Annotated in this window: 40 protein-coding genes and 1 pseudogene; 25 read left to right on the top strand and 16 right to left on the bottom strand. The window is 41.7% G+C overall.

The annotated features are described in order from the left end of the window. Positions 1-29 precede the first annotated feature (29 nt). The 4 genes from xerC to PSI23_RS15230 all read left to right on the top strand — a co-directional run bounded on the left by xerC (position 30) and on the right by PSI23_RS15230 (position 2733). On the top strand, positions 30-1103 hold the full coding sequence (gene xerC / locus PSI23_RS15245) for a site-specific tyrosine recombinase XerC (protein WP_273555886.1): 1074 nt from the start codon (positions 30-32) through the stop codon (positions 1101-1103). A 557-nt stretch (positions 1104-1660) separates the two neighbouring features. Next, entirely contained in the window at positions 1661-1891 is a 231-nt protein-coding gene (locus PSI23_RS15240) for a hypothetical protein (protein WP_273555882.1), read from the top strand. 285 nt (positions 1892-2176) lie between these two features. After that, positions 2177-2440 (top strand): hypothetical protein, encoded by a 264-nt coding sequence (locus tag PSI23_RS15235; protein ID WP_273555881.1) that lies wholly within the window; start codon positions 2177-2179, stop codon positions 2438-2440. Beyond that, entirely contained in the window at positions 2440-2733 is a 294-nt protein-coding gene (locus PSI23_RS15230) for a hypothetical protein (protein WP_273555880.1), read from the top strand. The genes PSI23_RS15235 and PSI23_RS15230 overlap by 1 nt, the downstream gene beginning before the upstream one ends. A gap of 77 nt (positions 2734-2810) precedes the next feature. On the opposite strand, the gene PSI23_RS15225 is transcribed toward PSI23_RS15230, so the two are convergent. The 3 genes from PSI23_RS15225 to PSI23_RS15215 all read right to left on the bottom strand — a co-directional run bounded on the left by PSI23_RS15225 (position 2811) and on the right by PSI23_RS15215 (position 5246). Next, positions 2811-3086: a SymE family type I addiction module toxin gene (locus PSI23_RS15225; RefSeq protein WP_273555879.1), complete on the bottom strand. Its 276-nt coding sequence runs from the start codon at positions 3084-3086 to the stop codon at positions 2811-2813. A 466-nt stretch (positions 3087-3552) separates the two neighbouring features. Further along, a complete protein-coding gene (locus tag PSI23_RS15220; protein ID WP_273555878.1) occupies positions 3553-4323 on the bottom strand; it encodes an ABC transporter permease in 771 nt (256 codons plus the stop codon). Further along, entirely contained in the window at positions 4323-5246 is a 924-nt protein-coding gene (locus tag PSI23_RS15215; RefSeq protein ID WP_273555877.1) for an ABC transporter ATP-binding protein, read from the bottom strand. Before PSI23_RS15215 ends, PSI23_RS15220 begins: the two co-directional genes overlap by 1 nt. Before the next feature lie 181 nt (positions 5247-5427). On the opposite strand from PSI23_RS15215, the gene can reads away from it, so the two are divergent. Continuing rightward, entirely contained in the window at positions 5428-6081 is a 654-nt protein-coding gene (can, locus tag PSI23_RS15210) for a carbonate dehydratase (protein ID WP_273555876.1), read from the top strand. 79 nt (positions 6082-6160) lie between these two features. Here can and hpt read toward each other — a convergent pair whose 3' ends face one another. Then, positions 6161-6700: a hypoxanthine phosphoribosyltransferase gene (hpt, locus tag PSI23_RS15205; RefSeq protein ID WP_273555875.1), complete on the bottom strand. Its 540-nt coding sequence runs from the start codon at positions 6698-6700 to the stop codon at positions 6161-6163. 199 nt (positions 6701-6899) lie between these two features. Next, positions 6900-7148: pseudogene (locus PSI23_RS15200) on the bottom strand (hypothetical protein); the annotation flags it as partial. Between the two features lie 2 nt (positions 7149-7150). On the opposite strand from PSI23_RS15200, the gene PSI23_RS15195 reads away from it, so the two are divergent. Further along, positions 7151-7309, top strand: a complete 159-nt coding sequence (locus PSI23_RS15195; RefSeq protein WP_273555874.1) for a hypothetical protein — start codon at positions 7151-7153, stop codon at positions 7307-7309. A 219-nt stretch (positions 7310-7528) separates the two neighbouring features. On the opposite strand, the gene ymcF is transcribed toward PSI23_RS15195, so the two are convergent. The 3 genes from ymcF to hemL form a co-directional block, all read right to left on the bottom strand. Next, positions 7529-7651, bottom strand: a complete 123-nt coding sequence (gene ymcF / locus PSI23_RS22970; protein ID WP_273555885.1) for a cold shock small protein YmcF — start codon at positions 7649-7651, stop codon at positions 7529-7531. A 6-nt stretch (positions 7652-7657) separates the two neighbouring features. Continuing rightward, positions 7658-7870 carry a transcription antiterminator/RNA stability regulator CspE gene (gene cspE, locus PSI23_RS15185; protein WP_273555873.1) on the bottom strand — a complete coding sequence of 71 codons (213 nt, stop codon included), beginning with the start codon at positions 7868-7870 and terminating at the stop codon, positions 7658-7660. 326 nt (positions 7871-8196) lie between these two features. Beyond that, complete coding sequence (gene hemL, locus PSI23_RS15180) at positions 8197-9480, bottom strand: glutamate-1-semialdehyde 2,1-aminomutase (protein ID WP_273555872.1); 1284 nt, start codon at positions 9478-9480, stop codon at positions 8197-8199. 240 nt (positions 9481-9720) lie between these two features. On the opposite strand from hemL, the gene erpA reads away from it, so the two are divergent. Next, a complete protein-coding gene (gene erpA / locus PSI23_RS15175; protein WP_273555871.1) occupies positions 9721-10065 on the top strand; it encodes an iron-sulfur cluster insertion protein ErpA in 345 nt (114 codons plus the stop codon). 198 nt (positions 10066-10263) lie between these two features. On the opposite strand, the gene PSI23_RS15170 is transcribed toward erpA, so the two are convergent. Next, entirely contained in the window at positions 10264-10512 is a 249-nt protein-coding gene (locus tag PSI23_RS15170; protein WP_373567342.1) for a TroA family protein, read from the bottom strand. A gap of 134 nt (positions 10513-10646) precedes the next feature. On the opposite strand from PSI23_RS15170, the gene PSI23_RS15165 reads away from it, so the two are divergent. The 7 genes from PSI23_RS15165 (at position 10647) to PSI23_RS15135 (ending at position 16433) form a co-directional block, all read left to right on the top strand. Next, complete coding sequence (locus PSI23_RS15165) at positions 10647-11249, top strand: hypothetical protein (RefSeq protein ID WP_273555870.1); 603 nt, start codon at positions 10647-10649, stop codon at positions 11247-11249. A gap of 279 nt (positions 11250-11528) precedes the next feature. Then, entirely contained in the window at positions 11529-13163 is a 1635-nt protein-coding gene (locus PSI23_RS15160) for a two-partner secretion domain-containing protein (protein ID WP_309145416.1), read from the top strand. Next, positions 13112-14155 carry a hemagglutinin repeat-containing protein gene (locus PSI23_RS15155; RefSeq protein ID WP_273555868.1) on the top strand — a complete coding sequence of 348 codons (1044 nt, stop codon included), beginning with the start codon at positions 13112-13114 and terminating at the stop codon, positions 14153-14155. Before PSI23_RS15160 ends, PSI23_RS15155 begins: the two co-directional genes overlap by 52 nt. Positions 14156-14289: 134 nt before the next feature. Beyond that, on the top strand, positions 14290-14475 hold the full coding sequence (locus tag PSI23_RS15150; RefSeq protein ID WP_273555867.1) for a hypothetical protein: 186 nt from the start codon (positions 14290-14292) through the stop codon (positions 14473-14475). Positions 14476-14660: 185 nt separating this feature from the next. Continuing rightward, positions 14661-14870 (top strand): hypothetical protein, encoded by a 210-nt coding sequence (locus tag PSI23_RS15145; protein ID WP_273555866.1) that lies wholly within the window; start codon positions 14661-14663, stop codon positions 14868-14870. Beyond that, positions 14867-15265 carry a hypothetical protein gene (locus tag PSI23_RS15140; protein ID WP_273555865.1) on the top strand — a complete coding sequence of 133 codons (399 nt, stop codon included), beginning with the start codon at positions 14867-14869 and terminating at the stop codon, positions 15263-15265. The genes PSI23_RS15145 and PSI23_RS15140 overlap by 4 nt, the downstream gene beginning before the upstream one ends. Before the next feature lie 301 nt (positions 15266-15566). Continuing rightward, entirely contained in the window at positions 15567-16433 is an 867-nt protein-coding gene (locus tag PSI23_RS15135; RefSeq protein WP_309145415.1) for a two-partner secretion domain-containing protein, read from the top strand. A gap of 404 nt (positions 16434-16837) precedes the next feature. Here the strand turns inward: PSI23_RS15135 and btuF are convergent, their stop codons facing one another. Further along, positions 16838-17677, bottom strand: coding sequence for a vitamin B12 ABC transporter substrate-binding protein BtuF (gene btuF / locus PSI23_RS15130; RefSeq protein WP_273555864.1), 840 nt, complete (start codon positions 17675-17677; stop codon positions 16838-16840). A gap of 27 nt (positions 17678-17704) precedes the next feature. Further along, on the bottom strand, positions 17705-18403 hold the full coding sequence (mtnN, locus tag PSI23_RS15125) for a 5'-methylthioadenosine/S-adenosylhomocysteine nucleosidase (protein ID WP_273555863.1): 699 nt from the start codon (positions 18401-18403) through the stop codon (positions 17705-17707). Between the two features lie 112 nt (positions 18404-18515). Between mtnN and dgt the strand changes: the two genes are divergently transcribed. Continuing rightward, positions 18516-20042 carry a dGTPase gene (dgt, locus tag PSI23_RS15120; protein WP_273555862.1) on the top strand — a complete coding sequence of 509 codons (1527 nt, stop codon included), beginning with the start codon at positions 18516-18518 and terminating at the stop codon, positions 20040-20042. Here dgt and PSI23_RS15115 read toward each other — a convergent pair. Then, positions 20032-22392: an ATP-binding protein gene (locus PSI23_RS15115; protein ID WP_273555861.1), complete on the bottom strand. Its 2361-nt coding sequence runs from the start codon at positions 22390-22392 to the stop codon at positions 20032-20034. The genes dgt and PSI23_RS15115 overlap by 11 nt on opposite strands. Positions 22393-22445: 53 nt before the next feature. Between PSI23_RS15115 and rlmD the strand changes: the two genes are divergently transcribed. The 6 genes from rlmD (at position 22446) to PSI23_RS15085 (ending at position 31893) form a co-directional block, all read left to right on the top strand. Continuing rightward, on the top strand, positions 22446-23783 hold the full coding sequence (gene rlmD / locus PSI23_RS15110) for a 23S rRNA (uracil(1939)-C(5))-methyltransferase RlmD (protein ID WP_273555883.1): 1338 nt from the start codon (positions 22446-22448) through the stop codon (positions 23781-23783). A gap of 9 nt (positions 23784-23792) precedes the next feature. Then, positions 23793-26030, top strand: coding sequence for a GTP diphosphokinase (relA, locus tag PSI23_RS15105; protein ID WP_273555860.1), 2238 nt, complete (start codon positions 23793-23795; stop codon positions 26028-26030). A gap of 23 nt (positions 26031-26053) precedes the next feature. Further along, positions 26054-26854, top strand: a complete 801-nt coding sequence (gene mazG / locus PSI23_RS15100; protein WP_273555859.1) for a nucleoside triphosphate pyrophosphohydrolase — start codon at positions 26054-26056, stop codon at positions 26852-26854. A 260-nt stretch (positions 26855-27114) separates the two neighbouring features. Further along, entirely contained in the window at positions 27115-28752 is a 1638-nt protein-coding gene (pyrG, locus tag PSI23_RS15095) for a glutamine hydrolyzing CTP synthase (RefSeq protein ID WP_273555858.1), read from the top strand. A gap of 101 nt (positions 28753-28853) precedes the next feature. Continuing rightward, positions 28854-30155, top strand: coding sequence for a phosphopyruvate hydratase (gene eno / locus PSI23_RS15090; RefSeq protein WP_273555857.1), 1302 nt, complete (start codon positions 28854-28856; stop codon positions 30153-30155). A gap of 352 nt (positions 30156-30507) precedes the next feature. Next, a complete protein-coding gene (locus tag PSI23_RS15085) occupies positions 30508-31893 on the top strand; it encodes an SLC13 family permease (protein ID WP_273555856.1) in 1386 nt (461 codons plus the stop codon). Between the two features lie 54 nt (positions 31894-31947). On the opposite strand, the gene PSI23_RS15080 is transcribed toward PSI23_RS15085, so the two are convergent. Next, complete coding sequence (locus PSI23_RS15080; protein WP_273555855.1) at positions 31948-33432, bottom strand: aldehyde dehydrogenase family protein; 1485 nt, start codon at positions 33430-33432, stop codon at positions 31948-31950. A 659-nt stretch (positions 33433-34091) separates the two neighbouring features. Continuing rightward, positions 34092-35393 carry a dicarboxylate/amino acid:cation symporter gene (locus PSI23_RS15075; RefSeq protein WP_273555854.1) on the bottom strand — a complete coding sequence of 434 codons (1302 nt, stop codon included), beginning with the start codon at positions 35391-35393 and terminating at the stop codon, positions 34092-34094. Between the two features lie 848 nt (positions 35394-36241). Here PSI23_RS15075 and PSI23_RS15065 point away from each other — a divergent pair. After that, positions 36242-36589: a DUF6694 family lipoprotein gene (locus PSI23_RS15065; protein WP_273555853.1), complete on the top strand. Its 348-nt coding sequence runs from the start codon at positions 36242-36244 to the stop codon at positions 36587-36589. 141 nt (positions 36590-36730) lie between these two features. Here the strand turns inward: PSI23_RS15065 and PSI23_RS15060 are convergent, their stop codons facing one another. Together PSI23_RS15060 and metK are read right to left on the bottom strand one after the other, a co-directional pair. Further along, entirely contained in the window at positions 36731-37228 is a 498-nt protein-coding gene (locus tag PSI23_RS15060) for a SprT family zinc-dependent metalloprotease (protein ID WP_273555852.1), read from the bottom strand. A gap of 76 nt (positions 37229-37304) precedes the next feature. Beyond that, positions 37305-38459 (bottom strand): methionine adenosyltransferase, encoded by a 1155-nt coding sequence (gene metK / locus PSI23_RS15055; RefSeq protein ID WP_273555851.1) that lies wholly within the window; start codon positions 38457-38459, stop codon positions 37305-37307. A gap of 655 nt (positions 38460-39114) precedes the next feature. Between metK and speA the strand changes: the two genes are divergently transcribed. The 3 genes from speA (at position 39115) to speB (ending at position 43169) form a co-directional block, all read left to right on the top strand. Then, positions 39115-41019, top strand: coding sequence for a biosynthetic arginine decarboxylase (speA, locus tag PSI23_RS15050; RefSeq protein WP_273555850.1), 1905 nt, complete (start codon positions 39115-39117; stop codon positions 41017-41019). Positions 41020-41205: 186 nt separating this feature from the next. Beyond that, positions 41206-41903, top strand: a protein-coding gene (locus PSI23_RS15045) for an IS1 family transposase (RefSeq protein WP_273555849.1) whose coding sequence is annotated in 2 segments (ribosomal slippage) — positions 41206-41455 and positions 41455-41903 — 699 coding nt in all. Because the reading frame shifts where the segments join, the coding sequence is not laid out codon by codon here. Positions 41904-42242: 339 nt separating this feature from the next. Next, the gene (gene speB / locus PSI23_RS15040; RefSeq protein ID WP_273555848.1) at positions 42243-43169 is read left to right on the top strand and encodes an agmatinase; all 927 of its coding nucleotides are present in this window, start codon (positions 42243-42245) and stop codon (positions 43167-43169) included. The last annotated feature ends 176 nt before the right edge of the window (positions 43170-43345 follow it).

The raw sequence follows: 43345 nt of genomic DNA, 5'->3' as shown, positions 1-43345 counted from the left end.
TAGCTTCCATAACAAAAAGGAAAATCCGAATGACAACTTCACACGACAACCCGCTTATCACCTTACGCCAGCAACTGGAAGCGTACCTCGATACACAGGCCGCACAGGGAAAAAGCCCGCGCACGCTGGAAAGCTACCGGGAACGGCTGTTACCGTTCGTGGACTGGTGCGAACAGCGCACCGTGCAGTATCCGGCACAGGTGACGCTGGGGTTGCTGGAAAGCTGGCAGCGCTATCTGCGGGCCTACCGCAAGGCTGACGGCCAGCCTTACAGCCATAACGGCCAGCGTGAACGCCTGAGCACACTGCGGTTGTGGTTCCGCTGGCTGCTGCAACGCCACCACATCCTCTACAACCCGGCCGAGCAGCTGGTGTTGCCGAAAGAACAGAAGCGGTTACCTGCCCAGATTATGAGTGAACGGGAAACCGCGCAGGTGCTGGACAGCCTGGATGACCCCAGTGTGCTGGGGCTGCGCAACCGGGTGATGCTGGAAATCCTCTGGAGCAGTGGCATCCGGCGTATGGAGCTGCGTCAGCTCCGGCAGGGGGATATCGACGTCGAACGCGGGGCCGTGGTGGTTAATCAGGGCAAAGGTCATAAAGACCGGGTTGTCCCCATCGGTGAGCGGGCGCTAAGCTGGCTGAAACGTTATCTGGTGCAGGTCCGGCCACAGTTGGCAGCGCAATATGACAGCGGTTATCTGTTTATCTCGCAAAAAGGCAGGCCGCTCAGTCCGGGACACCTGACGCACATCGCCGCAAAGGCCATCCGGCAGCAGGCCCAGCTTGATAAGCCGGGCGCTTGTCACTTGTTCCGGCATTCAATGGCGACCCAGATGCTGGACAACGGGGCCGATATCCGCCATATCCAGGCGATGCTGGGACACGAAAAACTCAATACCACCCAAGTGTATACGCGGGTTGCTATCGGACACTTAAAGAAAGTGCATAAACAAACCCATCCGGCCGAGCGTGACCCTCAGGCATTGCCGGAAGCAGACAATCATACCGAACCGCCGGAGAGCCGCTCAGGCCGTGCCAGCGGAGAGCCGGACACCGTACCGACACTACTGTGTACCGGACAGCCCGATCATCCCCGTTGAGTTGGGCAGGTTCGGTGCGGGGGCAGACCGTGGCCGGACTGCCCGTCGGCCTCGGCGCCGGCGGGGGTACGTGGGCCATGGGCGGCCTGAGCATGAGTGTCCCCGTTCAGTCCGTGCCGGCCGCCCAAAGCCCACTCAACATAATGTGGGGGAATTATACGCCACTCACCGGGCCGCCCCGCTGCCCGAATCAACACCGTGCAGCGGTTCGCAGCGTATAATTGACATTATGTCTGGCGCCCCCGCTTTGGCATCGCTGGGGTGCCGCCGCACAAGGCTTCGCCTTATGCTATAACCTTCTGAGCCAGTCCTCGGCAAACCCCGCGCCGAACCGGAACACCATGCCCGCGTCCGGCATCGCATCCGCTTCTGCTTTAGCTGCCGTGCTCTCATCCAACCAACAACCCTGAAGGCAGGTCGGCCTGCGGCCTCCGCGGTTTTACCTCCCCCGCCCCAACCCCGCTGCACTGGCTGCGCGCGGCTCGCAGTCGCTGCGCGCCTCGCTCGTTGCCGTGCTCGCCCTCGCCGCCCCGTGCAGCCCCCGCAGGGGGCTTCCCTTGAGCAAAACGCCATCAGCAAAACCGAGCCAGAACTTGAGCAACGGAGTACCAGAGCGTCGCAGGGCGCCGCTTGCGGGTTCTTTGCCACCCGCCCCCGCAGAACGGCCGCCCGCCGCCCAGACAAGCAGGGCGACGTTCGCCCGTTGCCGTGAAAAACCTCACAAAAACAGGCTGTTCAGCCCATCACAAGGGAAAAGGGGCGCTATACTGCATCGCGGCTTGCCGTGATAAAATCCTGAAAGTGCACATCGGCGTTTTAGGTTCGTAGGGATGAGCAGAACAGATAAAAACGGTGCTTTAACACGCTGATAATCAAAGAGAAAATCGCTTTAAACAGTATGACCGCACCGGAACCCTCCCTATGACCCCATCGGGCTACTGGGTGGGGTGAATCCTTATGGGTCTGTGCATAATCCGGTTGGATTTGTAGATCCATTCGGGTTAACTCCGTGCCCAACAGTAGATGAACCTAATTGGACAAACCATGGATTTAAGCATTTCCCTCAGAAAAATATGTCTTGGAAAGATATTGTTAAATCAACGAAATCTGGGCCTGCTAAATATACGCCTGAGATTAATATTGAAGCATTAGAACGTTCTGTTTATAAAACAGGTCAACCAGTTACAAATGGTAAGCCTTGGAAAGTTCAAGATATGGGGGAAATTATCGGGGCTAGTGAAGGTAAACCAAGTCAATGGATAAGAGTTGAATATAGCGGGGGTACTATTCACGGACATCCAATTTCTCTGAACGAATTTAGGAAACTGACAAAATAATGAACATTGATTTTTCAGAAAAAAGTGGAGTGATCATTTTTAATGATTTTTGTATTAGTGATGATATTCCTCTTGAGAATCAACTTGATGAATTAAAAGAAGATATGTTGCAGGTAGAATTTCCTAATGGATATCTTTTAGACATAGGCTGGAGACCCTCATTCGAAATTGATGGACAGTTTAAGTTGGCATTAATTAAAGACTTTAACTGGGAAAATCCTATTTTTTTAGATTCAGCAAATGATTTATTTGAATTAGAAGAAAAAATTCAACTAGCAATGCACAAATTATAACTGATGAAATCTAATAGCCGGAAAGAACCCTGCGATCTTCCGGCTTTGTCCTTTTAAGAGCGGCTCAGTCCCTGCCCTTAATTGCTGTTGTAGTCACCAATCAGTTCCCGCATTCTCAGCTTAATCTCACTGAGCTGGTCTTGCTGGCGCTGGTACTGTTGCTTAATGATTCGGGTGTCGTCACTGTCGGGGATCAGCACCAGACAGCCGTCCATAATCTTAACAGTCAGTGTGCCACCAATAGCAAAGCCCGCGGCCTTAAGCCATTGCCCTTTAAGATGGATTGCGGGCGGGGCGCTGGCCTTGTCATTTTGCGGCACGTATCCCACGGTATAATAACGTTCGGTTTTCATAATTTTTAATTCATATGGGTACAGATTAAATCATGATTATGAAAAAATTTATAGATTCCCAAATCCTTAGTATCCCAATGTGGGAAAATATCCATAGTATGAATTACAATAAAAACCAATGTCTTAATTAAAAATAATAACATTATGGTTTGCAGTAAATATTTTTATATATAAATGACAAGTAATTTGCTATGGCTAATAATATTATTTTTTCATTTTAGTAATTATGGTCATAATGTTTTAAAATTAATCCTATTTAAATAAAAACAAAAAATGAGATTCCGTTAATATAACTTATAACATTAATTAGGTCTGAGCTTATGAATTTAATGGTTTTATTATAGACAAAAAACACTCTAACAAACTGCCAATGATTTTTTATCATTGGCTCCATTCATGCAGAGAGTAATGAACTATTTATTCCCCACTCCGCCGTAATCAACGGCGGAGTACCAGACTTTAGCTATTACGTTCTTAATCCTCGCCCTGATTCAATTAGATACCAAGCTAGGAAATAGAACCCAATAATAAATAGGCTCAACATACCTAATGTCATTGCCAAAGAAACATCCGTAATACCGAGAAAACCATAGCGGAAGCCACTGACCATATAGACGATTGGATTAAGTTTTGACACTGCCTGCCAAAAAGTCGGCAACAAGGTAAGGGAGTAAAATACGCCTCCCAGATAAGTCAACGGAGTCAGAACAAATGTTGGGATAATGCTAATATCATCGAATGTTTTCGCAAAAATAGCATTCAACAGCCCCGCCAACGAAAATAGGATCGCCGTTGCCAGCAAAGTGATTACCACCATTCCCCATGAATGTATCTGTAACGGTACGAATAATAGGGAAACTAATGTCACCAGAATACCAACGCACACCCCACGGGCTACTCCGCCTCCAACAAACCCAGCAATGATGATATGGGTTGGAACCGGAGCAACCAGCACTTCTTCAATACTGCGCTGGAACTTAGCACCAAAGAAAGACGAAGAAACGTTAGAGTAAGAATTGGTGATCACTGACATCATTATCAGCCCAGGCACAATAAACTGCATATAGCCAAATCCCCCCATTTCACCAATGCGGGAACCTACCAGATTGCCGAATATAACGAAATAAAGGGACATAGTGATTATAGGCGGTAGTAATGTCTGTACCCAAATACGACCAAAACGGGTGATTTCTTTAATCCAAATGGTTTTCAGAGCCACCCAATATAGTTGGATCATTATTTATCCCCTTGATTATTATTGGTTAATCCGACAAATAACTCTTCCAGACGGTTCGCTTTGTTACGCATACTGCTGATTTGTATACCCTGCGTACTTAGCTGGGAGAAGATATCATTCAAACCCTGCCCACGTTTTACATCTACTTCCAGCGTTGCTGCATCAACCAGACGGTAGTCGTAACCTTCAACGATAGGCACCGTTCCTTTCGGCGCTAAATCGAACAAGAATGTTTCACGTTCAAGCTGGCTGAGCAGATCTTTCATCGTCGTGTTTTCTACCAACTCACCGTGCTGGATAATACCAATGTTACGGCATAACATCTCAGCTTCTTCAAGATAATGAGTCGTCAGAATGATTGTGGTTCCCTGCGCATTCAATTCTCTCAAAAATTCCCACATAGATCGGCGCAGTTCGATGTCCACTCCTGCTGTGGGTTCATCGAGAATCAACAATTTTGGCTGGTGCATTAAAGCACGAGCAATCATTAAACGCCGTTTCATACCACCCGACAAACGAATTGCTCGTTCGTTGCGCTTTTCCCATAAATCCAATTGAGTAAGATAGGTTTCAGCTCTTTCCTGCGCTATATTGCGCGGAACGCCATAATATCCCGCCTGGTTCAATACAATCTGAATCACCGTCTCAAATTGATTGAAATTAAATTCCTGTGGAACAAGACCAAGCTGTCGTTTGGCATTGACGAGAGCTGTATCAATATCGTAGCCAAAGACCTTAACCTTACCGCTACTTTTATTGACCAAGGAGCTGATAATACCTATTGTCGTGGATTTTCCTGCCCCATTTGGCCCTAAAAGCGCGTAGAAATCGCCTGCTTCTACACGCAAATCAATCCCCCGCAGCGCTTTCACTCCACCCTCATAGACTTTCGTGAGCTGCGTCAATTCCAATGCGTAAGCCATAAGTAAAAAATACCTTTATTATTCGCTAATTCTGAGTGCAAGATAGGAATTATGCCATTATTTTCCCCCTATTTCTTAGCAATGATAGGGACCAAATAAAAAACATTCTTCAATTAAATATTAAATTCTCAATTAATGTTGTATATGATTCTATCTCAAAAATGTTACCAGGCTATTCGTTATGATGAGAAAAATTGAAGAGCTGTTTGCTAGGAACAAACAGTGGTCAAAGTCCGTAAATGAAGAGAATCCGCTTTTTTTCAAGGAATTATCAAAAGCGCAAAAACCTCATTTTCTGTGGATAGGCTGTTCTGATAGCCGTGTACCTGCCGAAAAATTGATTGATGCCGCACCCGGCGATCTTTTTGTTCATCGAAATGTCGCTAACCTTGTTATTCATACCGATTTAAACTGTTTATCTGTTGTACAATATGCCGTTGATGTTTTGCAGGTTGAACATATCATCATTTGTGGTCACTACGGTTGTGGTGGTATTGAAGCAGCCGTGGATGGTACTGAATTAGGTTTAATCAATAACTGGCTGCTCCACATCCGTGATTTATGGTACAAGCACAGTTCCATGCTGGGTGAGCTACCTCCCAGCGATAGACTGAATCGTTTGTGTGAACTGAATGTAATTGAGCAGGTTTATAACCTCGGACACTCGACCATTATGCAGTCTGCATGGAAACGCGGACAGAAAGTGATGATTCACGGTTGGGTTTATGGTTTGAAGGATGGAGAGTTGCATGATTTGGATATCACAGCTGACAGCCGTGAAAAATTGGAACTCAATTACCGCCAGGCTATTTCTAAGTTATCTCAAGCAAAATAATCTATTGATTATAAAAAAATGGCAGCTTTTTGCTGCCATTTTCTCATTCTGTATGGATTACTTCTGCTTACCGCAAAAATTAATCTTCCAGTAGAGTGACATGTCCAATATAAGGCAAATGGCGATAATGCTGTGCATAATCAATGCCGTAACCGACAACAAATTTATCTTCAATTGAATAACCAATCCACTCAACTGGAACGTCGACTTCACGACGAGATGGTTTGTTCAGTAAAGTACAAATCGCCAGTGAATTAGGTTCACGCAGCCCCAGAATTTCGCGGATTTTGTTCAGTGTATTGCCTGAGTCGATGATATCTTCAACGATCAACACATCTTTACCACGAATGTCTTCATCCAGATCCTTGAGGATTTTCACATCGCGGGTAGAACTCATCTCATTGCCATAGCTGGATGCGGTCATAAAATCCACTTCATGAGGAACCTGAACTTCACGACATAGATCCGCCATAAAGATAAACGATCCTTTCAACAGGCCAACCAACACCAATTCACGATTGCTATTACGATAATGTTCTGTAATCTGTTGCCCCAGCTCAGCAATACGTTGCTTAATTTCCTGTTCGGAGATCATCACTTCTACAATATGTTTCTTCATCAATATAACCGATTGTTTTTTAATAATAAATTCATGTTAAATCATGTGATAAATCTTCAAGATTGATACACTGATTGATACACAGTTCGCCGTACAAATATGCACACATAAGAAAACATGAGAACAAAATATTTTTCAGAGTATAACAGAACTCATTAATTACAGTAAAAGAGGGGATTGACTACTGACGAATATCGCCGTCCTCCCCCTCCTTAATGCCAGTCACCCTGAATTGCTGGATAGCCAACTCTGTCGCATCAATGGCCCAGACACATTCAACGGTAGGGATTTCTGAGTACTCAGTGGTGACCGTGATAACTTTTCCATTAGCGGCCTGAATGGTGCGTCCATCGGCTTTCCCCGACGGCAGATTTAGGATTAACCGCTCCCCCACTTTTGCCGAAGATACTCTATCCAGTGTGATATTACGCCCATTCACAGAACTCAAATGTGGATATCCTCTTCACCGGAAAATTCCAGCTCATCACGGCTGATAATGATATAGAGCCACAATCCCGAATCGAAGAAATTGTGAATGAATTGGCTGGCAAAGCGGGTTTGCGCCGCATAAGTGATTTTTTAGCTCACAGAGAATGGAGAAACATCTGAGACAGAAAACCAATTTTCATGTGGAATTGTTTCTAAAACACATGCTGACGTTGTTGCCATATCACGCTGTTTTTACATGATATTTTATATCCCATAGTCAGTTATTGTGCATAACTACATATGTAACTCTGACCAAAGGAAACAGCAAGTTTTATTCTTAATTTCAGGCAATAAAAAACCCCGCATTTGCGAGGTTTAACTATCTGAATGTATGCCTATTTAAACAGGCAACATAACTGATTTACAAAAAATACATTTTGCTCCGTATGGATTATTCTCTGATACATCAGAGAGATATCTCCGATACTGTGAGCCTTTACAGCATGGACATCTGAAATAGATGTCGCCTTAGAGAGCTACCACATTTGCAGCCGCTGGGCCTTTCATACCATTTTCGATGGTAAATGAAACTTCTTGCCCTTCATCTAAGCTTTTAAAATCATTACCTTGGATTGCAGAATAGTGAACAAACACATCTTTGCTGCCATCTTTTGGAGAGATAAAACCGAAGCCTTTATCGTTATTAAACCATTTTACTAAACCAGTCATTGTATTAGACATATGAATTCCTTTAAATTTTTTGAGTTGCCATAAGGCAGAATAAGGTTTGTTTTTAATTTGTACGTACTTATGGGAACTAATTAGAAGGAATTCGCAATGAAGGGATATCAAAGATAACGCTAAATGGTGAACTGCTTTAAACTTGCTTGTCATAAATAGGTCTGTACTTCCAAACCAATGACGCTATTAACTCACACTTTTACTGATATAGCAAACTTTATTTTCTATCTTTGTCAGAAAAAATTATTCACTACTTGAATTGGGTCGGTGTCCATATATATTTCTCAGATGCCACAGGATTGCGGCATCTGAGAAAAAGAAATATTTTATTTCAGTTTTGCGAAACAACGTGCTGCCGCATCAACAGTGCGCTGGATATCTTCATTTGAGTGGGCGATGGACATAAATCCCGCTTCAAACGCAGAAGGTGCCAGGTAGATACCTTCATTCAGCATTAAGTGGAAGAATTGCTTGAAGCGTTCTATATCGCACTTCATGACATCCTGATAGCAGGTGACGTTTTCCGCATCGGTAAAGAAAATACCGAACATGCCGCCGACGTGGTTAACAACCAGAGGAATACCGGCTTCTGATGCCGCATTTTTTAAACCTGTAGCCAGTGTGTCGGTCAGTCCGCTCAAGCGTTGATGAATACCCGCTTGGGCAACTTCTTTTAGGCAAGCCAAACCGGCAGCCATGGCGATTGGGTTACCGGAAAGGGTTCCCGCCTGATAAACAGGGCCTGTTGGTGCCAGTTTTTCCATGATTTCCAGACGTCCACCGAAGGCACCTACAGGCATACCACCGCCGATGATTTTGCCAAGAGACGTTAGGTCGGGCTTAACATCGTAGTATTTTTGTGCGCCACCCAATGCGACACGAAAACCAGTCATCACTTCGTCAATGATTAGCAGGGCACCAAATTCATCACATAACTTACGCAGACCCGGTAGGAATTCTGGCTGTGGTGGAATGCAGTTCATATTGCCTGCGACGGGTTCGACGATAATACAGGCGATTTCTTCTGGATATTTTTCAAAGGCCTCACGGACGGAATTCAGGTCATTGTAAACACAAGTCAGGGTGTGTTTAGCAAAATCAGCAGGAACTCCCGGAGAGTTTGGCTGACCGATAGTCAGGGCACCAGAACCCGCTTTTACCAGCAAACAATCGGCATGACCGTGGTAACAACCTTCGAATTTAATGATTTTGTCACGTTGAGTATAACCGCGAGCCAGACGAATGGCGCTCATGGTGGCTTCTGTACCTGAATTCACCATGCGAACCATGTCCATGGAAGGCACCAGTTCGGTAACCAGTTTTGCCATTTCCACTTCGGCGGCGGTTGGTGCACCAAAACTTAAGCCACGCTCAGCGGCTTCAATAACAGCATTGCGGATAGCAGGATGGTTATGACCGAGAACCATCGGACCCCATGAACCGACATAATCGATATAAGCATTGCCATCAACATCATAAAGGTAGGCACCATCGGCACGTTGGATAAAAACAGGTGTTCCCCCAACACCGTTAAAAGCACGTACCGGTGAATTGACACCGCCGGGGATTACGTGTTTTGCCTGAGAGTAAAGCGTTTCGGACTGGCTCATTAATAAAAGCTCCTGAAAGACAAAGGAATAGATACGGGAATACCATTCTAAAGTACCCCGATGGGGAAGCCAAATCATCATATGGAGGGAGATAGCGAGAGAGGGAAATATGTATTTTTGCATTTGTGTGGCAAAACTTGAACGAATCAGTCAGGTATTAGATAATCGCGGCTAACTGATCAGAAAGCATAAAACGACTTTCCGGGAATTTTTACCGGAAAACCGGACTGGAGTAAAAATATGAGCGATGATGCTGCCCTGCCTTTGCAGTTTACTGATGCCGCAGCCAACAAAGTAAAAGTACTGGTTGCTGATGAAGATAACCCGAACCTGCGCCTGCGGGTCTATATTACAGGCGGTGGTTGTAGCGGCTTCCAGTATGGTTTCACTTTTGATGACCAAATTAACGAAGGTGATTTGACGATTCAGAAACAAGGAGTTGAGCTGGTCGTTGATCCAATGAGTCTGCAATATTTGGTAGGCGGTTGTGTGGATTACACGGAAGGATTGGAAGGCTCCCGTTTTATCGTTACCAATCCGAATGCAAAAACGACTTGTGGCTGTGGCTCTTCTTTCAGTGTCTGAGTGGAACGTTAGCTGTTGTAATAAAATGTTAGTTGTTTTAATAAGATATTGGTTGTTTTAATAAGATATTGGTTGTTTTAATAAATAGTAATAATGGCCTCCTTTTTGGGAGGCTATTTTGTAGCATCTATTGCGATGACGCGCCCCCAGTGTTCCCAACCATCCTAACGTTTCTCCTATGAATAGATTTAGTACTCGTTAATTATGAGGATAGCGAATGAGATTATTCACCTGAGCGGTTGCTTTTTTCTCAGGATAATTTAACTGCTGACAAAGTTGCTCTGCTGCCAAAATAATCCTCGGCCCTGCGCGGCTAAACCAGTCATCATTCAAGGCGATAATACTGACGTTCATCTGTGACTGCCAAAAATCCGCGACTCGCTGTTTTTGTTCTGCCGTTCCGCCTATTACAATCATTTCTGGTTTGCGGGTAAGTACTTTAACCAACTATAATTGTAATCCGGAACCTCCTCTTCCTTGATTCGAAAAGATTCAGTTTGAGTGAGCCAACCAAATTCAACAGTGTTGATTTGAGCTTGCAGTTTATATGGATTATTTGGCGTTGAAGTGGGAATTATCCATTGAGTTTCGAATTAAGTAGAGTGAATTCTCAATTAGCAGGTCAATTAAATAAAAATCATAATTTAAATAGTGCTGCTAGAATTATCGTTAATGAAGTAGTTGGTAATAAAGCTAATGTAGTAATATCTAATCAGAATGGAGATCTCCATTCTGTTAATGTAAGCAAAGGTCAGATCACTATTGGTGAAAAAGGTTTGAATGGTGATGGTATAAATGGAGTTGCGCTTGTAAGTAGATTTTTAGAAGTAAATGGGCAAATTAAAGCTAATGATATTTCTATAAAAGCTGGTGGTGATGAAACAGATTATAATAAACCTAGATTTGCAATAGATACAAAAGCTTTAGGTAGTATGTACGCTAGTAAGATTTTTGTACAATCTACTGAAAATGGATTTGGTATCAATTTAAGTAATTTAGTAAGTACTGAAATTTTAACCGTATCATCTAGTGGTCCAGTAAATCTTTCAGGTACTATTAAAAGTGGTAACTCTCTTATGGTAATGGCTCCAGTTATCAATCAAGCGAGTAATACAAAAATTGAAGCCGGTAATGGATTTCCCATGCTGATTAACATGAACCCATATGACACTATACTTAACTAATAAATAACTATTTCAAAACCCACTTAGAATTTAAGTGGGTTTTCTATAAATATTTATTTATAGCTTATCTTTAACTAATTTCATATGCATATAATTATATTAAATATATATAAACTAATCTACTTTTTAAAATTCAAAACGGACTTATAGACATATGTTTATTAGAAAAATTATTAAGTCTTTCTTTTATCTAACTTTAATATTTTCTTCAGAAACTATAGCTTTACCGAATAATATTGGTTCGATAGATCAAGAAATTATCAAACAAAAACAAAAAAAATATTAAAAGAATCCCAAAAACAACAAAATTTCGGTTCGGATCTTGAAGTATCTAAATCAAAAAATTCATTTACTTCAGAAGATAATTTATCTTGCCAAATAATTGCTAATATCTCTATTAACAATGCTCAACATTATCCAAAATCAAATCATGGTGAAGGTTTAGATGGTGGTTTAGGCGAATTAGATTCTATTGATATTATTAGTAGGGCTTTAGAATTAAACGGAAAAATTCAAGCAAAATCAACTAACCTTACTATAATTCAAGGTGCCAATAAAATAAATTACCAGAAAGGTACACTAGTTGGTAATATTAAGGGTGAAGGAAATTCACCAAGATTAGCAATTGATACTAAATCTTTAGGTGGTATGTATGCTGATAGAATTAATATTCTAGCCACTGAAAGTGGCGTTGGTGTTAACTTAAGTGATTTACGAAATATTCGAGGAGACATTACTATAAATGTTAATGGTGATGTAAATCTTATTCGTGAATTCAATACTGATAAACTTAAGAGTAGAAATATTTTAGCTAAAACAGATTTAAATATAGGGGCTAAAATTACTACCGATAAGGGAGATCTGATAGTTAGAACTAAAAGTTTAGAAAGTAAAGTTATATCCAAATTTGATAGATTAACGAAATATGATAATGATTTAGCTAAAGATACAGCAATTGATTTAGCATTTTCTAGAGAAGGAATTCATTCATGGGGTAATTCCTATATTTACGCCGATATCTTAAATAGTACTAATAATATTACCTCTAAAAAAGATTTAATTCTTACCGGACAAGAATTGAATCATTCCTATATTAGTGGTTTATATCATAAACCTAACCCTTATGTAAAAATAACACCTCAAATAAAAGCTCAAAATAATTTAGTTATAGATTTTAATAAATCAGTTAATATAAACACTAAACAGTTTAATGATGCCTATTTTAGAACGGATGATCAATATGCATACAGAATGAATCATATTAATGATGATTCAATTTCTGTTGAGGGTAAGAATGTTATAGTAAAAGCTAATGAAATCAATATTCATGGGGCAATAAAAGCTAATAATGATCTTAAATTTATTGCAAATAATAATATAAATGCAATAAAAAGTGAATTAAAGGCAGAAAACGAAGTATCCCTTATAGCAGGTAATAATATCGATCTTAGAAGGCTTAAGCTATATGCAAAATCTGCTAATTTAATTGGTAAAGATGGAAATGTTAAAGTTTATGGTATTAGTGATGAAGATTCTATAGTTAAAACTTATACTGATTTACCTTATGCGATAGCTAGTTTTATTGGTACTTTACAAGATTTAATTGTTTCAGCTGGAAAAAATATTACTTTTGAGAATACTCGACTTGTCGGTAAAACAGAGAATATCATATTTTCTGCAAATGAAGATATTACTATTGAAAATAATGATAAAGAGCTTAGAAATTATGTGATGAGTCCAGCTCATGAACAAATGTCAAAGCAAATTCTTGGAGAGCCTTTTGAGCTTAGAAGCCCGATTCTGGCTAAAAATCTCTCAATGACTGCGGGTAAAAATTTAGTTTTAGCCGATGTTCAAATAAATTGTTGGGGGGGGGGGGGGGAGCAAATAATTGCGGTGGTAATAATGATTTAGTAAAAGTAGATGAAACCAATAGTGTTAATTTAACTGCTGGAAAAGGCATTGCAATAGGTTTGAAGAAATTTAACCAAAGATATGCTTTTGATTGGGGGAGAGTAGAAGATTTAACTACATTTATTAATTCCGGAAATATAGCGATAAATTCTGGTGGACCTCTTATATTGCAAGCAGCTCAAATTAATTCTAAAGAAAGTACATCAATATTAGCTGGGAATTCCTTAATATCAATCTCGAAAGATTATGGTAGAGGTGATCCAAATTCAGATTATTTTCTTGACGCTAATTTAATAACTTCCATTAAAAGTGATAAAGATCTTACTTTAGTATCTAATGGAGATATTTCAACCCAAGGTGATAATTTAATATCTGGAAGGAATCTTACTATAACTTCAGGAAGTAATATTAAATTTAATGCGGCTCTTAATAGAAAATATTCTATGAAAGGTGATAATTATGAGCACGTAACTCATAAAGGAACAATTTTAGGAGCTAAAGGGTTATTAACAATAACCTCTGAAGGGAGCATTTTATTTAAAGCTACTAAGTTAGCTGTTGAAGGCTTAAAAAATATTGCAGATGTTTCAAATAAATCCTTAAAAGAAGCTATGGCTTCTGGGGCTATGGATATAGTCGCTAAAGGTGGATATTTATATGCTCAAGCTTTAGATGAAACCGTATATTACGAATCAACATCCACAAAACGAAACTGGTGGGGAAAGAAAAAAGAAATAAAAAAAATAAATCGAACTACAACTCCAGTAGTGACTGAATTCTCGGCCCCTACAGGTTATATCAATATTCTAAGTAGAGATGATAGTAATTTTGAAGCCAGTAAAATTGAAGCTGGTAAAAATACTAACTTAACTAGTTTACAAGGAAAAGTTAATTTTAAGGCTGTAGAAGCTAATAACTTTAGACAAACTATTACATTGTCTAAAGGGTTTTTCATTAAACACAGCGATCAAGGTTATCAAGAAAATAAATGAATTTTACCTCAAATTAATGTAGGAGGAACACTTACAGTTAATGCAAACACAGGTATTACTTCGGATATAAAAGTAAAAAATGATCAAAATTTACAAGACGCTGTTACTTTATTAAGTACTGAACTTGGCATGTCTTGGATCAAAAATCTTTAGAAAATGTTGCGGGGTTTTTGACTGGAGCTACAATTCCTATAGGCGTATTGAAAGGAGAGGGAATTCTTAATAAATCAAATATAAAGCTTTTTCCATCAGATAGTCCCAGTTCAGGTGGTCACTGGAATGCATTGAGTGAGATGGTAGAAAAAGCTAGAATACGTTAGCATCAAATGTTAAAAGATAATGTAGGATATAATATGAATCCCATAAGTGCAGATAAAAACTATTCTGAAATAGGAAGATACGGTACTTTTATCACTGATAAACAGGGGCCCTTAAATATTTCAATGGAGTGGAAAGTGGGGAAGTTACTATTTCTAAAGCTACCGCTAAACAAATAGAGATAGATATGGGATTAACAGAGGATTCATTATTAGGGGGATTTAATATTCGTAAAATTGAAGGTATACGTGATATGAATCCTCATAGTCCCATGCCAGCTATAGGTAATGTAAACTTTCTTGGATCTAGACAACATTTACCCGGTGGAGCACCTGAAATGGTGATAAATTCTGTCCCTACTTCAACTACACCTATATTAAAGGTAAATGTAAAATGATTAAATATCCTGAAAATTCAATTATAATTAGAGATATAGTAAGCAATACTTTAAAGATTATGGTTACAAAAAACGGAGATAGACTAGTTAACAAGATGAAGTTACTAGGTTTTTCTATAATGAATGATGAAATCAGAGAATATTATAAGGATGATGATAGATATTATATAGATCCCTTTACAAATTTTATGAAACTATCGGTAGATACGGAAGAAGAAAAAATAAAAATAATTAAATCTTTAATCAAAGAAGAAGCTCTTTTTTCATACGGACGTAGTTGGTCTCCTGGAGAAGTAATGGATTATTACAAAAAAGATAAGAAACTTATATCTGAAAAATACAAAACTATATGTTGGTATAGTTCGGAAAAGTACTATATTAGAGAAGTTGAATAAAATAACTTGGGATTATATTGAAGATAAATAGATTATTTTTCCTGTTAAATTAATTAAGTATTTAAAAATCTTAGACTCATAATAAATATTCTTTCAAGTAAAACTAAGTGAAAGGAGAATTAAAATAGTAAACTAAATCATATAATTCAAATTAGCATAACAAAGTTTATTGAATCAGTTTAAATTTTATCAACTAAAAGAAGATTAAACTATGATTATATTTAAAAACGCTATCTATTTTGTAAAAGTAACTTCTCTTGCGTCTTTATTATTTTCTATCAACCCAGCCTTTGCAAATTAAATAATTTCTAACGATTCTAATACTCAAATTCAAAATATTAATAATGTTCCAGTTGTTAATATAGCTACCCCTACTCTTTCTGGAATGTCTAGAAACACTTATAAAGAATTTAATGTCGAGAAGCAAGATCTAGTATTAAATAATTCATTAACTAAAATAACTTCTGAATTAGTGGGTCAATTAGATAAGAATCCTAATTTTAAAAATAGATCTGCAGAAATAATTGTTAATGAAATAGTTGGTGGTAATCAATCTCAACTTTTAGGAGCATTAGAAGTAGTTGGGGATAAAGCTAAAGTTATCATAGCTAATCCTAATGGTGTTATGATTAATGGGGCTAGTTTTATTAATAATAATGATTTTAATATTACTACAGGTAAACCTACTTTCGATAAAAAAGATCTACTTACTTTAGAAATAGCCAAAGGTCAAATCACTGTTGGTGAAAAAGGCTTAGAGCTTAAAGCTAGAGATAATGGCCCTAAAGGAGTCTCTCTTATGAGTAGAGCTTTAGAGGTAAATGGTATAGTTAGAGCTCCAGTAATTATTGCAATGACCGGAACTATAGCACCTCATATGAAAAATCCTAGTCTAACTCGATTAATTGAGGGAGAAGGAGCTAAACCTCAATTTTCAATCAATGTTAAAGATTTAGGCGGTATGTATGCTGACGCTAGAATTAGATTAACAAGTACTGAAGATTGTGTTGGGATTAATTTACGTAATTTAAAGGGTCCTGAAATTCATGCAAGTAATAATGGGGGTAATATCTATGTTACGACAAATGGATCTGAAGATATGAAAAATATAAATTTTTATGGTAATGATTCTAAAACTAAAATATTTATAGATGGTAAGCCTTATTAATGAAATTATATTTAAAATAACTTTACTTCTTTTGAAGAAATAATTTAATGCTTCAAATAGAAAGTTATACTAAGCCACTTAATTAAGTGGCTCAGACTACTGACAAAGTGCTGGTTTTTTATCTGGCACTTTGCTTTAATCAAGTTCCGTTCACCACACGGAGCTTACCACCATGTTAAGAATACCCCTCCCCAGACTTTCCCCCCGGAAACGTTCTCACCACCATTGCTTTTTTATAAAAAGAAAAAAATCTTCAAATTAATAGATGTCTAATATTAAATTATAGTGATAAATAATAGCCCTGTGATAATAAGCAGGGCGTGAACATATTTTCTGAATGTTTATTTAATGAAAAATAATTACAGTGTCTGATAATTATTTTTTCTTTGATTGTCAGGGGGTATTTAGTGAGCGGTGTGATGATTTAATCGGCTACAAAGTTGCTCTGCCGCCAAAATAATCCTCGGCCCTGAGCGGCTAAACCAGTCATCATTCAAGGCGATTATACTGATGTTCATCTGTGACTGCCAAAAATCTGTGACTCGCTGTTTTTGTTCTTCCGTTCCACCTATTACAATCATTTCTGGTTTGCGGGTAAGTACTTGCTCACGATTCACCTGCGGCCATGGAACGGGGCTGTCAGCAAAAATATTTTTACCGCCACATACGGAGACAATTTCGCTTTGGATAGTGTGGCTGGATGAGGTAAAAATCGGATTCATACCAAATTGTAAGAACACAGGCGTAGGAGTCAGATTGGCATAATCTTGTTTTAATTTATTGAATTTATTGCGAATAGCTTCGGCTGATTTTTTAGCTATATCAGGATGTGGGCTATAGGCAGCAAGCCGTTCCAGTTCTATCGTAACATCTTCTACTTTTTTTATATCAGAATAAAAAATCGGAATTCCCAAAGCAGCGAGTTGTTCCAGAGGGCGTTGAGGGTTACCGCCACGCCATGCCAGAATCAGGTCAGGTTTCAGGGCGATGATTCGTTCTACATTGAGTCCTTGCCAGTCAGCGACTTGCTCCAGCTTTTTAGCGGCTTCGGGATAATCGGAGTAAGCGCTAACTGCGATTAGCTGATCGCCCAGCCCCGCAGCATATGCCAGTTCTGTCGTTGATGGCGCAAGACTAATAACACGGGAAGCTGCCGCATAAAGTGGAGCATTGAAAACATACAAAAGGAATGAGAATGCCAGCCAAACGGATCGATGGGGGATTGTTTTCAAGAATGATTTCATTACCTATGCTCCACTTTAAATGATGGTTTACTGTTTGCTCAGTTCGGTCAGCATGGCATTGATCATCCGTGTGGATTCACGCGCCGCGACAACCAAAAATTCATCAAAACTGATATGGGATTCTTGATCTGCAACGTCAGAAATAGCACGAACGACAGCAAAGGGGACTTTATATTGATGGCAAACATGACCAATGGCTGCGGCTTCCATTTCAACCGCAGTAACTTTTGGGAAAGTAGCCCGAATGCGTGCCAATGGTTCTGAACCATTGATAAAGGCATCACCGCTGCAAACCAGACCGCGAACGGCATTCAGATTGAGAGATTGGATGCATTTTTCTGCCAGAATGATTAATTTATCGTCAGCAACAAAAGCAGGAGGGCATTGTGCCATTTGTCCCGGCTCATAGCCAAAGGCAGTAAGATCGGCATCATGGTAGCGAACTTCTTCGGAAACCACGATATCGCCCACTTTTAGTTTAGGATCAAGGCCACCTGCTGAACCCGTGTTAATCACGATATCTGGCTGGCAATGTTCAATCAACAAGGTGGTTCCAAGTGCGGCGGAGACTTTGCCAATACCGGATTTTAACAAGGCGATATCCACGCCATTCAGCTTGCCGGTATAGATTTCACATCCACCTCGTGACAATGTTTGCAGACCTTCGATCTGGTCACGCAGCAAAGTCACTTCTTGTTCCATTGCACCTATTACACCTATTTTCATTGTGTCATACTCACTATTAAAAGGCCGATTTAATCGGGAAGTGTATCATTGAATAGCCATTTACTAGAGTTTCCAATTCTAAATAGTCGTTTCATTTGGTATGGGGGGATTAATGTCTAAGATTGATTTTAAGCAGAAGTTGAATTACCAACGTAAGTTCAGTAAATCTTCCATTCATCCCGATGATGAAGAGCAAGTAAGCCGCCAGTTTGAAAGTGATAGGGGAAGGATCATCAACTCAGCCGCCATTCGGCGGTTGCAGCAGAAAACACAGGTATTCCCATTGGAGCGTAATGCCGCTGTACGCAGTCGGTTGACGCATTCGCTCGAAGTGCAGCAAATAGGGCGCTATATTTCAAAAACGATTATTGCGGAGCTGGCAAAGCAAAATTTATTGGAAAAATATGGGCTGAGTGATCGCTTACTTGCTTTTGAAAGTCTGATTGAAATGGCTTGCCTGATGCACGATATCGGCAATCCCCCATTTGGGCATTTTGGTGAGGCAGCAATTAGAGATTGGTTCTCCCGCCGATTGTCTCCTGATTATTCGCCAAAAACGGAAGAGCAGCAGGATACTTGTAAAGTCGCGGCGTTATGTCTGACGGGGGAAGAAAAAAAAGATTTATTCCGCCGGCAATTGCGTAAAGATTTATGTCAGTTTGAAGGCAATGCCCAAGCTATCCGGCTGGCACATAATCTGCTGCGCTTGAATCTCACTTATGCCCAGATTGGTTGCGTATTGAAATATACGTGTCCGGCCTATCGTCTGGAAGAAGCTCCGGCTGAATTCAGTTATCTGATGAAGAAAAAAGGCTATTACTGGTCAGAAGAGAATTTTATCCGTGAATTGAGAAAAGAATTGCAAATGGGAGATTTCTGTCGTTTCCCGCTGACATACATTATGGAAGCCGCAGATGATATTTCATATTGCATTGCTGATTTGGACGATGCTGTTGAAAAGGGTATTTTCAATGTCGCTCAGTTGGTGGAATACCTGAAAAAAGAGTGGGAAGAAAATGGCGGACACAGAAAGAATGATTTGTTCGAATCTACAGTGGCACAAGCCTATAAAAAAACAGCCAATAATGAAGCCCGCCGTAATGCCCACGAACAATTTTTCATGTATTTGCGGGTATTTATCACAGGGAAATTAGTGCCTTATAGCGCTAAACTGTTTATTGAACACCTTCCGGAAATTTATGCAGGTACATTTAACCATGCCCTGTTGGAAGGAGATGGAGATGAACACCGTTTATTGAAAACCTTGAAAAGTGTCACGCGTAAACGGGTTTTCAATCATCCTGAAGTGGAAGAGCTGGAATTACAGGGATACCGGATTATTACCGGATTGCTGGATGTGTATAACCCTTTGCTGGAACTGTCCCGACAGGATTTCATGGAATTGAATCAGAATAATTTTCACAAAAAATATTTTATTGAAACGCGCCTGCTGCACAAACTTTCGACCAAGCATCGTTTGGCTTATGGTGAGGCAGTGGAGGGAATTGTTGCCACTGATGAAGCCGAAAAAGATATGATCGAATTTTATTATCGGGCACGTCTCATTCAGGACTACATCAGCGGCATGACAGACCATTACGCTTATGAAGAATATCGTAAGTTTATGGTCACAAAGTAACGGGTTTGGTTGTTCTGGGTAGTCTGGTGACACTGAGTACGTCAGGAGCCGCTGCCATTACATGATTGATCTCGTCTATGAATTCAAGCAATTCTGGCTCCAGATCGGTCAGAGCAATGTCTTGTTGAAGTTGTTTTTCGACAAATTCGCAAATTGCTTTCAGTTTAGGAACACCGTTATAGCAGCAACTACCGTGCAATTGATGGACATGAAGCTGAAAGTGTTTGCGGGTTGCCTCTCCGTCAATGGTTAAGGCTTGTTCAATCATGCTCTTCATGTCGGGCAACGATTGCACCAGCATTCCCAGCATTTCCCGTGCCAATGACTCTTTTCCGGCGGTTTGTTCCAAAGCCATATCCCAGTCAATGGCTTGTGGTTTTTTCTGCTGGCAATATTGGTTCAGCAATATTTTTAAACGGTTTTCATCCAAAGGTTTGGCAAGACAGTCGATAAACGGTGTATTTTTTGCCTCATGGCAGGGAAAAGCTGTAACAGCAACAATGGGAGTCTCTCTATGTTGGGGTAAGTGATGGATCTGCTCAGATGTTTGGATACCATCCATATTTGCCATCTGGATATCCATCAAAATGAGATCCAGCGAATGTTTTCGCGCCATTTTCAGCGCTTCGATGCCGCTGTCGCACAGCAAGGTATTTTCAACTAATTCATTCAGCAATGTGCCGATCAATTTCAGGTTAGCGGGGTTATCGTCTACAGCCATTACGGTCATAGGTAAACGCGGTGATGCCGAAGAAATTGGCAGATCCACTGGAAATGAGCCGAATAAATATTCTTCTTTTTCCAGCCAGATATCAAAATAAAACACCGTGCCTTTAGCGACTTCACTGGTAAAGTCAATTTCTCCCTTCATTTCATTGACCAGCCGCTTAGTGATGCTCAATCCTAACCCGGTTCCCCCGTAATGACGGGTAATGCTCGCATCTGCTTGATTGAAGGCTTGAAACAGAATCGGACGATATTCTGGCTTGATACCGATACCTGTATCGGTCACGGTAAAATTAATCTGTACAAGATGGTGTTGCTGCTGGCGTAATGTGATATCCAGCGTCACGCTGCCTTTGTCAGTAAATTTAATGGCATTGCCAATGAGATTAGTCAGTATTTGCTGCAAGCGGATGGGATCGCCAATCATCAGATTGGGTAACTTCTCATCAATATAGTGATGCAGAGGAAGGTTTTTCACATTGGCCGCAGGAGTCAGTAGTTCAATAACTTCATTGACGGTATCCCGCAGTAGAAAAGGTACTTGATCCAATACCAGTTTATTGGATTCCAGCCGTGAGAAATCCAGAATGTCATTGATGATTTTTAGTAGATTATTGGCTGAACGATCAATGACATATAGGTACTCCATCTGTTGTGGCGTAATGGAGGTTTTTAACATCTGGCGGGTGAAACCAATGACTCCATTAAGTGGTGTGCGTAATTCATGGGACATATTAGCCAGAAATTCCGTTTTGATTCTGACCGCCTCTTGTGCGCGTTTTTTGGCAATAGTCAGCTCAACATTTTGGATCTCTAACTGTTCCATCGTAATTTGCAGATCGGAAGTCGCTTGATCAATATGCAATTGCATCTCGTTTTTATATTTAGACAACGATTCCGCCATGGTATTGATACCATTCTGCAGGGCAGTCAACTCCCCGGGCATAGCGCCGGTTATTCGACTGTTCAATTGCCCTTGCCGGATGCGGTTAACGGCTTTTACCATGCATTCCAGAGGCTCTGTGACTTTACATACCAGAATGTGGGCAAACAGAGCTGTTCCCCCGAGACAAAGGATTAACAGCATGATAGAAGTGGTAATGGTTTTGTATTGCTGAAGTTGTGCAGCCTGTAGATCCAAATCAATGGCAATATATCCGATAGGTTCACTATTGTTGGTCGTATTGAACCATTTATGGGAAGAAGTGGTTTCCGAGATAATCGGCATTTTCAGGATGATGCTGTTACTATCCTCTTCCTTAGTCAGTTTTGTCGGAATAGGGTCATTTGGACTGAGCCGTAGCTGATTCACATCATATTTGTCATTAGAAATTTCAAACAATTTATGCTGCTCATCAAAAATGGCAATGACCTTTACAATTTCAGAATTATGGCGATGCAGGTTATTTATCAGTGAGTTGACTCGCTTGCGATTGTCCAGATTAATGCCAATTTCGCTGGCAATGGACAACGGTTCAATAATACTGATCCCGCTGAGGACTATCAGCTTCTTCAACTCGTAATAGCGGTATGAGATAAATGATATACTTACAAGCGTTCCGACCAGTAAAACAGGAACCAATATCAGGCTCATCATACGGGTGCGTAGGCTATATTTGGTCATAGGCGTCCATTGTGGGAAAATCAAAACTCAATTTTTCAAAGTCAGTCAGAATCATGGTGCAATTTTACTCCCCAAATCGCCGCTCCGTAAACCGAGGCATTATTTCCGTTACCGCAGATAATCTTGATGCGCAAGGGCAAGGCATTGCTCGTCATCAGGGAAAAACTATCTTTATTCCAGGATTATTGCCGGATGAGCAGGCACAGATCCAACTGACAGAGGAAAAACGTCAATTTGCCAAGGCTAAAGTGGTGAAGAGGCTCTCAGATAGCCCGCATCGCGTAGACCCCCACTGCCCACATTTTAAAGTATGTGGTGGATGCCAACAGCAGCACGTTGCCACTGAGCTACAAGTTAACACTAAGGCCAGTGTACTGGAACACTTGATCCAGCGGGAAACGGGTGTCAGTATCAGCGCACATCCCATCATTCACAGTCCGGAATATGGTTATCGGCGCAGGGCCAGACTCGGTCTGCAATATCACGCCAAACAACGCACATTATTGATGGGATTCCGCCAGAGCCAGACCAACGATTTGGTCAATATTAAACACTGCCCTGTTATGCGCCCTGAATTGGAACAATTATTGCGACCGTTACATCAGTGCCTGAATAGCCTGAATGCAGTAAAACGCTTGGGGCATGTGGAGTTGGTATTGGCTGACAATGGCCCATTAATTGTGCTGCGCTATCTTGACTCACTTAAGCATGAAGATAAGGAAATATTGTGCACTTTTTCGGTGCAGTACAATGTTGCGATTTATCTGCTTGGTGATGAGAAATCCCTTGATCCATTAATGGCGGGGCAACCCGCACCGTGGTATCAGGTGGATGGGTTGAAACTGGTATTCAGCCCACAAGATTTTATTCAGGTTAATGATGAAGTTAACCAACAAATGGTGGCACAGGCGTTGGCGTGGCTGGATTTACAACCTACAGACAGGGTATTGGATCTGTTTTGTGGCATGGGGAATTTTACCTTGCCGATTGCCACTAAAGTACAGACAGTAGTTGGAGTGGAAGGGGTTGCTGCGCTGGTGGCGAGTGGGCAATATAACGCCCGGCTCAACGAGCTTAATAACGTCAATTTTTTTCATGAAAATCTGGAATCAGATATTCACCAGCAGCCTTGGGCCGCACAAGGGTTCAATAAAGTGCTGCTGGACCCCGCTCGCGCTGGCGCGGCGGGTGTTATGGCACATATTGTAAAACTGGCCCCCGAAAAAGTGGTTTACGTTTCCTGTAACCCCACGACACTGGCACGGGACAGCAAAGTCTTGCTGGAGGCTGGTTATCATCTAGCCAGTGTGCGGATGTTGGATATGTTTCCGCACACAGGCCATCTGGAATCCATGGCTCTGTTCAGCAGTGGGCCAATGGATATCGAGTAGGGAGAAATTATGGTTGCGGTAAGAAGTGCGCATCTCACACCGGCAGGTGAATTTGCTGTTGATAAGTGGATCGCAAGTTTAAACATCACTAACCCACAATCCAGTGAAAAATTGGTCAAAACCTGGCAATACTGTCACGAAAAAGTCCAAAATCACCCCGATGCGGAACTGTTGCTATGGCGCGGTGTGGAAATGGTGGAGATCCTGTCCACATTGAGCATGGATAATGACAGTATGCGCGCTGCGCTGCTCTTTCCCATCCTTGATGCCAAGCTACTCGATAGCGAAACAGTGACAGAAACATTTGGTAAGACCATCACGAACTTGGTGAATGGTGTATTGGAAATGGACGCCATTCGCCAACTGAAAGCCACTCATACTGACTCTACTTGTTCGGCGCAGGTTGATAATGTTCGCCGGATGTTGCTGGCAATGGTGGAAGATTTTCGTTGTGTGATTATCAAGCTGGCAGAACGCATTGCCCACTTGAGGGAAGTGAAAGATGCCAGTGAAGATGAGCGGGTGCTGGCAGCCAAAGAGTGTTCCAATATCTATGCTCCCCTTGCCAATCGGCTGGGAATTGGGCAGCTAAAATGGGAACTGGAGGATTTTTGTTTCCGTTACCTGCATCCCGATGAGTATAAGAAAATTGCCAAATTGCTGCATGAGCGCCGAATTGATCGTGAACAATATATCGAAAAATTTGTGACAAAAATGCGTAATTACATGCTGAAAGAAGGGATCAGCGTTGAAATATATGGGCGTCCGAAGCACATTTACAGCATTTGGCGCAAAATGCAGAAGAAATCTCTGGCCTTTGATGAATTATTTGACGTGCGCGCTGTGCGGATTGTTGTTGATCGCTTGCAGGATTGCTACGCAGCATTGGGGATAGTACATACTCACTATCGTCATTTGCCGGATGAATTCGACGATTACGTTGCCAACCCGAAACCGAATGGTTATCAATCCATTCATACTGTTGTCTTGGGACCAAGTGGCAAAACTCTTGAAATCCAAATCCGTACTCGTCAGATGCATGATGATGCGGAACTCGGGGTTGCGGCGCATTGGAAATACAAAGAAGGCTCTGCGGCTGGTGGTGGTAAATCCGGCAGTTATGAAAGCCGTATTGCATGGCTGCGGAAATTGATCGCATGGCAGGAGGAAATGGCGGATACCGGCGAGATGCTGGATGAAGTGCGCAGTCAGGTGTTTGATGATCGCGTTTATGTCTTTACGCCAAAAGGGGATGTCATTGATTTGCCAATTGGCTCTACGCCGTTGGATTTTGCTTATCACATTCACAGTGATGTCGGTCATCGCTGTATTGGGGCAAAAATTGGCGGACGTATTGTGCCGTTCAGCTATCAGCTTAAGATGGGCGATCAGATTGAAATCATCACTCAAAAGCAACCCAACCCAAGCCGTGACTGGTTGAATCCTAACCTCGGTTATGTAACAACCAGCCGTGGACGTGCGAAAATCCACAACTGGTTCCGCAAGCAAGATCGTGACAAGAACATTATTGCGGGCCGCCAAATGCTGGACAATGAATTGGCACACTTAGGTATCACGGTCAAAGAAGCGGAAAAAGAACTGATTGCCCGTTATAACGTCCATTCATTGGAAGAAGTGCTGGCAGGCATTGGTGTCGGTGATATTCGCATCCATCAGTTAACAAACTTCCTGCAAAGTAAATTCAACAAAACCACCGCAGAAGAAGAGGATCGCGAAGCGCTTCGCAATCTGGAGAACAAAACCTATACACCACATAATGCAAATAAAGATAATGGCCGTATTGTCGTAGAAGGGGTTGGCAACTTAATGCACCACATTGCCCGTTGCTGTCAGCCTATCCCTGGTGATGAGATCATTGGATTCATTACTCGTGGACGGGGGATCTCCATCCACCGTGCTGATTGTGATCAATTGGCGGAGCTTGAGGCCAGTTCACCGGAACGGATAGTCGAGGCAGTATGGGGCGAGAGTTATTCCACTGGCTATTCACTTGTGGTACGAGTCCTTGCCAATGATCGCAGTGGATTGTTGCGTGATATCACGACCATCCTCGCCAATGAAAAAGTCAATGTATTGGGTGTCAGCAGCCGCAGTGATGTTAAGCAACAGCTTGCGACCATTGATATGAACATTGAGATTTATAACTTGCAAGTGCTCGGGCGGGTATTGGCTAAGCTCAATCAGTTACCTGATGTGATTGAAGCCAGACGTTTGCACGGTAACTGATTAAAGCAGTAATTGATTAAAGCATGGATAAGATGAAACCTATCTCTATTGAACGACTGAAGGGGATTATGGCGCAGTTGCGCCATCCCCAGAACGGCTGCCCTTGGGACAAAGTACAAACCTCCGCGACGATTGCCCCTTATACGCTGGAAGAAACTTATGAAGTGCTGGATGCGATTGAACGCAATGATGTTAATGCCCTGAAAGAAGAATTGGGGGATTTGCTGTTTCATATCGTGTTTTACGCCCAAATGGCTCAAGAGCAGCAACAATTCGATTTTGATGATATCTGTGAGGCGGTGTGTGACAAACTAGAGCGCCGCCATCCCCATATCTTCAATCAGCAAGCGGGTGTCAGCAGCGAAGAGGCGATAGGAAGTTGGGAGCAGCGCAAAACCGCAGAAAGGGCAGAGAAAGATCAGCATTCAGTGCTGGACGATATTCCTGCCAGCCTGCCGGCTCTGATGAAAGCCTATAAGATCCAGAAGCGCTGCGCTTCGGTGGGTTTCGATTGGGATACACTTGGGCCAGTGCTGGACAAAGTCTACGAAGAAATTGATGAAGTAATGGACGAAGCGAAGCAGGCGGTGGTTGATAAAGACCGACTGGAAGAAGAAGTGGGCGATTTGCTGTTTTCGGTGGTCAATTTATCCCGTCATTTGGGGCATAAACCGGAGATGGCATTACAAAAAGCCTGTCAAAAATTTGAAAACCGTTTCCGCAATGTCGAAAAAGGGATCCTTGCCAAAGGCTTGTCATTGGAAACGGCTACACTGGATGAGATGGAAAAAATGTGGCAGAAGGTGAAAAATCAGGAGGTATAGCGCTGCAATCACACAAAAATATACGGAAATAGTGAAAAGGATGTCACTTAAATGGCTGAATAACCTGAGTTGTGTGAAAAAATTTCACACTAATAACTCAATGAATTTAAAGAGAAAGAAGTATGTTTTTTTCTGGGTGTTACTGATTATGTGGCACTTTACCCTGTTTAGATGGTTTGTAGCGAAATTAAGGTTAGGGTATACTGCTTTCCCGTCCTGTTATATTCATCATCCTTTTAAACCTAAACTTCAGGTTCAGCATGAAAACTAATTATATTTTTGTGACCGGCGGGGTCGTATCCTCACTGGGTAAAGGCATTGCCGCAGCCTCTTTGGCGGCTATACTCGAAGCCCGTGGACTCAATGTCACCATTATGAAACTGGACCCGTACATCAACGTCGATCCAGGCACAATGAGCCCAACCCAACACGGGGAAGTTTTCGTTACCGAAGACGGCGCTGAAACTGATCTTGATTTAGGTCATTACGAACGTTTCATCCGAACTAAAATGACACGCCGTAATAATTTTACGACGGGTCGTGTCTATTCTGAAGTGTTGCGCAAAGAACGCCGTGGCGATTATTTGGGAGCAACCATTCAGGTCATTCCTCACATCACCAATGAAATCAAAGACCGTATCATCCGTGGTGCAGAAGGTCATGATGTTGTGTTGGTGGAAATCGGCGGTACTGTCGGTGATATCGAATCCCTGCCATTCCTCGAAGCCATTCGTCAGATGGCGGTGGAAGTGGGTCGTGAAAACACACTGTTCATGCACCTGACTCTGGTGCCTTATATGGCTGCAGCGGGCGAAGTGAAAACTAAGCCGACTCAGCATTCCGTGAAAGAATTGCTGTCAATTGGTATTCAGCCGGACGTGTTGATCTGCCGTTCGGATCGTATTGTTCCAGCCAATGAGCGAGCAAAAATCGCACTTTTCTGTAACGTACCAGAGAAAGCAGTTATTTCCTTAAAAGATGTTGATTCCATTTATAAAATCCCAGCCCTCTTGAAATCTCAGGGCTTAGATGATTATATTTGTAAACGATTCAGCATCGAGTGTCCGGAAGCGGATCTGTCCGAATGGGAACAGGTCATTTATGAAGAAGCTAATCCATCCGGTGAAGTTACCATCGGGATGGTGGGCAAGTATGTTGAACTGCCAGATGCTTATAAATCAGTGATTGAAGCATTGAAACACGGCGGACTGAAAAATCGCCTGACTGTCAATATCAAGCTGATCGATTCACAGGACGTCGAAACTCGCGGTGTTGATGTGTTAAAAGGTCTGGATGCGATTCTGGTACCAGGTGGTTTTGGTGGCCGTGGTATCGAAGGTAAGATCATGACTGCACGTTATGCCCGTGAGAACAAGGTTCCATACTTGGGAATTTGTCTGGGTATGCAGGTTGCCCTGATTGAATTTTCTCGCAACGTTGCGGGTCTGGCAGGAGCGAATTCTACTGAATTTGAGCCTGAATGTAAGTTACCGGTTGTTGGTTTGATCACCGAATGGCGTGATGAGAACGGCAACGTAGAAGTACGTAGTGAAGAGAGCGATCTCGGTGGAACGATGCGTGTTGGTGGCCAGCTGTGCCATCTGACTGAAAACAGTCTGGTTCGTAAACTCTACGGCCAGGATGACATCATTGAGCGTCATCGCCACCGTTATGAAGTGAACAATTTGTTGTTGAAACGTATTGAAGATGCAGGCTTGCGTGTTGCTGGCCGTTCAATCGACAACAAACTGGTGGAGATTATCGAGAACCCAGCGCATCCGTGGTTTGTGGCGTGTCAGTTCCACCCAGAATTCACTTCAACGCCTCGCGATGGTCATCCGTTATTTGCTGGCTTTGTTGAAGCCGCAGGCAAATATCAGAAAGGCCAGTTTAAATAAGATATGGGGCAATGGATTGGAGTTAAGCTAATCGCTTTTAAGATAATCGCTTTTAGTTTCAATCTGTTGCCCGGAATTTAACTTGTACTGAGGAAAACCTAATGTCCAAAATCGTTAAAGTGCTTGGCCGTGAAATCATCGACTCCCGTGGTAACCCAACTGTAGAAGCAGAAGTACATCTGGAAGGGGGCTTTGTAGGTCTGGCTGCTGCTCCATCAGGTGCATCAACTGGCTCTAGCGAAGCACTGGAACTGCGTGATGGAGATAAATCTCGCTTCATGGGTAAAGGTGTGCTGAAAGCAATTTCTGCGGTCAACGGCCCGATTGCACAGGCTCTGGCTGGTCAGGATGCGAAAGATCAGGCTAACATCGACAAGATCATGATCGAGCTGGATGGTACTGAAAACAAATCTAACTTCGGTGCTAACGCGATTTTGGCTGTTTCTCTAGCAAACTCCAAAGCAGCGGCGGCAGCGAAAGGTATGCCTCTATATGAGCACATCGCTGAGTTGAACGGTACTCCGGGTAAATTCTCCATGCCTCTGCCAATGATGAACATCATCAACGGTGGTGAGCACGCAGATAACAACGTAGATATTCAGGAATTCATGATCCAGCCAATTGGCGCGGGCACACTGAAAGAAGCTGTGCGCATGGGTTCCGAAGTATTCCACAATCTGGCAAAAGTGCTGAAAGCAAAAGGCATGGGCACTGCGGTGGGTGATGAAGGTGGCTATGCGCCAAACCTGGAATCTAACGCAGCAGCGCTGGCAGCAATCAAAGAAGCAGTTGAGAAAGCGGGTTACGTACTGGGTAAAGATATTACTCTGGCGATGGATTGTGCAGCTTCTGAATTCTATAACGAAGAAACTGGCAACTATGAACTGAAAGGCGAAGGGAAAACTTTCACCTCTCAGGAATTCACCCACTATCTGGAAGGCTTGACTAAAGAGTATCCAATCGTTTCTATCGAAGATGGTCTGAACGAATCTGATTGGGACGGTTTTGCTTACCAGACTAAAGTTCTGGGTGACAAAATCCAGTTGGTTGGTGACGATCTGTTTGTAACCAACACCAAGATTCTGAAAGAAGGTATCGAAAAAGGCATCGCAAACTCCATCCTGATTAAATTCAACCAGATCGGCTCTTTGACTGAAACTCTGGCTGCAATCAAGATGGCAAAAGATGCAGGTTACACAGCGGTTATTTCTCACCGTTCTGGTGAAACTGAAGATGCAACTATTGCTGATTTGGCAGTAGGTACTGCAGCGGGCCAAATCAAAACAGGTTCTATGAGCCGTTCTGACCGTGTTGCTAAATACAACCAGCTGATCCGCATTGAAGAAGCATTGGGTAATCGCGCTCCTTTCAATGGTCTGAAAGAAGTGAAAGGTCAGGCATAATTGTCGGCTGTTTCCTCTGAAAAATAAATATTCTTTATGTTTAGGTGAAAGAGAGTACTCTCTTTCACCTTTTTAATAAAAGAAAATTTTATTTATCATGGTGATTATTTACACCGTTACAGTGCAAAAATGTGATATGACAACAAAAGTCTTGTTCCTTTTCTGAACTATTTTTTAATAAATTAACAAATCCCGCGGATTAGATCCCAAAATGATGTAACTCATATTTTCTTCCTTGTTAATACTCCTTATTATTTCACATGTAATGTAATTCTTTAACATTTATAGCAATGATTCATTAATTATTCTTTTTACATTACAGAGTTATGTTTCATTGTCTTACGGAGTCTTCATGGACGCTTCTGAATCTTTAACTCCAGCGGTTGGGCCTATTTCCTCAAATAAAAGAGGCTTAATTATTCTCGCGCTGGATATCATCTTGCTTGTAGCATTGCTTAAATTTTTGCCTTATGGGGAAAAAGCCAATGCAGGTTTGGCATTAATGGCATTTGTTGGTGTGTTATGGCTAACGGAAGCTATTCACGTCACCATTACTGCGCTGTGTGTTCCTATTCTGGCTGTTGGTATGGGATTGATGAATACCGGTGATGCGTTGAAATCTTTTGCAAACCCGATAATCTTTTTATTCTTCGGTGGCTTTGCACTGGCAACGGCGCTGCATATCCAAGGTCTGGACAGGTTGATAGCTAACCGTTTGCTGATGATTGCCCGTGGGCGCTTGTCTGTGGCGGTATTGCTGATATTTGGTATTACCGCAGTACTTTCCATGTGGATCAGCAATACTGCAACTGCTGCAATGATGTTGCCACTCATCCTCGGTATTCTGGCAAATCTGGATGTTCGTACTGAACGCAATACCTTTGTATTTGTGCTGTTAGGAGTCGCATACAGCGCCAGTATTGGTGGTTTGGGAACGTTGGTAGGAAGTCCGCCAAATGCCATCGCAGCGGCACAATTGGGCATGGATTTCTTTACATGGATGAAGTACGGCGTGCCAATGGTGATTATTCTGTTGCCTGTTATGGTTGGGATAATGTACATCATGCTGCGTCCAAATCTGAATCACAAATTTAATCTGGAATTGGAACATTTGGAATGGAATGGTAAGCGTGTTATTGCCATGACTATCTTCTTGTTAACCGTAGTATGCTGGATTTCCAGCTCATTTATCAGTGATGCATTGGGCGGTGTCAAAGACCTGGATACGATTATTGCGGTGAGCGCAGCGATTCTGATTGGTATCACAGGCGTATCTACATGGTCACAGATTCAAAATAACACTGAATGGGGTGTGTTGATGCTATTCGGTGGTGGCCTGACGCTGAGTGCTGTCTTGAAAAATTCTGGTGCCAGTGAAGTTATGGCGAATGGCATGGCAGAGACTTTTGGTGCAAGCCCTTGGTTTGTGATCATCGTCGCGATTGCTACGTTTATTATCTTCCTGACAGAATTCACCAGTAACACCGCGAGTGCTGCGTTACTGGTGCCTATTTTTGCCACGGTTGCAGAAGCTCTGGGTATGCCAGTCATGGCTTTAACCATGATAATTGGTATTGGTGCATCCTGTGCATTTATGTTGCCTGTAGCAACCCCACCTAACGCGATTGTCTATGGCTCCGGCTATATCAAACAAATAGAAATGGTCAAAGTAGGTATAGTGCTGAACTTGGCATGTATTGCCATTATTTCTGTGGTTGCCTGGTTCTTCTGGATGTAATAATTGGAATAAAATCATGTGATAATCGCCACCTACAAGGGTGGCGATTGTTTTTTAGTCTTCTTTAGTGCTGATATAGATGTTTTTCACTTCAGTGTAAGCATCCAACATCATCTTATGGGTTTCACGCCCAAGTCCTGATTTTTTGTAGCCACCGAAAGGAGCATGGGCGGATAGTTCGTGGTAGGTATTGATCCACATACGGCCCGTTTTTACTGCTTTCGCTACACGAAGGGCGCGGTTAATATCTTGCGTCCATACTGCACCTGCCAGACCATATTCGGAATCATTGGCCATTTCGATAACGTCTTCTTCATTGCTGAATGGAATGACACACAGTACAGGCCCGAAAATTTCTTCCTGCGCAACCCGCATATTATTGGTCACATGGGTAAGAATTGTCGGCTGGATAAAGAAACCATTATCATATCCCGCTCCTGTCATGCGTTTTCCACCTGTCAGGATGGTTGCACCTTCTTGTTTGGCGAGGTCGATGTAACCCAAAATAGTGTTCATCTGCTCTTCACTAACCTGACTGCCCATTTCTGTTTCTGCCAGCATGGGGTCTCCTACCCTGACTGATTCAAACACAGTTTTCAGTGAGTTCAGGAATTCATCGTGAATATCTTTATGCAGGAACAGACGGGCTCCGGATTCACAGGCCTGCCCTTGATTCAGCAAAATAGCATTGGCAGCATATTTGACTGCCTTTTTCATATTGGCATCGGGGAAGACGATATTGGCAGATTTACCGCCCAATTCCAGAGTCGCAGGAATGAGTCTTTTCGCGGCTGCTGCGGCAACGTTGTAGCCGATTTCAGTTGAACCGGTAAAAGCTACCTTGTCAATGCTGTCATGGTCAAGGATCGCTTGACCTACAACTGAGCCACGCCCCGTGACAATATTGACAACGCCCGGTGGCAGAACTTGATTCATGATACGCCCTAATTCAAGTAGAGTTATTGGGGTCAGGCTTGCCGGATTGATAACAATAGTATTGCCGGCAGCAAGAGCAGGTGCGAGTTTCCAGGCTGCCATCAATAACGGGAAATTCCATGGAATGATCTGCCCTACCACACCAATGGGTTCTCTGATCACTAAGCTCAGTGTGTCGCTATCGATGACATCACTAGCATCAGAATGAGCACGGATAACCCCGGCGAAATAGCGGAAATGATCAACAGAGAAAGGAATATCAAAATTACGACACAGGGCCTGAGTCTTACCACCATCTAATGTTTCAAGGACGATAAAGCGCTCAGCTTCTGCCTCCAGCAAGTCGGCAATTTTCAGTAATAGAGATTGTCTTTCAGCCGCAGAGGTTTTACCCCATGCTGGCAGGGCTTTTTGGGCAGCCTTGACAGCAAGCTCAACATCTTCGGCATTACCTGCTGCATATTCTGTCAGTAATTCACCTGTTGCAGGGTTGTAGCTTTGCAGCGTATTTTTTGAAACACTATCAACCCATTCGCCGTTAATTAACATCTTATAAGATTTGCAAGGCAATAATTCTTTCTCAATATCATGTAGCTTTTTCATTATATTCTCCGGGTACTTTGGTTTTAAGTATACTAGGACATATATTCCAAACTGATTATCCGATTAATTCTTAATTTTTACTGAAATTGAAATTAAATATAATAGGTCTATATCAACAAATATAATCCTTAATTGTATAAATTAACAATATGAAAATTTTTTCGTTGTATGTGATTTTTTTACTAGTAATATGCCTATTATAAAAGTAATATCTTAATGTTATAATTTTATTGGTTTACTTAATGATTTTTTGCCAAAATGTTTTTATTATTGTATTTAGGTGGGGTTAATGGATGGGTTAATTTAATTGACTCAGGTTTAAGGGTTTTTGATTATTTGTTTGATGGTAAAAATCAGGTTAAGTTTTCATTTTAATTAAATATTTTCAGGTGTTTATAAATAGATGGTTTATTTGGTTGTTTTGTATTAATTGAAGTAATCATAAAACTTTGAATGATATTTTCACATTTTTAGGAAGCGTATACCCCCCTTTTATCAAAGGGGAATGGTATTATTTTATATATACCCTTCGTATTTCAAGTTGCCTCTTTGTTGGCTGCACTCACTCACCCCAGTCACATAGTTATCTATGCTCCCGGGGATTCGCTCCCTTGCCGCCGCGACGCATCTTGAAATCCATTGGGTATAGATGATTTTTCTTATTTATTTGATGTTTTTTCTAATGAGTTTTGGATGTCACTATTTAATACTTGATACATTTTTTCTTTATCCAAAGCATTTTCCCAGCGAGCAACAACAATACTGGCGCAAGCATTACCAACCAGATTTGTCAATGCACGGCATTCAGACATAAATCTATCAATACCTAAAATAAGGGCCATGCCAGCTACGGGGATGTTTGGAACTACAGATAAAGTAGCAGCTAGCGTAATAAAACCTGCTCCTGTTACACCTGCCGCACCCTTTGAACTGATCATAGCAACTAATAGTAAAGAAATTTGCTCAGTGAGACTCAGCTCAATGCCGGTTGCTTGAGCGATAAATAATGCAGCCATCGTCATATAAATATTCGTACCATCAAGATTAAACGAATAACCTGTTGGAATGACTAAGCCGACAATTGATTTCTCACAACCTACATTTTCCATTTTTTTCATTAAGCTTGGTAAAGCGGCTTCAGAAGATGATGTCCCCAAGACTAACCAGAGTTCATCTTTAATATATCTTATTAACTGAATGATTGAAAAACCATTATATCTAGCAACGGCACCTAGAACTATGAGTACAAATAGCAATGATGTAATGTAAAAAGTTACTATTAACATCATTAAATTTCCAATTGATGAAATACCATATTTACCTATGGTAAATGCCATTGCTCCGAATGCACCAATAGGTGCTAATTTCATTAAAATCCCGACCATTTTAAAGACTGGTTCTGAGACGTTTTGTAAAAAGACTAAAATAGGCTCTCCTTTTTTCCCTGTTGTGGCTAAAGCAGCCCCAAAAATAACGGAAATAAACAGAACCTGAAGAATATTACCATTCACAAGTGGACTAACAACGGTTTCGGGTATGATATTCATGAGAAAACCAACGATGGATGACTCATGGGCTTTCTCTACATAACCGGCAACTTTGCTGCTGTCTAACGAATCAGGAGAGATATTCAAGCCATCACCGGGACGGATGATATTGGAGACAATTAACCCAATAACTAAAGCAAGAGTTGAAAATGTTAAAAAGTATAGCATTGCCTTTCCTACAACATTACCAACCATTTTCATATTATTCATTCCGGCTATCCCTGTAACTACAGTCAAAAAGATAACAGGTGCAATGATCATTTTCACAATTTTAATGAATGCATCACCTAATGGTTTTAGTGATTGACCAAAATCAGGATAAAAATGACCAAGGGCTATACCCAGTAAAATGGCAAATATGACTTGGACATAGAGTATCTGGTATAAAGGCTTTTTCTTTAGGGGCTTAGACATAGAGATTCCTGTTTTTAATTTACAATGTTATTATTATCATTGGTGATTTCTTTATTTTTTATAAAATTATTTAATTCCTCTCTTTGCTTAGAACATGGTAACGTCTTCCATAGGAATAAGAATCCATCTTATTCTTATGGAAGACATTATTGTGACAATAAGATTAATGTTAAAATTACTCTTTATTTCTGTTTTGAACAAGCCTCAAGATTATTAAGTCAATAAATATTATTTTAAATAAATAAAAATATTACATAGGAAATAAGTGTAAAACGGTATTGTTTTCTAATTTTATAGTAAAAATATGAATTATTTTTGGTGATTTTTGATGATGATAAAATAGATGAGGAGATTTTTACTTTCTATGTCTAAATTTTTTTAGAATAAATGTTTTATTTGGTTAGATAGAGAAATATCCACTCGAAAACGAGTGGGATTTATTTAGAAGAAGAATTATTTTGCGGTTATCCAGAAAACACCACGACCATCAAGTGTGGTAAATGTTTTATGAACATTATCAGCTTGAGGGGCAATATCCTTGAAAAAATCGGGATACAACCTTTTTGCAATGGCTTCTAATGAATGACAGGCATTGTTCTCCTTAGGAGGACATATTGAAATATTTCAGGATTGCAGCAAATAAATTCGATACTAATGGGAATGGTACAGCGGCAGGTTACTTTTATGCTTATAAACAAGATTTAGAAGCAAACGCGCATTAATGACATAAAGTAATAAATGATCAAGTTATAAATATTCCTGATTTAGTAAGAAAAATTTTCCTTAAAACAATTTATATGCTCTACTTCTGCTATTATTGCTTTATCGGTAATAGGCGGAGTTGAATCATGAGGAAATTGTTAACAGTTTGTTTATTGGGATTTATATTGGTTGGATGTGATAATCAACTCAGAATTGATGGAACAAATGAAATTGCTGTAAAAACATCCATTGAAAAAATCAGAGATACTTTATCAGAAGATAAAAAATTACAATTTGATGATTCATTGAATGTTGCCATGACCAATAGTATCGATTTTGATGATTTGTTTAAGGATAACAAGGATGGGAATATCAAATATGGAGATATACAAAAGTTGGAACAGAGATTTTTTCAATCCCTTCATGGGAAAACTGCTGATCAAGTCATTGAAGAAGCTGAAAAAATTAAAGCAGCGAATATAATCAAAAAATAAATGTATTATAAATGTACCTGATTACATAAAGTATTTGATAACATAATGTACTCGTGCTGATATTGCCTCGAATTATTTAAACAAGGTGCCCTGATTGAAGGGCATTTTGTGGTTTTAGCTAAGTTTATTCCACTAAATTTGTCACAATAATATTAGTTTTTCTCCACATTGGCGGCAAACATAGCAATTTTTTCCTCTGAGAATTTTATTGTGCTGCTTTATTGTCAGTTCATGTTGCTGACAGCTGCAACAATAAATGAATATTTTACTGCGGACAGAATGTACAGGGAACTGATGTGTCCGGCTGGCTTTTACTTCAAATATTGTTTCCATGATAAAGCGCCACTCTTTTCCGTGTGGAGCAACCTTGCCAAATTGATGATGAGCCAATAGATGCGCCAGTTCATGTGGGATAACTTCATCAATGAATGTTTGTTGATTTTCGATTAACAAAATAGGATTCAGACGGATTTCCCAATCTTGCAGTCGTGCACTGCCTGCAATTGTCCCCCGTTGTTGATAGGTTATGTGGGGTTCAGGAAAACTTTGCTGCCAAAAATGATTCGCCTGAATTAATTTCTGTCGCATGGTGTGCATAACAGCTTGTTGTAAGGAGAGGGGAACTCTAATGAATTTCATTATGGCTGAATACTGTATTTTAATTATAAAAAAACCCGCAGCGTTAGCGTTGCGGGTTTCATAGATTAGCAAAGAATTACTTCAATCCTGCTGCAGAGCGTAGAATTTCAGCTTTATCTGTTGCTTCCCAAGGGAACTGTTCACGACCAAAATGTCCGTAGGCCGCTGTATCGCGATAGATTGGGTGTAACAGATCCAACATTTTAATCAGACCGTAAGGGCGCAGATCAAAGAATTTACGCACTAATTGAGTCAGTGTTGAGGTTGGAACTTTCTCTGTACCGAATGTTTCCACCATGATAGATGTTGGCTCAGCAACACCAATGGCGTAAGACACTTGGATTTCACAGCGATCAGCCAGACCTGCCGCAACGATGTTTTTAGCAACATAACGTGCTGCATAGGCTGCTGAACGGTCAACTTTGGATGGATCTTTACCAGAGAATGCGCCACCACCATGACGAGCCATACCACCATAGGTATCTACAATGATCTTACGACCAGTCAGACCACAGTCACCCATTGGACCACCGATCACGAAGCGACCTGTTGGGTTAATGAAGTATTTGGTCATCGGAGTAAGCCATTCAGTAGGCAGTACAGGCTTGATGATCTCATCCATCACGGCTTCTTGTAGCGCTTTTTGAGCGATATCTTCGGAGTGCTGGGTTGAAAGCACAACTGCATCAATACCAACAATCTTGCCGTTATCGTACTGGAAGGTTACCTGACTTTTTGCATCAGGGCGCAACCACGGCAGAGTACCGTTTTTACGTACTTCAGCCTGACGCTCAACCAAACGGTGTGCATAGGTGATAGGTGCTGGCATGAGAACATCAGTTTCGTTGGTTGCATAACCAAACATCAAGCCCTGATCTCCTGCACCTTGCTCCAGAGGATCTGCACGATCAACACCCTGATTGATATCAGGAGATTGTTTACCAATTGCACTGATAACAGCACATGAGTTGGCATCAAATCCCATATCGGAACTGGTATAGCCGATTTCACGTACAGTGCGGCGAGTAATTTCCTCGATATCAACCCAAGCGCTGGTAGTGATTTCGCCTCCAACCATCACCATGCCTGTTTTAACATAAGTTTCGCAGGCAACCCGAGCCTTAGGATCTTGCTCTAGAATTGCATCTAGAACGGCATCGGAAATCTGATCGGCAATTTTGTCTGGATGTCCTTCTGAAACAGACTCAGAAGTGAAAAGATGTGTAGTCATTATATTTTATTACCTTAAATATAATCTTGGTTTAAGGGCGGATGTTTTACCATCTAGACGGCTATTTTAAGTTACTCTTGCTAAGGTTACCAGTTTTTTTAATTTTAAATATCTTTCATTGTGTGACATTTTAGCTTTCCCTTCTAAAAAGGATGGGGTATTCGTTTCATTTAGGTAAATTTCATTTTGCAATTTTATTGGATTACAGGTATAAACTGCGCGCGTAACATAAGTTAATTTTTGTACTTGAAGTTACGGGTGTTTGCAGGAGATATATACGTGTCCTGCTTCTCAATTGAGAAACGGCTTGCTGTCGGTAAGCCATGTGGGGGTGAATGGGGCTATGAACCATTATCTGCTGATTGTTAACGGTCAACAGCCACACTACGTCATTGATGTCTTCACATCTTGTTCCTTCCTTTTGAATATGAATTCATTTCGATGTTACCCGCAACATATAAGCAGGTAATATTGAGTTGGCATCATATAGCCACACTATAAATATATTGTTTAGTACTCTCTAAACGTCCCTATAATTTAAGAGCATGCTGTTCCCTGACATTTTTTAATGCGCAAGATACGCACGATAAAATAGTGCCTTGGGTTATTGACTTTACAGGTGAAGGCAAACCTCGACTCCATAAAGGAGACTGCCATGAATGATAATATTGCTCGCAAAATGCGACAGACCTATAACATCGCATACTGGGGCGGCGGCTATTACTATGTCAATGATCTGGGTAATGTCAGTGTTTGCCCAAACCCTGATTTACCGGGAGCTCAAATTGAACTTGCCGATCTGGTGAAGAAAGTTCAGGAAGAAAAAGAACAATTACGTTTGCCTGCATTGTTTTGTTTTCCCCAGATCTTGCAACATCGTTTGCGTTCTATTAATGCGGCGTTTAAGCGTGCACGTGAATCTTATGGATATAAAGGGGATTATTTCCTTGTGTATCCGATTAAGGTTAATCAGCAGCGCCGTGTCATTGAAACATTGGCAAACGCTGATGAACCAATTGGATTGGAAGCAGGTTCCAAAGCGGAATTAATGGCAGTATTGGCTCATGCAGGCATGACAGGTACTGTGATTGTTTGTAATGGTTATAAGGATCGGGAATATATTCGTCTGGCGCTGATCGGTGAAAAGCTGGGACACAAGGTGTATCTGGTTATCGAGAAGATGTCTGAAATTGCTATGGTGCTGGAAGAAGCTGAGCGCCTCAATGTAATACCTCGTCTTGGGGTGCGGGCACGCTTGGCTTCACAAGGAACGGGGAAATGGCAGTCCAGTGGTGGTGAGAAATCCAAGTTTGGTTTGGCTGCGGCGCAGGTATTGCAATTGGTTGAAATGTTGCGTGCAGTAGGACGCTTGGATAGTTTGCAATTGCTGCATTTCCACTTGGGTTCCCAATTGGCGAATATTCGTGATGTGGCAACGGGTGTACGTGAATCTGCCCGCTTTTATGTCGAGCTATCTAAACTGGGTGTCAATATTCAGTGCTTCGACGTAGGTGGTGGATTAGGTGTCGATTATGAAGGCACACGCTCCCAATCAGAATGCTCGGTTAACTACGGTTTGAATGAATACGCGAATAACGTTATCTGGGGGATAGGTGATGCGTGTGAAGAACACGGCTTGCCTCACCCAACGGTTATTACGGAATCAGGTCGTGCATTGACAGCTCATCATACGGTTTTGGTCTCCAATGTGATTGGGGTTGAACGCAATGAATTCACTGAAACAACACCACCGGCAGAAAATGCGACGCGTCCCCTGACCAGTCTGTGGGAAACATGGACGGAGATGCAATCTGACGGCAGCCGCCGCTCCCTGCGTGAATGGTTGCATGATAGCCAGTTTGATCTGCATGATGTTCATACCCAGTATGCCCACGGTATGTTGAATCTGTCAGAGCGTGCATGGGCGGAAGAACTGTATTTAAATATCTGTCGCCATATTCAGCAGGATCTTGATCCAAGCAACCGTGCCCATCGTCCAATCATTGATGAATTACAGGAACGCATGGCAGATAAATTCTACGTGAACTTCTCGTTATTCCAGTCAATGCCGGATGCGTGGGGAATTGATCAGCTTTTCCCGGTCTTGCCGATTGAAGGACTGGATAAACCGTTGGATCGTCGTGCCGTTCTGTTGGATATCACCTGTGATTCTGATGGCACGATTGACCATTATATTGATGGTGATGGTGTGGCGACAACAATGCCAATGCCCGCTTATAATCCAGAAAATCCGCCATTGATCGGTTTCTTTATGGTCGGGGCCTATCAGGAAATTCTGGGCAACATGCATAACTTGTTTGGTGATACAGCAGCCATTGATGTTTATGTTGCAGAAAATGGTGAAGTAACTTATCAGCAAAGTGAAGAAGGTGATTCTGTCGCCAATATGCTGCAATACGTCAAACTTGAGCCGCAGATACTGTTGACTCGCTTCCGTGATCAGGTGAAATCGGCTGATTTGGATGAAAATTTACAGGAACAATTCCTGCAAGAGTTTGAAAACGGCCTGTATGGTTACACCTATTTGGAAGATGAGTAATCTTTATTAGTCATTGACCTTCATTAATAGTCATTCTTAGTCAAGATCTTATACAATACTTTGACTTTGAATGGCTATTTATTATCTATATTCACAATCCTCTCATAAGCATATTTCCATTATTTTTTCAGTCATGACATCAATTTATTGAATCATGTATAGTCTGTCTATTTGGAGAACATTCAGATGGCAAAGATTGATGTGACCTGCCCATCTTGTTGTGCAGTTAAAGGGATCCACCGTAATGGGCGCTCTCGCTCTGGTCATCAACGTTATCTTTGCCAGTCCTGCCGTCATTCTTGGCAACGGGAATTCACTTATGCCGCTTGTCGTCCCGGTACACATAAGCAAATCGTCGATATGGCCATGAATGGAATGGGATGCCGGGCGACAGCGCGTGTGATGGGGATTGGTCTGAATACTGTCCTTCGCCATTTAAAAAGCTCAGACCCAAATCGGTAACAGAAGCCATTGCTCCCGGCACTGAAGTGATTGTCTGTTGCGAAATGGATGAGCAGTGGTCGTACGTGAAGTCAAAGAATCAGCCCTGTTGGCTCTTTTATGCTTACGACCGGATCAGACGGAAAGTGATCGCCCACGTTTTTGGCCCAAGAACAAAGAAAACATTGATGCGTCTGATGGCGCTACTGGCTTCCTTCAACATTGTGATCTCTATGACCGATGGCTGGAGAAGCGATGAAAAAACACTGGCGGGGAAGCTGCGTGTGGTCAGTAAGCGTTATACACAACGCATAGAAAGACATAATCTGAATCTTCGTCAACATTTAGCAAGACTGACTCGCAAAACGTTGTCTTTTTCAAAATCCATAGAAATACATGACAGGGTCATAGGGTATTATTTAAACATTCATCACTATCAATAAATTGGTATCATGACCTCTTAAATGTTCATTTGATATTTCGTGGGATCTACTTTTTAAAGTAGTGGCAAGCAGAAAACATGTTTAATACTATATGATTATCGTTGAACTAAGATGCCTTGGGTACTTTTCTTGTTTTTATATTAGTGTGTACGCATTTGTTTCTTCAGTTTCGGATTTATTGCTAACATTTTGTTTTAATTGTAATTTAAAATGATAGCGTATTTGGAAGATTAATCTTCTAGCGTAAATAAGCCTCCGTGCCACTGGTTGCTGCCAATCATTGAATATTGACAATATTGGGGACTGGTAATAGCAGGGCGGGACTTTTGAGGATATATCATGAGTATTAGCTCCTTAGGAAACCAGATTGATCATTCTTTGGTTTCAAATGCCTTTGGCTTCCTGCGTTTTCCATTGAACTTTCAGCCTTATTCCAGTGATGCGGAATGGGTGATTACTGGTGTGCCTTTTGATATGGCGACATCAGGGCGCGCGGGTAGCCGTCACGGGCCAGCCGCTATTCGTCAGGTATCGACTAATCTGGCATGGGAAAGCAGTCGTTGGCCATGGAACTTTAGCTTACGCAAGCGCCTGAATGTGGTAGATTGCGGCGATCTGGTATTTAACTTCGGTGATGCTCAGGACATGAGCGATAAGTTGCAGGCACATGCTGAAAAGGTGCTGGTATCAGGTAAGCGTATGCTGTCTTTTGGTGGTGATCATTTTGTCACTTTGCCTCTGTTGCGTGCCCATGCGAAGCACTTTGGCAAAATGGCGCTGATTCATTTTGATGCCCATACGGATACTTATCCCAACGGCAGCAAATTCGATCATGGTACGATGTTTTATCATGCGCCGAATGAAGGGCTGATAGATCCTCATCATTCAGTACAAATTGGTATCCGCACTGAACACGAGACTGATAACGGTTTCACTGTGCTGGATGCCGGTCAGGTCAATGATCGCAGTGTTGATGATATTGTTGAGCAGATCAAAACGGTGGTTGGTGATTTGCCGATTTACCTGACATTCGATATTGATTGCCTGGATCCGGCATTTGCTCCGGGCACGGGGACGCCAGTGATTGGTGGATTGACGTCAGATCGCGCATTGAAAATAGTGCGTGGTTTGCAACCGTTGAATATCGTTGGAATGGACGTGGTGGAAGTGGCTCCGGCTTATGATCAATCTGAGATTACGGCATTGGCAGCCGCAACGATTGGACTGGAATTGCTGTATTTACAGGCGTCGAAGAAAGATGCGTAATGGATTAAGCCAATAGATTTTTTATCTGTTATAAATTTTTTTGCAGGCTCACCTTTTAGGTGGGCCTTTATTGTATATAGAAAACCCCCTGCTAGGCAGGGGGTTCTGTAGAGCTTTCAGCTATAAATCCGCTATAAAAACCCCTTTTGATTTGTTAAAACACCTTGCGGTCTGGC

The organism is Xenorhabdus yunnanensis (assembly GCF_028598805.1).
Taxonomy (GTDB): domain Bacteria; phylum Pseudomonadota; class Gammaproteobacteria; order Enterobacterales; family Enterobacteriaceae; genus Xenorhabdus; species Xenorhabdus yunnanensis.
The sequence above is the reverse complement of the archived record's forward strand: the minus strand, read 5'-3'. Positions and strand labels throughout refer to the sequence as shown.

Coding starts and splice junctions, on each gene's coding strand:
- xerC (WP_273555886.1), top strand. CDS start 30: ATGACAACTTCACACGACAACCCGCTTATCACCTTACGCCAGCAACTG.
- PSI23_RS15235 (WP_273555881.1), top strand. CDS start 2,177: ATGTCTTGGAAAGATATTGTTAAATCAACGAAATCTGGGCCTGCTAAA.
- PSI23_RS15230 (WP_273555880.1), top strand. CDS start 2,440: ATGAACATTGATTTTTCAGAAAAAAGTGGAGTGATCATTTTTAATGAT.
- PSI23_RS15225 (WP_273555879.1), bottom strand. CDS start 3,086: ATGAAAACCGAACGTTATTATACCGTGGGATACGTGCCGCAAAATGAC.
- PSI23_RS15220 (WP_273555878.1), bottom strand. CDS start 4,323: ATGATCCAACTATATTGGGTGGCTCTGAAAACCATTTGGATTAAAGAA.
- PSI23_RS15215 (WP_273555877.1), bottom strand. CDS start 5,246: ATGGCTTACGCATTGGAATTGACGCAGCTCACGAAAGTCTATGAGGGT.
- can (WP_273555876.1), top strand. CDS start 5,428: ATGATGAGAAAAATTGAAGAGCTGTTTGCTAGGAACAAACAGTGGTCA.
- hpt (WP_273555875.1), bottom strand. CDS start 6,700: ATGAAGAAACATATTGTAGAAGTGATGATCTCCGAACAGGAAATTAAG.
- cspE (WP_273555873.1), bottom strand. CDS start 7,870: ATGTCTAATACAATGACTGGTTTAGTAAAATGGTTTAATAACGATAAA.
- hemL (WP_273555872.1), bottom strand. CDS start 9,480: ATGAGCCAGTCCGAAACGCTTTACTCTCAGGCAAAACACGTAATCCCC.
- erpA (WP_273555871.1), top strand. CDS start 9,721: ATGAGCGATGATGCTGCCCTGCCTTTGCAGTTTACTGATGCCGCAGCC.
- PSI23_RS15145 (WP_273555866.1), top strand. CDS start 14,661: ATGGGATTAACAGAGGATTCATTATTAGGGGGATTTAATATTCGTAAA.
- PSI23_RS15140 (WP_273555865.1), top strand. CDS start 14,867: ATGATTAAATATCCTGAAAATTCAATTATAATTAGAGATATAGTAAGC.
- btuF (WP_273555864.1), bottom strand. CDS start 17,677: ATGAAATCATTCTTGAAAACAATCCCCCATCGATCCGTTTGGCTGGCA.
- mtnN (WP_273555863.1), bottom strand. CDS start 18,403: ATGAAAATAGGTGTAATAGGTGCAATGGAACAAGAAGTGACTTTGCTG.
- dgt (WP_273555862.1), top strand. CDS start 18,516: ATGTCTAAGATTGATTTTAAGCAGAAGTTGAATTACCAACGTAAGTTC.
- PSI23_RS15115 (WP_273555861.1), bottom strand. CDS start 22,392: ATGACCAAATATAGCCTACGCACCCGTATGATGAGCCTGATATTGGTT.
- rlmD (WP_273555883.1), top strand. CDS start 22,446: ATGGTGCAATTTTACTCCCCAAATCGCCGCTCCGTAAACCGAGGCATT.
- relA (WP_273555860.1), top strand. CDS start 23,793: ATGGTTGCGGTAAGAAGTGCGCATCTCACACCGGCAGGTGAATTTGCT.
- mazG (WP_273555859.1), top strand. CDS start 26,054: ATGGATAAGATGAAACCTATCTCTATTGAACGACTGAAGGGGATTATG.
- pyrG (WP_273555858.1), top strand. CDS start 27,115: ATGAAAACTAATTATATTTTTGTGACCGGCGGGGTCGTATCCTCACTG.
- eno (WP_273555857.1), top strand. CDS start 28,854: ATGTCCAAAATCGTTAAAGTGCTTGGCCGTGAAATCATCGACTCCCGT.
- PSI23_RS15085 (WP_273555856.1), top strand. CDS start 30,508: ATGGACGCTTCTGAATCTTTAACTCCAGCGGTTGGGCCTATTTCCTCA.
- PSI23_RS15080 (WP_273555855.1), bottom strand. CDS start 33,432: ATGAAAAAGCTACATGATATTGAGAAAGAATTATTGCCTTGCAAATCT.
- PSI23_RS15075 (WP_273555854.1), bottom strand. CDS start 35,393: ATGTCTAAGCCCCTAAAGAAAAAGCCTTTATACCAGATACTCTATGTC.
- PSI23_RS15065 (WP_273555853.1), top strand. CDS start 36,242: ATGAGGAAATTGTTAACAGTTTGTTTATTGGGATTTATATTGGTTGGA.
- PSI23_RS15060 (WP_273555852.1), bottom strand. CDS start 37,228: ATGAAATTCATTAGAGTTCCCCTCTCCTTACAACAAGCTGTTATGCAC.
- metK (WP_273555851.1), bottom strand. CDS start 38,459: ATGACTACACATCTTTTCACTTCTGAGTCTGTTTCAGAAGGACATCCA.
- speA (WP_273555850.1), top strand. CDS start 39,115: ATGAATGATAATATTGCTCGCAAAATGCGACAGACCTATAACATCGCA.
- speB (WP_273555848.1), top strand. CDS start 42,243: ATGAGTATTAGCTCCTTAGGAAACCAGATTGATCATTCTTTGGTTTCA.